This window comes from Methanobacteriaceae archaeon, assembly GCA_013403005.1.
GTDB lineage: Archaea > Methanobacteriota > Methanobacteria > Methanobacteriales > Methanobacteriaceae > Methanobacterium.
Genome location: JACBOA010000017.1, coordinates 1 through 57,671 on the forward strand (window position 1 = coordinate 1; position 57,671 = coordinate 57,671).

The 57,671-nt window shown below is 39.1% G+C and carries 51 protein-coding genes (1 of these 51 running past the window's edge); 27 read left to right on the forward strand and 24 right to left on the reverse strand.

Annotated elements, in window-relative coordinates; all coding sequences use genetic code 11:
- Positions 1-301: 301 nt before the first annotated feature.
- The 5 genes from HVN35_10230 to polC all read right to left on the reverse strand — a co-directional run bounded on the left by HVN35_10230 (position 302) and on the right by polC (position 9,392).
- Positions 302-769: a nucleoside deaminase gene (locus HVN35_10230; protein ID NYB52918.1), complete on the reverse strand. Its 468-nt coding sequence runs from the start codon at positions 767-769 to the stop codon at positions 302-304.
- A gap of 79 nt (positions 770-848) precedes the next feature.
- Positions 849-1,349, reverse strand: a complete 501-nt coding sequence (locus HVN35_10235) for a hypothetical protein (protein NYB52919.1) — start codon at positions 1,347-1,349, stop codon at positions 849-851.
- Positions 1,350-1,782: 433 nt separating this feature from the next.
- On the reverse strand, positions 1,783-3,027 hold the full coding sequence (locus tag HVN35_10240) for an amidohydrolase (protein NYB52920.1): 1,245 nt from the start codon (positions 3,025-3,027) through the stop codon (positions 1,783-1,785).
- A 514-nt stretch (positions 3,028-3,541) separates the two neighbouring features.
- Positions 3,542-5,848, reverse strand: coding sequence for an anaerobic ribonucleoside-triphosphate reductase (gene nrdD, locus HVN35_10245; protein NYB52921.1), 2,307 nt, complete (start codon positions 5,846-5,848; stop codon positions 3,542-3,544).
- 217 nt (positions 5,849-6,065) lie between these two features.
- A complete protein-coding gene (gene polC, locus HVN35_10250) occupies positions 6,066-9,392 on the reverse strand; it encodes a DNA polymerase II large subunit (protein NYB52922.1) in 3,327 nt (1,108 codons plus the stop codon).
- 412 nt (positions 9,393-9,804) lie between these two features.
- Between polC and HVN35_10255 the strand changes: the two genes are divergently transcribed.
- The 6 genes from HVN35_10255 to HVN35_10280 all read left to right on the forward strand — a co-directional run bounded on the left by HVN35_10255 (position 9,805) and on the right by HVN35_10280 (position 16,238).
- Positions 9,805-9,966, forward strand: a complete 162-nt coding sequence (locus HVN35_10255) for a preprotein translocase subunit Sec61beta (protein ID NYB52923.1) — start codon at positions 9,805-9,807, stop codon at positions 9,964-9,966.
- A gap of 163 nt (positions 9,967-10,129) precedes the next feature.
- Complete coding sequence (locus tag HVN35_10260; GenBank protein ID NYB52924.1) at positions 10,130-11,485, forward strand: adenylosuccinate lyase; 1,356 nt, start codon at positions 10,130-10,132, stop codon at positions 11,483-11,485.
- 179 nt (positions 11,486-11,664) lie between these two features.
- Complete coding sequence (locus HVN35_10265; protein ID NYB52925.1) at positions 11,665-12,573, forward strand: hypothetical protein; 909 nt, start codon at positions 11,665-11,667, stop codon at positions 12,571-12,573.
- Between the two features lie 219 nt (positions 12,574-12,792).
- On the forward strand, positions 12,793-13,698 hold the full coding sequence (locus HVN35_10270; GenBank protein NYB52926.1) for a hypothetical protein: 906 nt from the start codon (positions 12,793-12,795) through the stop codon (positions 13,696-13,698).
- Between the two features lie 156 nt (positions 13,699-13,854).
- A complete protein-coding gene (locus tag HVN35_10275; GenBank protein ID NYB52927.1) occupies positions 13,855-14,253 on the forward strand; it encodes a DUF126 domain-containing protein in 399 nt (132 codons plus the stop codon).
- Positions 14,254-14,444: 191 nt separating this feature from the next.
- Entirely contained in the window at positions 14,445-16,238 is a 1,794-nt protein-coding gene (locus HVN35_10280; GenBank protein ID NYB52928.1) for a PAS domain S-box protein, read from the forward strand.
- A 110-nt stretch (positions 16,239-16,348) separates the two neighbouring features.
- On the opposite strand, the gene HVN35_10285 is transcribed toward HVN35_10280, so the two are convergent.
- From HVN35_10285 to HVN35_10300, 4 genes are all read right to left on the reverse strand, one after another.
- Positions 16,349-16,738, reverse strand: a complete 390-nt coding sequence (locus HVN35_10285) for a DUF5518 domain-containing protein (protein NYB52929.1) — start codon at positions 16,736-16,738, stop codon at positions 16,349-16,351.
- Positions 16,739-16,926: 188 nt separating this feature from the next.
- On the reverse strand, positions 16,927-17,337 hold the full coding sequence (locus HVN35_10290; protein NYB52930.1) for a DUF5518 domain-containing protein: 411 nt from the start codon (positions 17,335-17,337) through the stop codon (positions 16,927-16,929).
- Between the two features lie 167 nt (positions 17,338-17,504).
- Positions 17,505-17,879, reverse strand: a complete 375-nt coding sequence (locus HVN35_10295) for a DUF5518 domain-containing protein (GenBank protein ID NYB52931.1) — start codon at positions 17,877-17,879, stop codon at positions 17,505-17,507.
- A 60-nt stretch (positions 17,880-17,939) separates the two neighbouring features.
- Positions 17,940-18,302, reverse strand: coding sequence for a DUF5518 domain-containing protein (locus tag HVN35_10300; protein NYB52932.1), 363 nt, complete (start codon positions 18,300-18,302; stop codon positions 17,940-17,942).
- A 307-nt stretch (positions 18,303-18,609) separates the two neighbouring features.
- On the opposite strand from HVN35_10300, the gene HVN35_10305 reads away from it, so the two are divergent.
- From HVN35_10305 to HVN35_10315, 3 genes are all read left to right on the forward strand, one after another.
- Positions 18,610-19,851: an amidohydrolase family protein gene (locus tag HVN35_10305; GenBank protein ID NYB52933.1), complete on the forward strand. Its 1,242-nt coding sequence runs from the start codon at positions 18,610-18,612 to the stop codon at positions 19,849-19,851.
- A 114-nt stretch (positions 19,852-19,965) separates the two neighbouring features.
- Positions 19,966-22,410, forward strand: a complete 2,445-nt coding sequence (locus HVN35_10310; GenBank protein ID NYB52934.1) for a copper-translocating P-type ATPase — start codon at positions 19,966-19,968, stop codon at positions 22,408-22,410.
- Between the two features lie 175 nt (positions 22,411-22,585).
- Positions 22,586-22,732 carry a YHS domain-containing protein gene (locus HVN35_10315; GenBank protein NYB52935.1) on the forward strand — a complete coding sequence of 49 codons (147 nt, stop codon included), beginning with the start codon at positions 22,586-22,588 and terminating at the stop codon, positions 22,730-22,732.
- Between the two features lie 532 nt (positions 22,733-23,264).
- Here HVN35_10315 and truD read toward each other — a convergent pair.
- Positions 23,265-24,518, reverse strand: a complete 1,254-nt coding sequence (truD, locus tag HVN35_10320) for a tRNA pseudouridine(13) synthase TruD (protein ID NYB52936.1) — start codon at positions 24,516-24,518, stop codon at positions 23,265-23,267.
- Between the two features lie 144 nt (positions 24,519-24,662).
- Between truD and hisF the strand changes: the two genes are divergently transcribed.
- From hisF to HVN35_10340, 4 genes are all read left to right on the forward strand, one after another.
- Entirely contained in the window at positions 24,663-25,427 is a 765-nt protein-coding gene (hisF, locus tag HVN35_10325) for an imidazole glycerol phosphate synthase subunit HisF (GenBank protein NYB52937.1), read from the forward strand.
- A gap of 190 nt (positions 25,428-25,617) precedes the next feature.
- A complete protein-coding gene (locus HVN35_10330; GenBank protein ID NYB52938.1) occupies positions 25,618-26,412 on the forward strand; it encodes a hypothetical protein in 795 nt (264 codons plus the stop codon).
- Positions 26,413-26,614: 202 nt separating this feature from the next.
- Entirely contained in the window at positions 26,615-27,091 is a 477-nt protein-coding gene (locus HVN35_10335; protein NYB52939.1) for a helix-turn-helix domain-containing protein, read from the forward strand.
- A 273-nt stretch (positions 27,092-27,364) separates the two neighbouring features.
- Positions 27,365-27,934 (forward strand): zinc ribbon domain-containing protein, encoded by a 570-nt coding sequence (locus tag HVN35_10340; GenBank protein ID NYB52940.1) that lies wholly within the window; start codon positions 27,365-27,367, stop codon positions 27,932-27,934.
- Between the two features lie 280 nt (positions 27,935-28,214).
- Here the strand turns inward: HVN35_10340 and HVN35_10345 are convergent, their stop codons facing one another.
- Positions 28,215-28,397 (reverse strand): hypothetical protein, encoded by a 183-nt coding sequence (locus HVN35_10345; GenBank protein ID NYB52941.1) that lies wholly within the window; start codon positions 28,395-28,397, stop codon positions 28,215-28,217.
- Positions 28,398-28,916: 519 nt separating this feature from the next.
- Here HVN35_10345 and HVN35_10350 point away from each other — a divergent pair.
- From HVN35_10350 to HVN35_10365, 4 genes are all read left to right on the forward strand, one after another.
- Positions 28,917-29,975, forward strand: coding sequence for a glycosyltransferase (locus HVN35_10350; GenBank protein NYB52942.1), 1,059 nt, complete (start codon positions 28,917-28,919; stop codon positions 29,973-29,975).
- Positions 29,976-30,207: 232 nt separating this feature from the next.
- Positions 30,208-31,197, forward strand: coding sequence for a GDP-mannose 4,6-dehydratase (locus HVN35_10355; protein ID NYB52943.1), 990 nt, complete (start codon positions 30,208-30,210; stop codon positions 31,195-31,197).
- 121 nt (positions 31,198-31,318) lie between these two features.
- Positions 31,319-32,026 (forward strand): NTP transferase domain-containing protein, encoded by a 708-nt coding sequence (locus HVN35_10360; GenBank protein NYB52944.1) that lies wholly within the window; start codon positions 31,319-31,321, stop codon positions 32,024-32,026.
- 99 nt (positions 32,027-32,125) lie between these two features.
- A complete protein-coding gene (locus HVN35_10365; GenBank protein NYB52945.1) occupies positions 32,126-33,253 on the forward strand; it encodes a DegT/DnrJ/EryC1/StrS family aminotransferase in 1,128 nt (375 codons plus the stop codon).
- A gap of 121 nt (positions 33,254-33,374) precedes the next feature.
- Here the strand turns inward: HVN35_10365 and ftsA are convergent, their stop codons facing one another.
- Positions 33,375-34,715: a coenzyme F390 synthetase gene (ftsA, locus tag HVN35_10370; GenBank protein ID NYB52946.1), complete on the reverse strand. Its 1,341-nt coding sequence runs from the start codon at positions 34,713-34,715 to the stop codon at positions 33,375-33,377.
- A gap of 872 nt (positions 34,716-35,587) precedes the next feature.
- Between ftsA and HVN35_10375 the strand changes: the two genes are divergently transcribed.
- Positions 35,588-35,785, forward strand: a complete 198-nt coding sequence (locus HVN35_10375) for a hypothetical protein (GenBank protein ID NYB52947.1) — start codon at positions 35,588-35,590, stop codon at positions 35,783-35,785.
- Between the two features lie 201 nt (positions 35,786-35,986).
- Here HVN35_10375 and HVN35_10380 read toward each other — a convergent pair whose 3' ends face one another.
- On the reverse strand, positions 35,987-36,676 hold the full coding sequence (locus HVN35_10380) for an HAD family hydrolase (protein ID NYB52948.1): 690 nt from the start codon (positions 36,674-36,676) through the stop codon (positions 35,987-35,989).
- Between the two features lie 57 nt (positions 36,677-36,733).
- The gene (locus HVN35_10385) at positions 36,734-38,026 is read right to left on the reverse strand and encodes an amidohydrolase family protein (protein NYB52949.1); all 1,293 of its coding nucleotides are present in this window, start codon (positions 38,024-38,026) and stop codon (positions 36,734-36,736) included.
- Positions 38,027-38,233: 207 nt separating this feature from the next.
- Here HVN35_10385 and HVN35_10390 point away from each other — a divergent pair, with 207 nt between their 5' ends.
- Positions 38,234-39,094 carry an ATP phosphoribosyltransferase gene (locus tag HVN35_10390; protein ID NYB52950.1) on the forward strand — a complete coding sequence of 287 codons (861 nt, stop codon included), beginning with the start codon at positions 38,234-38,236 and terminating at the stop codon, positions 39,092-39,094.
- 101 nt (positions 39,095-39,195) lie between these two features.
- Positions 39,196-39,972: a fumarylacetoacetate hydrolase family protein gene (locus tag HVN35_10395; GenBank protein NYB52951.1), complete on the forward strand. Its 777-nt coding sequence runs from the start codon at positions 39,196-39,198 to the stop codon at positions 39,970-39,972.
- A gap of 62 nt (positions 39,973-40,034) precedes the next feature.
- On the opposite strand, the gene HVN35_10400 is transcribed toward HVN35_10395, so the two are convergent.
- From HVN35_10400 to HVN35_10420, 5 genes are all read right to left on the reverse strand, one after another.
- Entirely contained in the window at positions 40,035-40,979 is a 945-nt protein-coding gene (locus HVN35_10400) for a GNAT family N-acetyltransferase (protein NYB52952.1), read from the reverse strand.
- Between the two features lie 28 nt (positions 40,980-41,007).
- The gene (locus tag HVN35_10405; protein ID NYB52953.1) at positions 41,008-41,847 is read right to left on the reverse strand and encodes a hypothetical protein; all 840 of its coding nucleotides are present in this window, start codon (positions 41,845-41,847) and stop codon (positions 41,008-41,010) included.
- Between the two features lie 128 nt (positions 41,848-41,975).
- On the reverse strand, positions 41,976-44,825 hold the full coding sequence (gene leuS / locus HVN35_10410) for a leucine--tRNA ligase (protein NYB52954.1): 2,850 nt from the start codon (positions 44,823-44,825) through the stop codon (positions 41,976-41,978).
- 115 nt (positions 44,826-44,940) lie between these two features.
- Positions 44,941-45,252 (reverse strand): divalent-cation tolerance protein CutA, encoded by a 312-nt coding sequence (locus HVN35_10415; protein ID NYB52955.1) that lies wholly within the window; start codon positions 45,250-45,252, stop codon positions 44,941-44,943.
- A gap of 60 nt (positions 45,253-45,312) precedes the next feature.
- Entirely contained in the window at positions 45,313-46,134 is an 822-nt protein-coding gene (locus HVN35_10420) for an NAD+ synthase (protein NYB52956.1), read from the reverse strand.
- Between the two features lie 308 nt (positions 46,135-46,442).
- On the opposite strand from HVN35_10420, the gene HVN35_10425 reads away from it, so the two are divergent.
- On the forward strand, positions 46,443-47,423 hold the full coding sequence (locus tag HVN35_10425; GenBank protein NYB52957.1) for a TRC40/GET3/ArsA family transport-energizing ATPase: 981 nt from the start codon (positions 46,443-46,445) through the stop codon (positions 47,421-47,423).
- A gap of 205 nt (positions 47,424-47,628) precedes the next feature.
- On the opposite strand, the gene HVN35_10430 is transcribed toward HVN35_10425, so the two are convergent.
- Positions 47,629-47,802, reverse strand: coding sequence for a hypothetical protein (locus HVN35_10430; protein NYB52958.1), 174 nt, complete (start codon positions 47,800-47,802; stop codon positions 47,629-47,631).
- A 154-nt stretch (positions 47,803-47,956) separates the two neighbouring features.
- The gene (locus HVN35_10435; protein NYB52959.1) at positions 47,957-48,547 is read right to left on the reverse strand and encodes a zinc dependent phospholipase C family protein; all 591 of its coding nucleotides are present in this window, start codon (positions 48,545-48,547) and stop codon (positions 47,957-47,959) included.
- Positions 48,548-48,787: 240 nt separating this feature from the next.
- Between HVN35_10435 and HVN35_10440 the strand changes: the two genes are divergently transcribed.
- The 3 genes from HVN35_10440 (at position 48,788) to HVN35_10450 (ending at position 50,474) form a co-directional block, all read left to right on the forward strand.
- The gene (locus HVN35_10440; protein ID NYB52960.1) at positions 48,788-49,513 is read left to right on the forward strand and encodes a hypothetical protein; all 726 of its coding nucleotides are present in this window, start codon (positions 48,788-48,790) and stop codon (positions 49,511-49,513) included.
- Between the two features lie 27 nt (positions 49,514-49,540).
- On the forward strand, positions 49,541-49,747 hold the full coding sequence (locus HVN35_10445; protein ID NYB52961.1) for a hypothetical protein: 207 nt from the start codon (positions 49,541-49,543) through the stop codon (positions 49,745-49,747).
- Positions 49,748-50,111: 364 nt separating this feature from the next.
- Entirely contained in the window at positions 50,112-50,474 is a 363-nt protein-coding gene (locus tag HVN35_10450) for a cupin domain-containing protein (protein ID NYB52962.1), read from the forward strand.
- Between the two features lie 166 nt (positions 50,475-50,640).
- Here the strand turns inward: HVN35_10450 and cbiE are convergent, their stop codons facing one another.
- Positions 50,641-51,264 (reverse strand): precorrin-6y C5,15-methyltransferase (decarboxylating) subunit CbiE, encoded by a 624-nt coding sequence (cbiE, locus tag HVN35_10455; GenBank protein NYB52963.1) that lies wholly within the window; start codon positions 51,262-51,264, stop codon positions 50,641-50,643.
- Between the two features lie 249 nt (positions 51,265-51,513).
- Between cbiE and HVN35_10460 the strand changes: the two genes are divergently transcribed.
- Both HVN35_10460 and HVN35_10465 read left to right on the forward strand, forming a co-directional pair.
- Entirely contained in the window at positions 51,514-53,322 is a 1,809-nt protein-coding gene (locus tag HVN35_10460; protein ID NYB52964.1) for a glycosyltransferase family 2 protein, read from the forward strand.
- A gap of 141 nt (positions 53,323-53,463) precedes the next feature.
- Positions 53,464-54,651, forward strand: a complete 1,188-nt coding sequence (locus HVN35_10465) for a redox-regulated ATPase YchF (GenBank protein ID NYB52965.1) — start codon at positions 53,464-53,466, stop codon at positions 54,649-54,651.
- A 53-nt stretch (positions 54,652-54,704) separates the two neighbouring features.
- Here the strand turns inward: HVN35_10465 and HVN35_10470 are convergent, their stop codons facing one another.
- On the reverse strand, positions 54,705-56,546 hold the full coding sequence (locus HVN35_10470) for a DUF2207 domain-containing protein (protein ID NYB52966.1): 1,842 nt from the start codon (positions 56,544-56,546) through the stop codon (positions 54,705-54,707).
- Positions 56,547-56,565: 19 nt separating this feature from the next.
- The gene (locus tag HVN35_10475) at positions 56,566-57,129 is read right to left on the reverse strand and encodes a LemA family protein (GenBank protein NYB52967.1); all 564 of its coding nucleotides are present in this window, start codon (positions 57,127-57,129) and stop codon (positions 56,566-56,568) included.
- Positions 57,130-57,502: 373 nt separating this feature from the next.
- On the opposite strand from HVN35_10475, the gene HVN35_10480 reads away from it, so the two are divergent.
- Positions 57,503-57,671, forward strand: partial view of a serine hydrolase gene (locus HVN35_10480; protein ID NYB52968.1) — the 5' end (the start) only. The gene runs 1,541 nt beyond the window's last position; the window shows 169 of its 1,710 coding nt (coding positions 1-169); it begins with the start codon at positions 57,503-57,505; its stop codon lies off the right edge, out of view.

Here is a 57,671-nt window from a genome sequence, read left to right on the forward strand (position 1 = left end):
CTAAGCTCAGAAATAATCTCATCTAACTCTTGAATAGTTAAATGATTCTCTATTTTAATTTTGCTTTTCCCAACCATAAAAAAATATCTGTAACTAATCAGTTAAATAAGTTTCGTAATTAACTATAATCTCCTATATCCATAAAAATGACCCCCCCAATGTTATCTTAATATCCAATATCTCTAATAACTGATTAATCAACAAAACATATAAAGTATTATGTTAGTGAATACTATCAATGCCTACGGAGATATAACTATAATCATAAAAAAAATATGAAGCTTCATTAAATTCATGAAAACTACTGGGTGCTGTAACCGACTCTTTCCATTTCAGCATCCCAGATTTCCTTATTATCTTCAATGAACTTTTCTAAAAGTTCCCGGCATTCATCAATTCCCAGAACCACCACTTCAACCCCATTTTCTTCAAGAAGTTTTTCAGGTCCGATGAGAGTTTTATTTTCCCCAATTACTACCCTGGAAATATTATAAAGCAAAATAGCTCCAGAGCACATGGTGCATGGAGATAATGTCGTGTATAGTGTTGATTTATTGTAATCTGCCCCTTTAAGGCGTCCTGCATTCTGTATACAGTCCATTTCCCCGTGCAGGATGGGCGAATCCTTTTGAAGCATTTGATTGTGACCTCGCCCCACCACGATCCCGTCTTGAACAAGCACAGCCCCTATTGGAATTCCACCTTCTCTGAGGCTTTTTTTAGCCTCTTTAATCGCTTCTAACATGTATTTATGATCTTCAAGTAACATGGTAATCATTTGGACATGGTTCATTCTGTGGATAGGAAAAATAGGAAAAAAATGAGAAAAAAAGAAAAAAATGGGTTTTTTATGTTGCTTTAAAGCTTCCCAGTATTTTTTCCATGGTCTGGGTGTCAGTAGTTTTGGATACATAAGCAGCATAGAAGAGGCTGTTGTTTTTAACCCAGAATGCTATTGTTGTGTAAAATCCGTCTGCGTCCTTGTTGGTTGATGTGATCATGGTTGCAGTTGTTCCATCAACATTTACTGATTTTGAAGCTCCGAATCCCTGTGACTGGTACTGCTGCACCAGTTGATTGAGTACTGTCTGGATGCTTGCAGCGTCGAGGCCAGAAACAGATATGCTTCCCACGGCAAATGCTTCATCATCGGTTCCCACTGCAGCAATGTTGCTTGAACCAGATGGAGTTGATAAGCTTTTGGTTGCATTTTCACTCCAAGTTCCGGGATATTGGAATGTTATCCCATTACCAGTGTAAGTTTTGTTCGTTGCCCATTGATCACTGGTACAACCCGAGGCCATAACCACCAGCGAAACCACCATTAAAATGTAGATCAACCTTTTCATTTCCTCACCTCATATAGATTATCATAATTAATTGTGTAATTAATTGGATTTAAAGTGAACCCTTCAAATCAAAAAAACAAATCATGAAATGAAATGAATTTAATAAGAATGTTTAAGGATGTGAAGACAAATTTAAAAAAAAGAATAAACCTAAAATAAAGTTAATAAACTGGGTTTTAAGTGGATTTATTGAACCGAGTATGCAGTTAAAGGTTTGGGTGTGGTTGTTTTTGGATCCCTAAATCAGACTTTAGAGTCTATTATTTTTAACCTATGCTACCCTGAAAGATATTCACCGGGATTATTGAGGGTTAGTGTTTTTGAAATCCACTTGTTGTGAAAAATCTCACAATAAATAGGAAAAATGATAGTTCATAATTTAAAAAAATTTCCTGAAAGAAAATGCGGACTGAATAAATCTATAAATATAATATTAGATTGTTCTTAGACAGTCGTAAATCAAATTACACTCTAAACGGGTGGCGAAACTTATAGCTTTCTCATCAACCATGAATTCTGGGTGGTGATTGGGTTTGGCCTCGGAAAGTGGCCTGTCGCTGGGTGCAGCCCCGTAATACATGTAAAGACCGGGAACTTCCCTGGAAAAGTATGAGAAGTCTTCTGATTTTGTTGAAGCCAAATAATATAAAACATTTTTAGCCTGAGCAACCCTTTCCACTGTGGGAAGCATTTTCTCATATAAATTTATCTGATTTAAATTCATGGGATAGTGCTGTCCGAATATCACTTCTGCCTGGCAACCGTGCATTTCTGCTTTAAGCTCTGCCAATTCTTTAATACGGGTTATTAAAATTTCTCTATTACCCTCATCAAGTGACCTGACTGTTAAACCCATCTCAGCTCCCTCAGGGATTATATTGACTTTTATTCCGCCCCAAAAGTATCCTACGGTAATGACAGCAGCACCCTTCTGCAAGTCTACTTCTCGACTTATGAGGGTTTGAAGTGAGTTTATAAGGGAAGCTCCAGCTACTATGGGGTCTTTACCACTCCAGGGTTGGGAACCGTGGGCCTGTTCTCCCCAGATGCGTATGAATATACTGTCCTGACTGGCATGGGTTGGTCCCTCCCGGATCATAACTTGACCCGGGTAGCAGGTGTTGTTGGCATGAAACCCGAATATGGCCTGAACATCCGGGTCTTTCAGTGCTCCTTCTTCTACCATACGTAATGCACCCCCATCAGTACCAGTAGGGGCGCCTTCTTCGGCTGGTTGGAAAAGGAAAACCACATTTCCTGGTAATTCATGCTTAAGTTGGCTTAAAATTGTTGCTGTGCCCAGAGCAGCGGCGGTGCTGGCATCATGTCCACATACATGGGCCACATAAGTTTCCTGACCATTGTATTCCGTTTTAACATGGGAAGCATAAGGTAGGTTTGTCTCCTCCTTCACAGGGAGAGCATCAATATCCGCCCGGATAGCTACTGTGGGTTCCGATTTATCACCACGAAGGACTGCTTTAATTCCGGTCTTGGCCATGGAATGGATTTCAAATCCCTGAAGCTGACCCAGGTATTTTTTAATGTACTGGCTGGTTTCATATTCTTGATAGGCCAGCTCCGGGTGCTGATGGAGCCAGCGAAAGATTTTTATTTGCTGAGATTTGAAATCAGATCCCAGTTGATCTATGGATCTGTAAAATGCCTCAGGGTTCATTAATATCACTCTTTAGGCTGCTATCAACCTTTAAAATCCGGGTAACACCCTATTTTATGTTATTTATCCTATTAATAATTTGCTGGAATGATTTTATTTTCCAACTGATATGAAGTTTAAAAAAATATTAGGAGCAATAAACCCATGGAATCTAGACTCTCGCCCACCTTTTTTTATTTGGTTTTTTTTATCTGGTGACTTGAATCGAAAATAAGACTTATTTAGATTAAATCTACATGCACACTGGATTAAACAATGGATTGGCCAGAAGGGTCACCTAAAAACGTCTTCATGCTTTTTGCTAGAATTATTTAATTAAGGTATTAACTTTCCATTTAAAATCCCATTTAAATCCATTAATATCCATTAATTAGGATACCTGAATAATTAGGCTTTAAAGCTTAAAATCGTGTGATTTTGGGGGAGGGGGGAAAGAACTATGAAAAGATTTTATAGATTAAAAAAAATGAAGTTGTAATTTGAGATTTTTTTAAAAAGGTTTTTTTAAAAAATTTTAATACCTTCTCCTGTCCATCAACTCTTTCATCTTACCAGGATTCCATCCACCTGAGGCTGATTTGGATCTTCCCACTTGTTGCACGTAACCTGTTATTCGGTCATACCATTCAACCTCTTTTTCCTCTCCACATGTGGCGCAGTTGGATTGTAATCCTTTCATCAGGGTTTTGCATTTTATGCAGAAACTAAGGGCACTGCTGTAGGCCCAGAAGCCAATATCAGATTTCCTAGCTATCTTGTCAGTTAGGCTCATGAGTGCTTGTGGATCGCTGTATGATTCTCCCATGAAAGCATGGAAAATGTGTCCGCCCAGGGTTAGAGGGTGGAATTTTTCCTCAATACGGATTTTCTCAGCAAAATTGACATCAGAGTTTACTGGTACATGACTACTGTTGGTGTAGTAGGCTGCCTGATCATCACCCTGAGTTATGGTATCATTTTTAAATTTCTCCTGATCCAGGGTGGCGAACCTGTAAGCAGTGGATTCTGCAGGAGTCTGGAGTACGGTCCATCTGTAGCCAGTTTGCTCCTTCAACTCAGTGGCACGCTGGTTCATGAATTCTATAACCTTTATTCCCAGTTTTCTGGCATCAGCATCATCTATACCTACACCACAGTGAGAGAGAAGCATTTCGTTTAAGCCCACGAAACCAAAGGATAATGTGGAGTTTTCCACCTGGTAATAACATCCACCATCTGTTTCCTGGGTGAGGAATGGGAGGAGGTTGAAGTCATTGAGGCATTTCATAGCCTGTTCCCGGCGCAAGTGAAGAACCTGTTCTGCTAGTCGCAGATGACCATCCAGATATTCAAACAGATCATCTTCATCCCTAGATTGGTATGCTATTCTGGGCAGGTTAATGGTGACATAGGCTAAGTTGCCTGTTCTGAAACAGTCCTGTTCCCAGTCTCCAGTCCAGTTATCCCCTAAACTGGTTCTGCATCCCATGTAGTTGGCCATGTTATTGCGGTATTCAGGTAACATGTTCACATAGTAGGCACTACCGTATTTAGCTGATAATTCATGGACTAAAGCCACATCTTCAGCATATTCATCCTTGAGTATTTCATCCCTTAACACGTAGATGGTGTTGGGGAAGAGGTGTGGTTTACCATCTCGGTCACCATCCAGCAGGGTTTCTGTGAAGGCTCTTTGTAACATGCGAGTTTCTTCTTCAAAGTCTCCGTAAACCCCTGCGAGTTTACCTTTTGGTCCGTAGGCTTCTACATCCTGGAGGAAATCTGGTACACCGAATTCCAGGTTTATAGAGGTGAATGGTACTTGGCTTCCTCGAGCAGCATAGGCCATGTTAAGATTGTAGATGAACATCTGCACTGCCTGTTTTACCTTCTCATAAGGCAGTCCATGGGCAAATGGTGCCACGAAAATATTCCAGAGACTCATAGCTTGGCCTCCACTCATGTTCTGCTGAGCGGCCAGCATTATCTCCCCTGAATGGTTCATCAGGGTTTCTATATGGTTTGGTGGTCCAGCGACACTGGTATGATCTCCAGTTCCATCCACTTTAAGTCCGTGTTTAATGAATAACCGTAAATCATGCTGTAAGCAGTTAAGCGGACGCCCTGCAAAGAATTCCAGGTCATGTATGTGGATATCACCACCCATATGAGCATCGGCTAATTCATTAGGTAATATATGGAGTAGAGCGTATTGTTTAAGAGCCTCGTCTGCCACGTATTTGTGCACGGTTTCCGGGTTGTGTATCATGTTGGCGTTGTCCCGGCTTCCATTTTCTATGAGGTTGGTGATGTTATAGACCGGTATCCCCAGTCGGGTGTAGCGGCGTCTGTATGTTTCCAGACCGTGTTCCACCAGTTTGGTGTTTACCATTTCCCTGAGCATGGGAGCAGTGAGGTACTCCACATCCAGTTTTTTGACCTCCTTCCAAACCTCAGTGGCTATCTGGTCTGCTAGTTCCGGGCTGGCACCAGTCTCTACAATTAAAGTTTTCTCGATTTTGGTTTTGTCGAAGGATTCAATGGTGTCTCTGGATGTGCGCACCCTTAACTGGTTAGTGCGGAGATACTTGTCAGCCATCTTGGAGTCAACACGTTTCAAAGAGTCATATACCCACATCTTGATTTCCTTGGTGGTGACCCCATCATAGGCCGCCCCTGCAGCCTGTGATGCGATTTTTTCCGCAGCCCATAAAGGTGCGCCTGCCATAAGACAGGATTTTAGTATTTTTTCATGACTGAACTTCTCAAATATCCCATTGTTTTTTAAAACACAAGTTTCCGCCTTGGTTGGTATGGCAGCAATAATCCGAGCATCCTTCATTCTTCACACATCCTCCGCCTTAAAAAGTAATACATTAATAATTAAATCTTAATAAAAATCTACCCTCTAACCCCCCTATTTATGGGTTTTTTACTTACTTTCTATTTCTATTTGTATCTTATAAAATTGTTTCTATTACCCAAACTGTTCTATGAACAAAACTGTTCATAAAGACAACTATTTTTATAAGAGCACCAGTATTATAACAACAATATTCCTACAAGAACACGTCAAGTGAACTCTGCTTGGACCGGTCACTTTCAAATAGGGAGTTAATCCCGAACTCCAAAAGTTCAATCCTCTGCACCAGGTAAGGATCTATAGGGTAACGACTAGCCAGTTCCTTGGATATTTCAAGATATTTAGTCACAGAACCCTTGGATATGCTCAGTATCAAATTACTACCACATGTACATTCACCTGTTAAGGGTATTCGCCTATATTTCTTGTTACATTTGGTGCAACGCACTTTCTGCCTTGCAAAAGCCCTTGAGTTCCCTGCGATGTCTGGTAGAAAGTGTGAGTTTAGAACTCCTTCCACCACTCCTTTTTGATCCACGGCACGTATCTTTTCTGCCAGTTTGATCTGCTCATTCACCTTGTCTTTCATGGTGGGAAGGGTTTTATAGAGGCATATCTTGGGGCCCTGATGGATGCTGGAGGTTTCATGGGAATACATGAGCCCTTCATATTGTTCCTCTTTACCTAATCTTTTATGGACATTGTCCACCAGGTCCTGGACATCAGAGGGTTTGGCATTCTCGAGGGTTTTCTGATAGAATTCAAGAGGCAGAGTTTCCATGGTGTCCAGATTATGGGACTCATCATCGATTTCTTCTGGATCTATGCGGGAAGAGAGAACCAGGGGAGCATCCATTCGTCCCCCACGGCTGCTGGGAAGATATACCTTGGAAAAATTCAAAAGGGCATCCATGAGTAACATTACTGAGTCTTCGTCACTATCACAATTTCTACGCTTTGCTGAGTGGAAATAGGGATGTGCATAGCATGCTGCTGCTTTGGTGAATCCTAAAATTCGTCCCAAAACTCCGGCAGATGTGTGCGGTGCCAGTCCCACTGCCAGATGCCCTACCAAGTCTTCCTTGGTTTTTACCTGGTAATATGGTTCCATTTTATAGAAATTTACCAGAAGATCATCAATGAAGTGGGAAACTCTCATCAAATACTCGGCACATGCTTCAGAGATTACCAGATCCTGTATGCGAAGTTCAATCACCTGATCTTCCCTGGTGATTTCTTCACCATGAATGTCAGTTGTGTATCCAAGTTCCCTTATTTTTTGAGGACTTACACCTATTTCCTTTGGAATAAAGTGAGTTAGAGGAAGGTCTGTAGAGTCATGGCGAATGGTAGCATCTTTGAATGTATATACACCATTTTTAGCCCGGAGTATGCCCTTTTCAAGAGGTTCCGGGAATTTGTCCTCAGATATCATTCCCTGCACACCCTTGATTTCATCCAGTTTTCTAACCCCTGAATTCTGATATGCTTTTTTGAGGAGGTTGGCCAGGTTGATCCTTTTTTTACCGGAGCTGCTGGGTACTGTGCGAGCTCCGCATACTGGACATATGGCTTGCATGGACCCCACGCCACACTCCGGATTGGTACATTTGCATCGGGCGATTTCAACTGTGATACTTCCCTTTTTAGCCGCGTCGATTATGTTCCTCCTGTTACCCCCATGGATTCCAATGGGGAATAAGGCATGTGGTGCGGGTTTCATCATCCTTTCCTTGGTCTTCTCAGGCCTGCCAACCCTTCCTCCGAGATATGTGGGTGCTTTGGCCATTATTTCAACCGGTGACACCTGGTTCAAAGCTTCCAATGTGGAAATATCGTCTTCAGTGTTCAGGGGAGCGGTTATGGTGTGGATAAGTGCGTAAGCATCATCAGAGGATAGTATGATTTTATTTTCCTTGACTTGGTGAGGAACTCCTAGAGACTCCAGTATCCTCTTCTCAGGGCCCAGATTGAGTGAAAGATCTTTTTTAATATTTTTATCATCCAGCCCATGCGTTAACCATGCTAAAAGACTGTTTATGTCTTTTCTGGTTACATCATGGTAAAAGTAAGTGTAATCAGGGTGTAATGGGATTTGGTACTGATTGGAAAGCATGAATGCCATCCTGGCACTGATTTTATCATCCTGCAGATGCTGTTTTATCTCTTCTTCCTGTTTTTCATCATATTTAGGGGATTTTTTCAGCATTTGAATCCACCATTCCTGGCACCAGCCAGCAGGTAAAAGTGGGTGGTTGTTTCGTAAGAATTCTCCAAATGCCACCAGCATATCCCCTAGATAGATTATTTCCACCACTTGGGATCTGATTTTTCGGGCTTCTGCAGCTGATTGAACATTGATCACATCACCATTTCTGAGTTTGACAATTGGCCCATCAATACTGTCACATGGAACCACACAGTTCCCTTTACCTGGTCTTTCGATTTTCATCTGCGTTCCCACAGCCAGAAATTCCACTATCTCCATGGTGGCAGGGTGAACACCCATGGCTGCCAGACCAGTGTTCCTGGAACGACCATACCTTAAACGGAATCCTCCTTTGGCCTGCGGATATGCCAATACAGGCCTGCCCCCTATGATATCTTTCATGTATTTATCATCAACTTTGGTTTCATCATCCTTTTCATTGTTGGTTTCATCATCCTGTGATGATTTTTTGGTCTTGGACAGGTCTCCCAGCCAGTCCCATCCTTCAATCTTTAGCATTTTAGCATACTTCAATACTTTGGGAGCTTTCTGAATAACACCCTCCACCAGTGCTAGTAGGGCTCCTCCACGCAAGTGATTGGTCTCCACCCTCTCCAGATCCCTGTGAGAAACCTCCACCTGATCTGTTGGTTCACCAGTTACCTCTACAGGTACGTTTTTGGCTGCTAATCGCATTTCATCAGGGGAAGGAGAGTATTGCAGGTTAGTGACCTCAGACTCGTATAGCTCTGCTTCCTCTACGTATCTTTCAATTTCCCTTTCAGTGGGTTTGTAAACATCCAATTTCATGTTTATTCTAATGTAATCAGCAATTAACACTGCCAGTGCAGATGCAGTTCCCCCTGCACTTCTGATGGGGCCTGTGAAGTACACTGCCAGATACCAGCTCTGATCAAAGTTCCTTTTAATGGCCACACGAGCTATTCCTTCCAGTGGTGCGGCTACCACTCCCTCAGTGAGTATGGATAGAGCAGTTCGAAGTGCTTGGTCAGCTGCTTCTTCCTTTATTTTATACTGGTCTTTGATTCCAGGGTCTGCTTTCATAACCTCATCTGATGTTACAATTTCCTTTGCCACGTGGAAAGCCACTTCTTCCCTGGACATCTCCTCTTCCAGTTCTTTGATGTGATTAGCTATCCCTTCAGGACCCACCAGCCCTTCAACACGTTCAGCCAGGTTTTTAGCCAGAGGAATTTCTGGTTCAGTTTCAATATCATGCCCCTTCTTTCTGGCTTCCCTGGCCACATCATAAGCCCTTTTGGTTTCTTCTTCTAAAGTTTCAAAGTATCCCATACTAATTCCCTGATCCTTATATTTGATCCTTATATTTGAAAATAATAATCAAACTATAAGATTTTAAGAGGTTTTAATGAATCTCAAACAACTGAATGGAACAAAATTGTGATTTAAGCCATATTAGTTCCAACAGGACTTAATCAACCCTACTAATTACTTGTTCAGGAGGTGATTTATACTTTTTCAAAAAGTCATTCTTATAGACTTATAACCTCCTCAATTGATCACAACATAAAATAATCCTTGCACTTTCTAATACCACTATCATTATAAGGTTGTAATGAGCAAATAGATATGAATAAAAATTTCACAAAATTTCACAGGAAAAAATATAGGAAAAATATAAAATCAATCTAATGATAGTAACATCAAATTAAATGATTTAATTTAAACTATTACGGTGATTTATTTGGCAAAGAAAGAAAAGAAATATCTCCCACCAAGTGGAGCGGGCCTGGTAAGATACTTTGAAGAGGAAACTAAAGGCCCCAAACTCAGCCCTGAACAGGTGATTATTATTACCGTTGTTCTGGCTGTTTTCTGTATCGCTCTCAGGTTTTCATATTCCTGAACTCCTACTATTTTCTAACCTAATCAGTTTAAGGAGCAAAAATTTTGAGGAAATATTAATTTATTATAAACTGAATAATTTTGGTGTTTATTAATTATTAAGATATTAAAAATCTTAATGAACTTATATTGAAAATATTCAAATATTCATAAGGAGTTTAAACATGGCTATTCACCCTATAGAATTTCGTTATGGAACACCAGAAATGAAAAAAGTCTGGGAAGCAGAGAATAAACTTCAAAAGATGCTGGAAGTAGAGGCAGCATTGGCTGAAGCTGAATCCCAGCTTGGACTAATTCCTGAAGATGCAGCACTTGAAATCAAGAGAAAAGCCAGCACAAAATATGTTACTCCAGAAAGAGTGGCTGAAATAGAAAGGGAAACCAACCATGACATAGCCTCAATTGTCAAAGCACTGGCTGAAGTTTGTGATGGTGATGCAGGAGAATACGTCCACTTCGGTGCCACTTCCAATGATATTATTGACAGTTCCCAGTCCCTCCTACTCCGGGAATCCATTGAAATTATCCAGGAGAAGGTGGAACGCCTCACCAAAATCATCCTATTTCTGGCAGATGAACATAAAGAAACAGTCTGCATCGGCAGAACTCATGGACAACACGCATTACCCACCACCTATGGAATGAAATTCGCCCTCTGGGCTGATGAACTCCACCGTCAGTATGATCGGCTGGAAGAGTGTAAAGGAAGGCTCTGTGTGGGGATGATGACTGGTGCAGTGGGAACCACCGCTGCCCTGGGAGAAGAAGGATGGGATGTTCATCTAAAGGTTTCAGAAGTTCTGGGACTTCCACCGGCCTTGATATCCAACCAAGTACTGCAAAGGGATAACCATGCCGAATACCTTATGGATCTGGCAAATCTGGCTAGTACACTGGATAAAATAGCACTGGAAATACGTAACCTGCAGAGAACTGAGATTCAAGAATTAGGGGAGAGTTTCGACCCGGAGAAACAGGTTGGTTCCAGTACCATGCCTCATAAAATGAACCCCATAACTGCTGAGAGAATATGTGGTGTTTCAAGAGTGGTTAAGGCTTACACTTCACCAGCACTTCAAAATAATCCATTATGGCATGAAAGAGACCTGACTAACTCCTCAGCCGAAAGAATTATACTACCCGAGTCATCCATACTCACTGATTACATCTTGAATTTAACCATCCGATTAATGGAAAAACTGACCTTTTACCCGGAAAATATTGAACGGAACCTCAACCACACTGGTGGGCTTATCATGGCTGAGAGGTTTATGGCTGAACTCACCCGCAGGGGAATGGGGAGGCAAACTGCTTATGCCCTGGTTCGAAAGTGTGCTCTTAAAGCCAATAAACAGGGTATCAGTTTAAAAGATGTCATACTCCAACAAAAGGAGTTAAATGAATACCTAAGTCCCCAGGAGATTGACCAGATAATGGATCCCCATACCTATTTGGGGTCTTCAGTTCGCGTGGTAGAAAGGGTCTTGGATGAATCTAAAGGTTGGTTCACAAAATAACAGAATTATTTCCAACAAAATTACTACTTTTTTTCTACTTTCATTTCATTTTTTATTTCCTAAATTAGTCTGGTCACCCTTTAACTGGTTTTAATGGTTTTAACCCATTTGGAAACGAAAAATTAATATACCAATCAAGTAAATACAATATCTTACTAATTATAAAGGGAGGTGAAAAAATGGTCGATATCAAAGAAATTACTGGAGTGAAAATAACACCCTTTGCACTGATGTCATCATCGATACACGCAGTTCTAGCTTTTATCGCAGCAATTATTATCGTTCTAACCTTTGGACTTATCGCAGCTTTGATTCCCGGAGCAAGTCTTTTTGCTGCATTCATTAGCCTGCTCGGAATTGGTATAATCATCCTTTACCCACTCACTGCCTTCTTCGTGAATATTTTGTACACCTTTGTCGTTGCATTACTTTACAACGGCTTAGCTGGCAGAGTAGGTGGTATTAAGCTGGGAATGGAAGGTGATGAAGTTAGATCAATTCCAGTAGTACCTGCCGCCCTCATACTTTCATGTATATCCGCAATAATTACATTCATAGTGGGCTTGTACATGGGACTGGGGGGTTCAGTTGTGCTCTCACTTATTAGTGGTATAATTCCATTAGCAGCTAGTTCAACAGGTAACGCCACCATTGAATCCATGTTCACTGGCGCAGGTATGGGTGCATTGTCCGGTATGTGGGCTGTGTTCTGGATCATCTTATATCCAATAGTGGCTTTCATAATGACTTTCATTGTAACTGCACTATTTGCCATATTCTACAACATCATTATACCAAAAATCGGTGGAATGAAACTCATATTCGCTGAATCTGGAGATGCATTTGAACTTACCAACATCCCAGCAGTACCACTAGCCCTATCACTATCAGTAGTAATCGCTGTTTTAGGTGCAATCTATGGATTCATTATAGGCGTACTAACCGGAGACATTGTTGCAGCAATAATCATGCTGATCATGTACGCCATAAGCTGGTTTATAATGTACTTCATTATATTCGCACTGGCCGCACTGATCTACAACTTCTTACAGACAAAAATCGGTGGAATCAAACTCATGCTGCAATAAGAAATCAAAATATTTATCCAACTTTTTTTTATTTTATTAACTGTCTTTAAATAATTTAAACCTGATAAAATTATTTCAAGATTCTTTTTACCCTTGAATAACAAATTTTAACATATTTATTTTTCTCAACCGTGAATTATATTAATTATATTAAATAGCTTAACTTATGAAGTAATAGTGGTAAATAAAAAAATATATTGCGAATTTGGAGGCCTGTTAATGGAAGAAGTGAAAGAAATAAAATCTGTGACCATTGTACCCTTCACTCTGATGTCTTCAGCAGTTTCAGCAGTTATGGGGCTAATTTATGCAGTTATTTTAGTTTTAATATTGGGCTTGGTGGCTGTATTCTTACCATCAACAGCCAGTGCAATTACCGGCATTTTGTTAACATCTGCTGTGGCTATTATCCTGGTTTTGCCGGTTGGATCCTTTTTGTTAAGTATTTTATCATCATTCCTCCTGGCTTTTATCTACAATCTCCTGGTGCCAAAAGTGGGAGGGATTAAACTGGGAATGCATGATATGAAAGAGGTCAGATCACTGCCTGTGATCCCCCTATCATTGATGGTTTCCATTCTCTACACCATATTCTCCTTCCTCTTAATGTTGATAGTGGCTCCACTGATAATGGTGGTTTTGCAGGGTGCTGCCATTGCGGCAGTCAGCACCTCCTCAAGTGTTGTGCCGGATTCAGGAGGCCTTGGTGCCCTGGGAATTATTGGAATTATATTAATGATAATTGGAATCCCCGTTGTGGTTTTCATCTTCACCTTCATATACAGTGCTTTACTGGCACTATTCTACAACCTTCTGGCGCCCAAAATTGGTGGTGTGAGGTTTAAGTTCAATGAAGTGAAGGATAACCTCTTTGAAATCAAAAAAATAAAACCTATTCCCCTTGCTCTTATCAGTGCCGTGGTACTGACCATTTTGAACTTCCTGTTTTCCCTACCGCAGATTATCATGTACTTTGCGATTGGTAATACTCTGGGAGGGATTGGATACTTCTTAGGGAATACTATCGGTTCCTTCATAGCCACTTTCATAATTTACGCTATAATGGCCCTCTTATACAATTTCTTAAGACCTGCTATCGGTGGTGTGGAGTTAGAACTGGAATAGACAAAAATTTTTAACTGGATCTTGAGTTTGATCTCACCCAATCCAGATTAGAAAACCCAAATTTAGGTGGATTATTATTTTTTTTAATATTATTATTTTTTAACCTTCCCTATTTTTTTATACCATAAGTTATGAACACATTAAAACATGAGCCTCATTGTTAAGTGTCGGAAAATTTCCAGGGGAACTGCAGAGGGAGAAGTGATTATCTCCCATGATCCTTTGAGTTTCCTGGGCGGTGTTGATCCACAGACAGGAAATGTGATAGACCGAGAACACGAATTGTACCAGCAGAATATAAGTGGGAAAATACTGGTTATGCCCTCTGGGAAGGGTTCTACTGTTGGATCTTACGTTATCTTCCAGATGGCTAAAAACAAGACCGCACCCCTGGCTATTATCGCCCTGGAAGCAGAGCCCATCATTGCCACTGGCGCCATAATGGCCAGTATCCCCATGGTTGACCAGCCAGAAGAAGATATTTTTAAAATTTTAAAAGAAAAAGATATTGTTGAAGTTGATGCGGATTCAGGAATAATTAAAATAAAAAAATAAATCGTTAAGGACGGGAAAAAGCCAATTCTTTATATAAATTGTTTTTATAACTTTATTACCCTTTTTTATCAAATCATTATTAATGTTTAATGAAATAAGCTGTAATTACAGATGCTACAAGAATATATGCTAATAGAAACATACATAGAAACAGTTTAACCCCCATTTAAAAAAAAATAGAAGATGTTCTAATGATTTCCTACGCCATTATATCCATTATAATTTCCGCTAGCTGCCTTTTCATGGGAAATTTTATTTATTACCGGAATCCTAACAATCAGTTAAATCAATTACTAGCTATCTTTAGCTTCTTTGTAGGTTATCTGGCCTTTACTGATTTCGGTTCAATCTACTCAAACACCCCTGAACAGGCTTACTGGTGGGTAAAGGCTGCTTTTCCCTGGATGTTTGTTGCTTCAATCTTTCTTCACCTGGCACTTCTGGCAACTGAACAGTACTCGCTCTTGCATAAAAAAATAACTTACCTGATAATATATCTCCCATCAGCAATTTTCGCAACTTTAAACCTAACCACCAAAGAAATCACCCAGGGAGTGCAAGTGGGATACTGGGGATGGACTTATGTGCCATCTGAATCTTTAGTCTACCCCCTTGTATTGCTTTGGACTTTTTCATTGGCTTTTCTAAGTGCCATTCTGGTTCTAACATATTATATTAAATCCCTCGGAATTCAACGCCAGCAAGCAAAGTACATCTTTATAGGTGTTAATTTACCCCTTATATTGGGCATGTTAACTGAATTAATTCTTCCCGCCCTTTCGATTCCAGCTCCGAGTATCCTGAATCTGCTTATGGCCCTGGGAATAGCATTCATTGTTTACGGAATTTGGAAATTCCGACTCCCCCAACTTACTTCATCCATGATTTCGGATAAGATACTCTCCACCATGTCCAATTTTCTTTTTTTAATGGATGAGAAGGGTAAAATCATCCATGTTAACATCAAAGCCATAAAATTATCTGGTTTTAGTGAAAAAGAGATTCAAAACCAGGGATTGGATATTATTTTCCCACAAATAGATTTACCCGACACTTACTCCCACCCCCTGGAGAATTTTGAAACTGTTCTTCGAACAAAAGACAACCAGGAAATACCAGTTTTAGCCTCCACATCCATTATTAAAACTAACGAACAGGATATTTTAGGATTAGTTCTGGTGGGTAGTGATATAAGTCAACTTAAAAAGATTGAAGCTGAAAGGGACCGTTATAGAGAACATCTGGAAGAAATTGTTGAAGAGCGCACCAGAGAATTGGAAGAAACAAATAGAAAGCTTAAATATGAGATCATTGCCCATAAAAAGGCTGAAGAAGAACTTAAAGATTCTCTTGACGAGAAAGAACTTCTGGTTAAAGAAATTCATCACCGGGTTAAAAACAATCTTATGATTATTTCCAGCCTCTTAAATCTTCAATCCCATTATATAACTGATGATAAAGCACGAACAATTTTTCAAGAGAGTCAGAACCGGGCTAAATCCATGGCTCTTATTCATGAACGGCTTTACCGTACTGAAAGTCTTAGGAAAATTGAATTTGACGATTACATACGTACATTAGCCACCGACCTATTCCACAGTTATAATTTAGGTCCTGGAATTAATTTATCGCTTGATTTAGAGCCTGTAAAGTTAGATGTAAACAGTGCTATCCCCCTGGGTTTGATTGCTAATGAACTTGTAACCAACAGTTTCAAATACGCATTTCCAAGCGGGCAGGGGAAATTATCAATTAAATTTCACCAGTTAAACGAAATGGATGATAAATTGGGTAAAGAATTTGAAATGATAATCAGTGATGATGGGATTGGTTTCCCGGAGGATGTGGACTTCAGAGAGGTTGATTCTCTGGGTTTGCAGTTGGTTAATAATTTAACCAGTCAGTTGAATGGTACCATTGATTTAGACAGAAGTCATGGCACTAAGTTCACTATTCGTTTTAAAGAATCAAAATATTCTAAGTAAAAAAATCCAAGGATTAATCCAAGAGCAATAAAAAAAAAGTTAAGACGGGCTAATTTTAGGGGAAAAATTAAAGGGAAATGGATATTTATTCAGATGTTTAAGACTCTTTTTCAGCCATTTTCTCTGATTTCAGCTCCAAGCACTCCCCCCACTGCTCCCAGAACCCCTCCCAGGAACATGGCAACCAAGGTTATGAACAAACCTGCAATTAGAGTCATTGCTCCTGCAACCAAGCCTATCTTAGCGAATATAAGGCCAATCATAGCACTTAAAGCTCCGAACCCTGCCATGAAGAGGATTCCTATGATTAGTCCTCCAATTATACCGGTTAATGCGCCTTCGGCTGGAGCATCGTTTTTCTCACCACTTCCAATGTAAGTTGCCACCAGACCACCCACTACTGGACCTATAAAGAACAATGGAAAGAAAGCAACCGTTAGAACAATTGTTAAAACCGCATTTATAACTGATCCCACCCCTACTGCTTTCCAATCAATCATGCTATTACCTCATTATCCTTTTTTTGTCCTTAATTACCTTTTGTTCTTTAACTATTTGAATGACTATCTGATTTAGTGAATTTAAGTATTATATAAGAGCATAATACCTGAAACTTTAGTTTGAAAGTTTATCTTACATCTCTTACATCTTAAGGTAATTATTATCTTAATCTTATCTTAATCTTATCTTAATCTTCCTGATCTTTTTCAACTAATATTTCCTCATCAGAATCTCCTTCAGGAGATACGTTTCTTTGTTGCCTAGTTTTTATCACAGAACCAATTATTCCGCCTCCCAGTCCTATGAGAATGTATACAGGGATGGTCCATAAAGAGAAGATGATTAGAATGCTTGTTATCTCAGATGAAAATCCATATCTGGCGTATATCAATATTACATAAATAATCCCAGTTAAAAGTCCAACAATTGATCCGTGTATTGCCCCTATTTTAAAGCTATCATTAACTAAATAACCCACCACTATTCCAGCTATAATTAAGGCAATTATTCCTCCAATCAATGGAATAAACATTGCCAGAACAAAAACCAACACCACAGCTAGAACTGTTCCCATGAGAATACTTTTTTGATCGATCATGATTTTACCTTCAATTCCAACTCAATATTAGTAAGCAGTTGTTTTTAGATTTATAACTAATTATTACATTATCGGTTGCAAAAAATAAACTTTGCGAATATGAAAATAAAAAAAATAATAAAAAAAGATTATTATTAGTTGTTTTGAATCGGTTCAATGGCAGCTGTTCACACTGTTGCTTGTGGTTCTCCCTTTATCAATGATCCTATGGCCCCTCCGGCAGCCATTATGATCATTACTCCTAAGAATGCTATAATTAGAATTATAGAAGTCACTGTGGCTGCTGCAAATCCAATTAAACCCAGGATCAGGGTTCCGAACACAAGCATTAATATTGAAAGTACGATGGCTCCGAATAAACCTGAGACTGCACCGTTAACCAATCCATTTCCTGCAGTGCCTCCCACCATGTAACCAACCACCATTCCTGCTAAGAACCAACCTAACAATGCCCCCACTCCCGGGATAAGCACTCCAAAAATAGCTCCCAGTACAATGGATAGAATAAATCCTATAACTGCTGCTCCCCAGTCGATTTCCATTTTTTTAACCTCCTGAAATTATTAAAAAAAAAAATATAAAAAAAAATAGATTTTTTTAACTTATGCTGGTGCTTCTCCTTTGATTAGGGCTCCAACAGCTCCACAAATTGCACCAATGATTCCGTAGATTATCATTCCAATAATAACTCCTAGAATTCCTAATCCTACTCCAGCTGCTCCGGCTATGGCACCTAACAGTATTATAGCTAAAATTCCACCAATTAATCCAGCAACAACTCCTACTAGTGCTCCGTGGATGGCCCCATTCATGTATCCTCCAGCAACAGTGTAACCAACATAAATAGTGGCTATTATGTAAGCTATTAAACCACCCCATCCTGGAAGAACCATATCAAGGATCAGACCCAAGATTATTGCAATCACTATACCAATTATTACTGGAGTCCACTTAACTTCTACCATGTTTTTCACCTCCCTCAAAATTTTAATTACAATCATATAATGATCTCATCCCTTAATATTTTTTTTCTTTTTAATTTCACATGTCTTGTGAAATAAAGGGTAATTCAACTAATGTAGTAAATTAAAATTTTAATTACCAATTAATTATTTATTAAAAAATGAATTAGCTTTTTTCAAGCAAAAAAACCCAATAATTAGCATTTTCTCCATATACCTGAAAAAAATAACAAATAGAAGTAACCATATTGATCATTAATTTTATGTTTATTAAATAAGGTCAATAATAATCAGAGGAGAGTGCCATGCTGTGTACTTATTAATCCATAATGGAACCCTTATTGATGGTAACGGGGGAGAACCCGTAGAAAACGCTGCAGTTCTAATAAAAGGCCATATAATTCTAGAATGCGGTGATGAAAACTCTATTAAACTCCCATATGGTAATATTGAGCGTTTAGATGCTCGGGGAGGTTTCATACTTCCCGGATTCATTGACTGCCACGTGCATGTGATGTGGAATGGATTTAAATATCAAGATTCTCTATTCACCCCTCTTTCACTTTATTTTTACCAGGCCACTCGGAATTTGAGGCTTACCCTGGAAACAGGGGTAACCACAGTTAGAGACGCTGGAATGGCAGATTATGGAGTTAAAAAGGCTGTTGAATATGGATTAATAGACGGACCCCGCCTTATCATCAGTGTAATGCCCTTATCCATAACTGGAGGGCATTTTGACATGCAACTAAAATCTGGCCACAATGTGAAAACCAACTACCCGGGTCTTCCAGAGGCGGTTTGTGACGGCTCAGGAGAAGTCACCAAAAGAGTTAGGGAAGTTTTAAGGGCAGGTGCAGATTGGGTGAAGGTTATGGTCACTGGAGGAGTTATAAGTGCTAATGACAGCCCAGAACATCCCCAGTTCACTCAAGAAGAGTTAAAAGTTATGGTGGATGAGGCTTCGTGTCGTGAATTACGTGTAATGGCACATGCACACGGAGCTCAAGGTATTAAGAATGCTTTAAAAGCAGGTATAAAATCCATCGAACATGGCACCTTCCTTGATGAGGAATGTATTCAGCTCCTGCTGGAGTATGACGCCTGGCTCATTCCCACCCAGCTGGCACACTGGGTGAACCTGGAACTCCTGAAAAAAGGAGAACTGCCTGATTTTAGTCAGGAAGATGCCTACAATGTAGCCATGAACAGCCATAAAAACATGGCTAAAGCTTACCAGGCTGGGGTGAAAATGGTCATGGGTACGGATAGTGGTATAGCACCTCACGGTCAAAATCTAAGGGAACTGGGATTCTTATGTGATATTGGGATGAGCCCTATGGAAGCTATTCAGGCAGGAACTAAAAAAGCAGCAGAATTACTGGAAATTCATGATAAATTAGGGACCATTGAAAAGGGAAAGTTGGCTGATGTGGTTGTGAGCAAAACTAATCCTTTAACCGATATTCATTCCCTGGCAAAACCAGGAAACATTGCCCTGGTGATGAAGGAGGGTAAAATCTTTAAAAAAGACTTGATGAATGATAATTAAGACAAAGTGAATGTAACTGTTTATATGAATGAAACTGTTTATAAGTTTAAAAATTGTAAGCATGATGATTTTTCTTAGTTATGTGTAAGTAGAATTAAAAAAGCCGGGTTGATAATGTCAGATGACTTTACAAAAAAAGCTGAACTTAAGATTTCAGGTATGCACTGTGCTTCCTGCGCCCTGAATCTTGAAAAATCTCTTAAAGAAGTAGAGGGAGTTGAAGATGCCCAGGTCAACTTTGGAACTGAAAAAGCCACTGTAAATTATAATCCTGAAATAATTAAACTCCCTGAACTGGAAAAAACCGTGAAAGACACCGGTTTTGAAGTGGTGAATAAAAAAGTAACCATTAAAGTGGGAGGAATGACTTGTGCCATGTGTGTTCAGGCCATTGAAGGAGTTTTGGGAAAAATTGAGGGAATCAGTGAAGTTAACGTTAACCTGGCAGCTGAAAAAGCTTACGTAACCTACAACCCTCAGATGACCAGTGTAAAAGAAATGAAAGAAGCCATTGAAGACTTGGGATATGAATATTTAGGTATTGACAGTGAAATCCGGGACTCTGAAGATGAAAAAATCCGCCAGGCTGATCTTAATGGTAAAAGAAATCGTTTCATTGTGGCCTTTGCTGTTTCCATTCCCCTGATGATCTTAATGTATTCAGGAGTTATGCTGCCCTTTAACATGTCCTATTTCATGCTGGCAGTGAGTATTGTACCATTTATCTATGTAAGTTACCCTATTTTCTCTGCTGCTTACCGTTCCCTCCGAAATCATTCTCTAAACATGGATGTAATGTATTCTCTGGGTATTGGAGTGGCTTTCATCTCCAGTATTCTGGGAACTTTCAACATAGTACTCACCCCTCAATTCATGTTCTATGAAACTGCACTGATGCTGGCAGGATTCCTTATGCTGGGCCGATGGCTGGAAGCACGTGCCAAAGGACGCACAGGTACTGCAATAAAGAAATTAATGAATTTGCAATCTAAAACAGCTACTGTTATTCGTGATAAGGGTGATGAATCCGTTGAAATACAGATCCCGGTGGAAGATGTGCAAATAGGAGATTTAGTGCTGGTTAAGCCCGGTGAACGGATTCCAGTTGATGGAGAAGTGGTTTCAGGTGAAAGTTACGTTGATGAGTCCATGATAACTGGTGAACCAATACCTGTCCGTAAATATAGAGGTTCTGATGTTGTAGGAGGAACCATTAATCAGAATGGGATTTTAAAATTCCGGGCGGAGAAGATTGGAAAGGACACAGCCCTCTCAAGAATTATTAAGCTGGTAGAGGATGCTCAGGGCTCCAAACCACCGGTGCAGAGGATAGCTGACCAGGCTGTTACCTATTTCATCCCCACCGTGCTCATCATTGCCTTAGCATCCTTTATTGTCTGGTATTTCCTACTGGGAAGCACCCTACTTTTCGGACTTACCATTTTAATATCCGTTCTGGTGGTGGCATGTCCCTGTGCCCTGGGTCTGGCCACTCCCACTGCAGTTACTGTGGGAATTGGAAGGGGTGCTGAACTGGGAATTCTGATTAAAAATGGTGAAGCTCTGGAGATATCAGGGAAATTAAACACCATAATCTTTGACAAGACTGGAACCCTTACCACCGGCAAACCAGAAGTTACGGATATCATGGGAATCACTACTGATGATAAATCCCTGTTACAAATCGCTGCCAGTGTGGAGAAAAATTCACAGCACCCCCTGGCTGAGGCCATGGTTATTAAAGCCCGTGATAATGATATCAAATTATACAATGTGGAAGAATTCAATACTTTCCAAGGTAAGGGTGTTTCTGCAATTTTTAATGGTAGAAGAGTGTTGATTGGTAACCGAACCCTGATGAATGAAAATATTATTGAGATATCTGATGTTGATGAGGTTAAAATTTCCAGAATAGAGTCAGAAGGGAAAACCGTGGTTTTAGTGGCCATGCATAATTCTCTAGCCGGTATTATTGGGGTGGCTGATACTGTGAAAGAAAATGCTGCCGAAGCCATAAATGAGCTTAAGAACATGGGATTGGAAGTTGCCATGATTACCGGAGATAATCAACGAACTGCTGAAGCCATAGCCCAAAATATTAAAATTGAAAATGTTCTAGCTGAGGTTCTGCCAGAGGATAAGTCTGCGGAAGTTAAAAGGCTTCAGGATAAAGGAAAAGTAGTGGCTTTTGTTGGTGATGGGATAAATGATGCTCCTGCCCTGGCTCAGGCTGATGTGGGAATAGCCATTGGTAGTGGAACGGATGTGGCCATTGAAAGTGGAGAGATTGTACTTATAAAAGACAATTTGCTGGATGCAGTAGCCGGAATCCAATTGGCTGATAAAGTTATGAGCCGTATAAAGCTAAATCTCTTCTGGGCATTCGCTTACAATGTGATACTGATCCCCGTCGCTGCAGGATTGCTTTACCCTCCATTCGGGATCACATTCCGGCCAGAATATGCTGGACTGGCCATGGCTTTAAGCTCGGTGACCATAGTCACCCTTTCCCTTCTTTTGAAGGGATATTTACCTCCGGCTAAACTTCTTGAATCCTGATTCAACCCCCCATCAGCCCATGGAGGATGATGCTATAAATTGGAATAAAATTTGCTAGGAAAAAAATATCCTCCTTTGAAAATTAATCTTTTTGCCTTTATCTTTTTGCCCAAAAAAAGATATATAACTACTAAAACCCATAATTCTTACTAGAAAATAAGATAGGGTGGTTGATATGGCTGTAGATCCCATTTGCAAAATGGATGTGGATGAGAAGACTGCGAAGTTTAAAAGTGAATACAAGGGTAAAAAGTACTATTTTTGCGCCCCAGGATGTAAAAAAGAGTTTGATGCCAATCCAGATAAATACACAGAAGAATAAAAATGAAATAAAAATGAATTTAAATATACATTAATTTAATTTTTAGAATTTATTTTTTAGGAGGGATTTAATGGGATTGCTTGATTCGGTAGCAAAAAAGGCCGCCAAAGAAATAACTAAACAAGCCAAGAACAAAGGTGGTAAAGAAATCGAGAAAAAAGCTAAAAATGAGCTTAAAAAAAGGTTTAGAATTTAATTTCTTTTCAACCATCATGGGTAATATTACCTTTTATTAATCTTTTTTTTAGTGACTGATTTAATTAAAATGGTAAAATACAATATAGAGCTTTAATTATCGACATAAGATAAGAATAGCATTCATTTTTTTAATAATTGACTTGATAATATTTAATTTAAAGGATTATTTATTTTAAAGGATTTTGCTCTAAATAAAGGCTAATTTCTTATATGAGGGGGCACCCCTCACTATGAGGGGCAATTAAGTTCTATGGATAACATGTTTGATGTGGGTTTGGTAAGAGCACCTGAGAAGTAAAAAAAATAATAAAAATGTTATCCTTTGAATAATGATTTAATAAACATCCTTCTTCATAACCTCTCTTAAAACAGCAGTGGCATAAGATCCCTTGGGGATTGAAAACCCTAGGAGAACACCTTCTTCAGTTGCCTCGGCAGATGCATCCCATATTTTAAAGCGAATTGCACGACGTATGCCATGGCTGCCTAGTTTGGGCATTTTTGGTACTTTGAAGTCCTCCAGTTTAAGGTTTTCTTCATCCAAGATGTTTTTTTCAATTTGTCCCAGTTTCCCACCAGCCAATGGGACTTTGCTCCCATAAAGAGGAGCAGAGGGGTGGGCTTGGAAGTCCTTTATCCTTTGATTTACCTCTTCCACTTCAAATTTATGGATTAGATGCTCTTCATTGTCTATTAAAATATCCCCTTCCACATATTGATCAATTCCCAGTTTGGTGCGTTCACTGACTGCTTTATTGAATAAATAGGATTGGTAGGCATGGACAAACATACGGCTTAAGGGTTTAGGAAGACTTCGAAGTGCTAAGATGTAAGATTTCTCGTCAAGTTCTAGTTTCTTTTTCCTTTCTTTTAGGAGTGTGCGTATCATCATCTTCTCATATCTCATTCCACTGGGCATGGCATCCACTGCCTCTTCCAGTTCCCCCTTATCATATAAATCTCGGGCTTCCTGGATGTGTTTGGGCTCTGTATCAAAAGGATGACCCACATAACGATCAACTGCCGCCTTGATCCCTCCTTTAATCAATGCTTTTCCCACTAAATGAGTATTCGGTCTGTTTTGGCCGAATCGCTGGTATCCATAGTAGTTGGGCACTCCTTTTTCTTTTAACTGTTCTAAGATTTCCTCAGCCCTGATGGCTGCACTTTCTGGATCCGGCACATCCCTTACCAACAGGCGGAATTTATTTCCTATTAATTGTCCGATGCGTAACTTTTTCTGATTAGGGATTATATCCATTATTTTAACATTATGGAGTTTATCCTCCAGTTCCCCCAGTTCTTCAGGAGTTTTATTGCTGACACATATCCACTGACGGGTAACCGCTCTTTTGTCTTTCATCCCAGCAAAACCCATCTGCTTTCGATTGATCCCTAGCTCCCGTGCAATGTCTAAAACCACATCCAGGGTGTTTCTGTTTTCTTTTTCAATCCAGATCCATGTGTTGGGTCCTTCACCACTGGGAGGAGTTTCTGGAATTTCTTCCACGTAAAAATCCTTATTAATAGTTCTGATTCGGCCCCCTATCCCCTTCTGAGGGGTGAGGTAAGTTTCTGCGTTTAACATGACGAATTACCACTCATTAATAGCTGAATTTTAAAGAAAAAATTTAATCATTACTATCTTTTATCAGGGTTTATGCTTTAGTTTTTTTTATATGCAGTGGTGATGATAACCATATGCATAAAAAAATGTGGGGATTTGGTAGTCATGTCAACTGTGAAGATTATGCCTTGTCTGGATATGAAAGATGGTCGTGTGGTTAAAGGGGTTAATTTTGTGGATTTGAAAGATGCAGGTGACCCGGTGGAAAACGCAGCTTTATATCAAGAGGAGGGAGCTGATGAATTGGCCATGCTAGACATTGCAGCTACACTTGAAAATCGTAAAACTCGCCTTGAATGGGTGAAAAACGTTTCTGGAGTTATTGATATACCGCTTACTGTGGGTGGGGGGATTTCCAGTTTGGAAGACGTGCAGCTAACCCTGAATGCCGGGGCTGATAAAATATCCGTGAACAGTGCAGCTGTAAAAAATCCGGAGCTGATAAAAGAAGCTGCATCAGAATATGGAAAGGAAGAGATCACTGTGGCCATTGATGGATGCCGTAACCCTAGTCTGCCTTCAGGTTTTGAGGTGGTAGTATCCGGAGGGACCAGAACCACCGGGATTGATGCAGTTGAATGGGCTAGGAAGTGCCAGGAATTAGGTGCCGGAGTTATTCTCCCCACCAGTATGGATGGTGATGGTACACAAAAGGGTTATGACCTCGAATTCACCAGAGCAATATCAGAAGCAGTTGAAGTGCCAGTAATCGCATCAGGAGGGGCTGGAAAACTTTCTGACTTTAAAAGAGGAGTTATAGAAGGCAGGGCGTCCATATTACTGGCTGCTTCGGTTTTTCATTACCGGCTGCTGAGTGTCAAAGAAGTGAAAGAATACTTGAAGGAAAATGGGATAGATGTTGCCCTATAAAATCCAATTACATCTATGAAAACTTATCTCAAGCCAACAATAATAATTAATTTAAAATTTAACTTTTTATTATAAACCTTCACTGTAAACTGCTTTTCTAACATTCAATAGTCCACTAAATAGACTACTTGATAAAGACTTGTCAAATTTATATACTGGTTTGGGATAATCCTCTATTAGGGGCGATATATTGAAGTCAAAATTGAAGGCTTTGGAGAATTTAGGAAATCATTTGAAAGGGTTGAAAAATAAAATAGCAACTCATAAACATCACAAACTAATTCTGGGAATTTTTACCATATTTTGTTTATTCCTAGTTGTTCTCATACCCACATACAATGCTTACTCAGTAGAAGAGGCCCCCATAACTGAACCAGTAACCCAGCAGGTTCTGGGGAATGAATCATATGGAACCGTGATCAAAGAAGGTCCCTATGGTAACTGCAGTTCATCCATTAAAGTGGCTTATATCATTGGCCAACACCCCCGCGAATATCGTGCCCATAAAGCCATTGCAGAAAATGTTAAAGAACAATCCTCATCTCTCAAAAAATGTTATTATCTATATTACATTAATGTGACCCAGTATGCATCTGATTTTTCTAAGGGTAGGATGAACGGCCAGTTATTGTCAAAGGAGTACGTTGTCCCCAGCATTACCAGTGAAAAATTCTCTCTAGCCATAGATGTTCATGGAACCGACGGAGAATACTCCAAAAAAGTTTTCCTTTTTACACCCATCCCTCAAGGTGCCTCTATGGATATTGCCTACAACTTAAGCAACACTGTTAAAGGTGTTCCCTATTATTATGCTCCCAATCCCACCAGCACCAGATATACCACCCTACCCCTAATCAATAATGGCATTCCTGCTCTTGTCTATGAATCATTTACTGATCTACCCTACAATGTGATTAAAGAACAGAACAGAGAATTTATTTTAGGCGTGGATAACCTGATTTTGAAGCCTAATCCCTGTTATTAACTTAATGAGCTATAATATTCATTGCATATCACTTATTTGTGATTTAAACAAGTTATTTAAATGCATATAATTGTTGATTTTTGCTTCCGCCAAAAATATCACTTTTAGACTGATCTTTTTAGAATTAGTCGGTGCTCAAGTAGCAATCTTTACAGTAGCAATCTATAAATATCAAGCAGATGCTAATGTGTAATTAACCCACATGGTGAATAATATGCCTAAACATATTGCATCTGGATTGAAATATTTGGCGGCGGTCAAGCTCAGAGAACAGGGTTATTTCCAAAAAGATATTGCTAGTAAACTTGGAATGGACCGTTCAACTGTTTCGCATTATTTAAATGGTAGAAATCTTTCATGGGGATCCATAGAGGTTGCTGAAACCATTGTAAACTGTTGTAATCGCGATTTTCTTTACATGACCTATTCACTCACTGGAGATCTGGATTGCACCAGAACTATTGTGGGCATCCTTATTGAAAAAAAATTCCAGGCAAAAGTAGAGGATACTTGTATTGGCTGTGGAGTTTGTGTGGATGTTTGTCTTTTGGACAACATTACTATTGTGGATTTAAAATGCCAGATAAGCTCTGAAGGATGTTGCGGGTGTAAAGATTGTCAGTTGAACTGCCCAACTAATTCCATACAGATTTTAGAAGTTCAAAGCCCCAACAAATGATCCCATAAATAATATTTGCCTAATATTTACCCTTTTTTGAAAAATTTACTAAAATAAAATCATTTCTATCCAACATGACTATTTTCAAAGAACCATTTAAAAAAAAACTGAGTTAAATTATCCCTTTTATTCCGTTAGATTGTCTTTTTTAGTTATTTTATCCTTGAAAATCTATTGATCACATAGATAATGAATAAACATAAATATCCAGAAAGACAAAATTGACAGTAGGTAATTAGATCTATTTTTAAAATCAAGTCTGGTGAGAAAGAAATGATTTGTCCAAAATGCCGACATGAAAATCCAGATGATGCCCTTATTTGCGAATTTTGTGGGGAGGCTTTAAATCTTCAAAAACAAGCCAAACTTCCAGATAATGGAGATTCAGATAACAATGGTGGTTTGACTGTGGGAAATGTGAAATTCATAATTTTGGGCATTGTAATCCTGTTCATTATTACTTTTGCTCTCCTATGGCCTGAAAGAACAGCTTCCATTGCGGATAATGATTCTTATATTTCTGGCCATGCTGCCTGGAAGCAGATCGCTATTTACAACGGGACTAGCGATGATCTTAGATCTTTTCAGATTAAAGGAGATAAAATGAGGGTTTACATCTCTGCTAAGCCCCTGACACCAGACACTAACTTGAAATGTCAGATATTTGGACCTGATACTCCTGGATCCTCTGATGACCTGGCCTGGAAGGGTGAAGACATGTCCCTTAAGACCATGAGCCTGCAGATGAAAACTCGACCCGGAACCTACTCAGTGAATATTGATATACCCGATATACCTGTAAATCAGGTTCAATGGACTGTTCAAGTATTTGATTACTTTTAAAGCACTTTTTTGCTTTATTTAGTAGATAAATGATAAATGGCAAGTTCTTGCATTAAAAAATTAAAAAATTAAGAATAATAGTAAAATAGGAAAACAATTAAATGAATGATTATTAATTAGATATTGCACAAAACACAGTTAATCTCGCCTTCAGTGGAGAAGGAAATACATATATTATCACAAATCCCCTTTTTTTCTTCAATTTTACATTTCTATCTCAAAAATGTGCTAATCATCTCATAAATACTTTTTTACGCTATCATTCACATAAATAACTATATTAACTTGTTTCTGGATATTTTGGCCATGATTTGCCAGTCCCTTTTCTCCACCACTTGGAGAATTTTGTATTAAATCTTTTATTAGCTTTTATTCGCAATTCACTAAATGGACTGGCAAATGCAACCTTCAGGGCTGATGAAACTGCAGACAATGCATTATCATAGTTTAACTTGACAATCAATCATTGCTTACCACCGTAACCCAGCAGCTAAATCACCCCAGCACCCCACAAAAAAAAAGCTAATCTGTATTTGAAAAACTGTAATTCCCTGACGGATTGATTAGCTCTGTTTTATTGGTAATTGATTTTTTATTAATTCACCTAGTTTTATGCATAGAGTTCAAAAGGGAAATTTTGAATAAATAAATTGTTTTAGTAGACTATAATTGATATTTCTTGGTTAACCTAAGTTATGGGCACATTATTGTCATTTTTCAACCTTTTTAGGTTCTTTTTTATGTTTCATCTGAAAGGAAAATTTTAAGTGTATGAGTAAACAACTCCTTTTAAAGGTTTTTTTGGTCCCAACATCAATCAAGATTTTATTAAAATAATTTTAATACCAGATTGATAATTTAAACTATTGGAAAGTTATAAAATTAAATCTTATTTATAACGCTACTAAAATTACAATTTAAATTGATTTGTTGAATTTTATAGCATCGATATTAATAATTGGTTAAGAATCTTGGTGAGAACATGCGAGTATGCATAGTAGGTCTTTATCCACCTCATATCGGAGGAGTGTCATCCCATACACATTTCCTATCACAGGAACTGGTTAAGAGGGGTGATGAGGTATTTGTAGTTACTTATCCCCATCCCGATGTAAAGGATGTTGATGGTGTGAAAGTTAAAACCGCCTTTTCTCCAAATATTAGGGGTTTAAGAGGTTTATTCTTCATCTTATCCGCAACTATTCTCTTAATAAGAATGGTGCGCCGTTATAAAATTGACCTAATACACGCACATTTCCTCTTACCCCCAGGACTGGTAGGAGTGCTTGCTGGAGCTTTTACCGGGACAAAAACCGTGGTATCTGCCCATGGAACTGATTTATTCATACAGGCCAAAAACCCGATATTAAGGTCTTTTATTAGATTCATCTTGGGGAGGGCTGATTTAGTGTTTATTGCCAATGAAACCATGAAAGATGCAGCTTTGAATCTGGGAGCAGCGCCAGAGAAGATTCACCTAACTCAGATGACTGTGGATCCTGCTAAATTCAATCCAGATTATGAACTTCCCCCTGATGTAGAACTGGATCCGGATAAGCCCACCCTATTCTTTTTAGGAAATCTGGTTTACCAGAAAGGAATCACCAATCTACTGGATGCTAAAAAACTTTTAAAAAATGACTGTCAATTGTTAATCGTTGGTAAAGGCCCTTTAAGGGAGGAATTAGAGGAAAAGGTGGAAAAAGAAGGAATAGAAAATGTTAAATTCCTTGGATTTTATCCAGATGTGGAGAAGATCATGCCCTCTGCTGACATCTTTGTACTGCCCAGCATATCAGAAGGCTCCCCCATCACCATTTTAGAGGCAATGGCCTCGGGACTTCCAGTGGTAGCTACTGATGTGGGAGGAGTTAAAGAAGCAGTCGCCGAGGATGTGGGAATTGTGGTGGAAGCCAATGATCCCGTTGCATTGAGTAGAGCAATTGACACCCTCCTGGATGACGCAGATAAAAGAAGAAAAATGGGATTCAACGGTAGGAAGAAGGCTCTTGAGAAAGCTGAAATAGATTTAGCTTACTAAAAACTCTAAATTACATCATTCTATCATGATTTTAAAAAAAAAAGGTGCATTATTAGAAAATAATTTATAGAAACATTCAATATTAATTGCACACTAAAAGAAAATGAATAAAAATGAATGATTTATAATAAATAATTTTATATTTAAATTTATTAAAACAATTAGTCTTTATATCTGTAACAAAATTCTTTAAACTATCTAATTCATAAAAAATATATGAACAGGTTATTCAATGAAAATTAAGGGAAAATCTATTTTTATAACAGGAGCCGGTGGATTTATTGGCAGTCATCTTACAGAAAAACTCATTGAGATCGGTGCTGAAGTTAAAGCCTTGGTTAAGTATAACTCCAGGAATGATTGGGGAATGCTGGAGTATCTGCCTGAAGAAACCATATCACAAGTTGAAGTTATAAATGGAAATCTTAGAGATTTTGAATCCATCTTTACCGCAACCAAAGATGTGGATATTATCTTCCACTTGGGATCTATCATTGCCATACCCTACTCATACATCAACCCTAAAGAAACCATTGAAACCAATATTTCAGGAACCCTTAATGTGTTAAATGCAGCTAAGGAAAATGAGGTGGAAAAGGTTGTGCACACCTCCACATCCGAAGTCTACGGAACTGCAGAATACGTTCCCATTGACGAAAAACATCCGCTTAAAGGACAGTCCCCCTATTCTGCCAGTAAAATTGGGGCGGATAAAATTGTGGAAAGCTACTATTTATCCTATGAATTACCAGTGGCCACTTTAAGACCCTTTAATACATACGGCCCCAGGCAGTCTGCCCGGGCAGTCATACCCACCATCATTATGCAGGCCCTTACATCTAAGACTGTGCATTTAGGATCACTGCATCCCACCCGGGACTACACCTTTGTGAAAGACACAGCCAACGCCTTTATAAAAACCGCAGAATCAGATAAAGCAATTGGTGAAGTGGTTAATGCTGGTTCCAATTTTGAAATATCCATCGGTGACTTGGCTCTTAAGATATTTTCCCTGATGGACAGTGATACAGAAATAACAACTGATGTAGAACGTTTAAGACCTGAAAAGAGCGAAGTAGAACGATTGTGGTGTGATAATCAGAAGGCCAAGGAACTCCTGAATTGGAATCCAGAAACATCCCTGGAAGATGGTCTCAGGCAAACCATTGAATGGATTGAAAATAATCTTAACTTTTACAAAACCGGCATCTACAATCGGTGAAAAAAGTTAAGTTTGAAAATGCATTGAAAATTACAGCAACAGTACTTAATTTAAAGAAGTTCTGAGTGAAAAGTTCTGGGTGAAAAATATAGAACCCTTAGATAAAGAAAGGTAGATTAAAATGATTGCAGTTATTCTAGCCGGTGGAAAGGGAACTCGACTAAAACCATACACCAATGTGTTCCCCAAACCCTTGATGCCCATCGGTGACCATCCCATCCTGGAAATTCTTATACGTCAGCTGGAATCATACGGATTTAAAGATATATTCATGGCAGTGGGCCATCTAGCAGAACTGATAAAACTCTTTTTTGGTGAAGGCGATAAATATAACGTGAATATCACTTACAAAAAAGAAAGTGAGCCTTTAGGGACTGCTGGACCATTGGGGCTGATGAAAGACGAGTTAAATGACCATTTCATAATGATGAATGGTGATTTACTGACCACCATTAATTTTCAGGAACTGGTGGACTACCATAAAAAAAGTGGAGCTATAGCCACCATTGCCCTTAAAAAGAGAAATGTGCACATTGATTTCGGTGTGGTGGAAGTTGATGATTCCCATGAAATAACTGACTACATAGAAAAACCAGACCTGGAATACTTGGTAAGTATGGGTGTTTATGTATTTGATCCCCGTGTTCTGGATTACATAGAACCCGGTGAATATCTGGACTTCCCGGATCTAATCAAAAAACTTATTTCTAAAGGTGAAAAGGTCAAAGGTTATCCTTACCATGGATACTGGCTGGACATGGGACGTCCAGACGACTATGAGAAAGCCAATGAAAAAATAGATGAGTTATATCCGGAACTTTTCAAGTAAAAAGTTTAATGAGCATATCTGTATAAACAAGTAAACTTTGAATCAGGCAATCTAACATTTAGAAACCTTCATAATCACTAACTGCATCCCGTGAAAAATATGAAATCAATTCCACTTTCTGACATCGACTTGGGTGAAGAAGAGATCAACTCTGTTATAGAAGTTTTAAAATCCAAATGGCTCTCCATGGGCCCGGTGACCCAGGAATTTGAAAGAGAATTCTCTGATTATCTGAAAATTAAACATTCCTTTGGAGTTTCTAATTGCACAGCAGCTCTTCACTTGGCTAATAGGGTACTGGGTGTGGGGCCTGGTGATGAGGTTATAGTCCCTTCACTTTCATTTGTAGCCACAGCCAATGCTACACTTTACTGCGGAGCTAAACCTGTTTTTGCAGATATAACCAGTCCAGAGAACCTCAACATATCTCCCGAGGATATTTTAGAAAAAATAACTCCCAAAACAAAAGCAGTCACTGTAATGCACTATGCAGGTTATCCCTGCGATATGGATGCAGTGATGGAAATTGCAGAAGACCATAACCTAAAAGTTATCGAAGACGTGGCACATGCCCCTGGAGCTGAATACAAGGGACATAAATGCGGTACCATGGGAGATGTTGGATGTTTCAGTTTTTTTGCCAATAAAAACATGGTTACTGGTGAGGGAGGAATGTTGGTTACTGGGGATGATACCATAGCACCGGTGATCAGACAAATGCGATCCCATAGCATGACTTCATTAACATGGGACCGGCATAAAGGCCATTCCTTCAGTTACGATGTTACAGATGTGGGATATAACTACCGGATTAACGAAATTGCATCAACCCTGGGACGAATACAGTTGAAAAAATTAGATGAAAACAACCAGAACCGGGAAAAAATCACCCAGACATATATTCACGATTTAAACACGTCTAAAATTTCCATTCCATTTAAAAAACATCCTGGAAAACCATCCTACCATATTTTCCCTATTTTACTCTCGGAAGATGTTTCCAGAAATGAATTCATGGCAGAATTAAAGGGAAAGGGAATTCAGACCAGTGTACACTATCCCCCTATCCATTTATTTACATATTATCGTGAGAAATTTGGATTAAAGGAGGGAATGCTTCCTATGACTGAGTTAGTGGGAGAAAGAGAAGTAACATTACCTCTGCACCCTAAAATGTCTGTGGAGGACGTTGCTTTTGTTATTGAATCCGTGAATAGTTTTAAGTGAATTATATTATTTTTATTGATTTAATGGATGGTTTTCTAAGGAGTTATGGTTTGATTGGATCACCAAATAACTAATATAAATACAATACAAAAAATGGAATAAACTAACCATCATTTTACTTTCAGCGACGGTCCACCAAACGTTTAGGTCGTCCCCTGATCTTATAAAATTCAAGACCCCCTGGTCCAGTAAAATTGAAGTTAATGTTAAAGCTCCCATCCTGATGTGCTTCATGGAGGGTGGGCTTGTATTCCAGGAATGATTTTAAAAAGTTATCCTGAACCAGCTCCTCTTCACATTGTTTCAGGTCATGACACTCCATACTTACCCGGAGAGTGACTTCTTCTTCATCCCCATATAGAAAGGCCTCGTACTCCCCAGTTAAATAATCCATGTTCTCCTCCTGGAAAACTCCTTTTTCAATGTCAACCCGGTTAAATGGTGCTCCCATCACCCAGACTGTTTCAGCTTCCCTCTCCGGGTTTAGTATTCGCATGTGGGTTCTGCCGCAGCCGCATTTATCCCTGCTAACCACCACTGTTGTGTCTTCTGTGTCATAATTCAAGAGTAATGTGCCAGTTTTACCTCCTGGAGGGAGTAGTGTGGTTAAAACTATCCTTCCACACTCCCCTTCCGGCACAAAGTCCTCCAGTTGAGGGTTGTAAACATCCAGATGAACCAGATCCTCAGGCACATGCAAGCCCACCTTTTTATAGCATTCCCCGCACATGGTCCCCTCGGTACTGCCATAGGTGTTATAGACCGGGACTCCCCACAATTTCTCTACATAAGCACGTGACTCCTCAGCAAAACTTTCACCACCAGCTATGAGCCTTTTGATGCTGGAATCATGAGGATCAAATCCTTCGCTTTTCATCCGACGTGCCAGGCGGATTAGTTTAAAAACACTTCCCACTATTCCCGTGGGTTGATAATTCTTTATGATACGCACCGGGAAAGTGCACTTACCTTCAGGTATTATGGTCATCCCAATCTTCTGAGCAGCCAGAGTCATGGTGTTAGCTCCTACATTCATCCCATAACTGGCACAAACCACCACCCGGTCTCCATTACCAAAATTCTGGGAAACAAAAGAACGGGCATATTTCTCGGCGTAACGGTTCCAGTCTTCCCAGGTTAAAAAGAATGATTTGGGCATGCCACTGGTTCCACTGGTCTCGTGAATAGTGTAAATATCATTCCAGTCAATGCATTTGAACTCAAAATCCTCAGTTTCAGGGGGCTGTCTTTCCCGGACTGTTTTTCCAGAGATAATTGGCAGTTCACGCAGGTCTTCGTGTTCACGAATATCCGCAGGATTAATACCCTCCTCCTTAAACCATTTTTGGTAAAAAAGAGAGTTTTTAGCTGCATATTTAACTGTATACTGGATGCGCTCATCAACCAGAGCATCCAGTTCATCTCTAGGCATGGTTTCGATTTCTTCCCTGAAGTAACCCATCAAAATCACCCAACTCCCTATAAACCAATACAGGTATACAATTATGTCTTTAATTCAGTGATTGACTATAGACTCCCAAATTAATAATAATTTCTAATAAAATTTTTTATGGTTAGAAAAATTACACAATCCACTCCAAAATATAGAACCTTAACAGCTTAAATGCAATAAGATAAAAAGAAAATAAGTGGGAAATAATCTCTAAACATACCATTTTATAAAAATATTCAACCATATAATTCCAATATAGCATAAAGAGCATTATAAAGGACTATAAGTTAATAATCCTTGCCATTGTTATTTTAATGATAGCTGGAGTATTATTTATCTCCCCCCCCCCCAATGACGAGAATGTTATAAAGGTGGGATATTTACCCTAAGAACAAAGCACATCTCTTTTTGTAGCTAAAAATACAAAACTTATGAAAATAAAGATTTAAATTTTAAAACCGTCCAGATAAGCACAGGATCTAATATTGTGGATGCTGTGGCCATTGAAGATTATATATTGGATATGTGGGAATTTCCCCTATTCTAGAGAGAATAAGTAAAGGAGTTCCAATAATAAGTTGTGGGAGCGGTTAACATGGTCGGGAGTGGGATTGTGGTTCAACCAAACTCCACCATAACCAGTCCTGCAGATTTGAAGGGTAAAAATTAACTCTTGATTAACCTTAAATCGTAGATTTAAAGCCACAATATATATCACTAATTGTGAATTTAGAATCACATATAGCAATATTTATATAGTGTTTCATCTTACCTAATAACTGAGAGAGAAACAACCACCCGGAAAAAAAGAGGTGCACCTAAAAGTGCACCTCCACGCTCCACGGTTTTTCTCATTTAAAAAAAAAGTTTAGAGGACGCATATGGTAAGATTAAACCTCATTGAACTTTCCGAAATGCAACGCTATAAAAAAGAGAATGAAAACTACCAAAAAGAAAATGAAAGGCTTAGAGAATTCTCTTTAGAGCTATTTAAGGAAGGTTTCAAATTAGGATTCAAAAAAGGTTATACCGAAGCCATTGAAAAGGGAAAAAATCAGCACAAAACTGAATTAATCTAGCAACAATATAGAGAATAACTATTATAAGATAACTCCCCGTGGCCTAGTAAATTTAGATCTATACACCTTACCTCCACACCACGGGGTGATTATCCTCAAATGTTCCTTTAATTATTAAACTTTATTAAACTGAGTCCATTCCTTTAATCTGGATAAAAGGAAATATTATTAGAGGATATTCAATTTTAAGGTTATTCATAATTAAATTACTCCCATAATCTCCAGAACTCCATTAACATCTTCTAAACTTTCCAAAACAAAATCTGCTCCTGTTTTTTCCAGCTCACGAGTGGTGTATCTTCCAGTGGCCACAGCAATAGTTTTCAGGTTGAATGGTTGGGCTGCTTCCACATCACGAGGAGTGTCTCCGATTACAAATATCTGGTTTCCCTTAAATCCATAAAATTCCCTGGCACGGTTTATTGCCTTTTCCACCAGACAAGGCCTTACTGGACTGTCACTACCAAAACCACCAAATGAAAAAAACCCATCCAGACCAGCTTTACTCAGTTTAGCATAGGCAATTGGTTCTAGATTACCAGTGGCAAGACCCAATAAAACATTTTCATCTTTCAATTCTCTTAAAAGGAGGTTCACACCACCTAAAGCCTGCACATTCTCCCGGTGCACATTGGCCAGATAATCCTGGACCATGTAATCCAGGCAATCCTGGAATTTTTCTTCAATAACTTTCTCTGGTATGCCACCCAGTTCCAGAACTTCCCGCAGTATTTGAGGGTCAGTTTTACCAGCATAGTTAATACCACTGATATCTTCTTCCATTCCATAAAATTTACTGACCGAATGTACAAAGGCCATATAGTGGCAGCGCGCTCCCCTAACCAAAGTCCCATCAATGTCAAATAAAGTTAAAACATCCTTATGAGTCATTCCAACCACTTTAGTTTCTATTATTTAATTAAAAAAATTTTAATTAAAAAAATGAAGTTATGTTTTTGAGAGAAGATCTCTAGCAGAGTTTTCTGCCATCTGCATCACTTCCACCTCATCCAAGACTAAAACTTCCCTATCATGCATCAAAATTTTTCCATTGCATATTACTGTGTTTACATCGGCAGCTTCTGCTGAATAAACTAGATGAGATATGGGATTGTGGTAAGGAGTTAGATGAGGTGCTTTCATATCCATCAGTACCAGGTCTGCTTTTTTACCCACCTCAATGGTACCAATCTCTTTTTCCATTCCCAGTGCAGTTGCACCATTAATAGTAGCCATTTCCAAGACTTTACCTGCTGGTAAAACTGTGGGATCAAGGGTTCGCACCTTTTGAAGGAGGCTGGCGGTTTTCATCTCCTGGAACATGTCCAGATTATTATTAGATGCAGCTCCATCTGTACCCAGTGACACGCAGATATTACTAGCCAGCATATCAGAAACTGGTGATATTCCTGAAGCCAACTTCATATTACTCAGAGGATTGTGAGATATTTTAACATTATTCTCATTTATTAAGGCTATCTCAGCCCCTGATAACCAAACAGAGTGTGCTGCGATAACATCGGGACCTAAAAAACTAATATCTTCTAAGTACTCAAATGGCCGCTTTTTATTATCATTTAAACTATTTTCAACTTCTATTTCAGTTTCAGAAACGTGTATGTGAATTTTCAGGTCTTTTTCATCAGCTTTACTCCGAACCCAGTTTAAAAGTTCGGTTGAACAAGTATAAGGTGTGTGTGGGCCCAGCGCTACCTTTATTCTACCATTCGCTGTGTTATGGCATTTTTCTATGATGCGCTGGGTTTCTTTAAACTCTGACTTCCTTTTTTCATCATCAAAAAGATCTATCATGCCATGGCATATGAGTCCCCTGATTCCAGCCTCATCAATGGCCCGGGCCACATCATCCATGAAGAAGTACATATCATTACAAGTGGTGGTTCCAGACTTAATCATCTCCAGAGCAGCCAGAAGTGCACCAGCATAACAGTGCTCCCCATCCAGATGAGATTCAACTGGCCAGATATGATCATTCAGCCATACATCAAGGGCTAAATCATCGGCAAGTCCCCTCATAAGGCTCATGGAGAGGTGTGTGTGGGTATTTACAAGGCCAGGGATTAATACCTTCCCTTCACCATCTATAACTTCGTCAGCACCAGATAAGCCTTTGTTATCAATTATATCAACGATTTTGTCATCTTCTATAAGAACTGACCCTTTTTTAGCTTCATCAGTGAGTATATTAGTGTTTTTTATTAGAATAGACTGACTTTCCATTGGACCACCTATCTATATTAGATTGGGGAAAACAACATATAATATCTACAGTATTGCTATTAACACTATAATTTTGTGAAATCTATATAATATTGCAAGATTATTGTAAAATACAATCATTTTTTCACGATAATCTGATGTACCCATTTAAACTTTTAACTTAAAACTTTAATTTAAGGTAAAAATTCTAACTCGGAGGATTAATTGATGCAAATACGAATAGCCCTTCCATCCAAGGGAAGGATAAGCGATCCTGCAGTGAAACTTTTATCCAAAGCAGGGATTGGATTGAAGGATACTGTTAATAGAAGACTTTTTTCTGAGACCTATGATGATCAGATAAGTGTTATGTTCACCCGGGCTGCTGACATCCCAGAATTTGTAGCTGATGGGGCTGCAGACCTGGGAATGACTGGTCTGGATCTGATTGAAGAGAAAGAAGCCCAGGTGAAGATCCTGGAAGATCTGAACTTCGGACGTTCCAAACTGGTGCTGGCTGCTCCTGAGGAATCAGACATTGAAAAACTTTCTGATATCAAGAAAGGATCAGTTGTGGCCACGGAATTCCCCCGTCTAACTGAAAAATACCTTGAAAATCATGGGATCCCTGTTAAGATCGTTGAACTCAGTGGTTCAACCGAGATAGCACCGTTTATTGGGGTTTCAGACTTGATTGCTGATCTAACCAGCACTGGCACCACCTTAAAAATGAATCATCTGCAGATAGTAGACACCATTCTAGAAAGCTCAGTGCATCTTATAGCCAATCCTCATAGTTACCTGGGGAAAAACGAAAAAATTGAGGAAATTCGAACTGGTATAAGGGGTGTTCTGGATGCTGAGGGTAAAAAACTGGTTATGATGAATGTGGATGAAGAGGTTCTGGATGAGGTTAAAAGTGCCATGCCTGGTATGACTGGTCCCACTGTCTCCCAGGTTCTCTCCAATAATGGTGTTGTTGCTGTTCACGCGGTAGTGGATGAAAATGAAGTATTTCAGGTGGTTAACCGTCTTAAAAAAATTGGAGCACGGGACATTCTAGTGATGCCCATTGAGAGGATCATTTGATATAGATTATACCAAAATGACAAAATGCATGACAAGAATAGTGTGTTACGTGAAATTTTATATAATGGAAACAAACACTTGAAAAAGGCTTAGGGATTGATATGAAGCTTATAAGATTTAAAAAGGATGATGAGAATAAAAACGGAGTGCTTATCAACGGAGGATTGGTGGAAATACACCATTCCCTACTTGAAGCTGCCCAGTCACCCTTTGATGATCTTGAAAGGAAAGATTTCTACTCTCTGGATGAAATTAAGATTCTCCCCCCAGTTCAACCCAGTAAAGTGGTCTGTGTGGGTTTGAATTATCGTGACCATGCTGAAGAGTTGAACATGCCACTTCCTGATGAACCTATCCTGTTTTTAAAGCCTCCTACCACGGTAATTGGCCATGAAGAAAGTATTATATATCCCCCTCAATCCCATCATGTGGATTATGAGGCTGAGCTGGCTATAGTTATTGGTAGCCAGGCCCACTTTATCAGTGAAGGTGATGCCCTTGATTATGTGGCTGGTTATACTGTCCTCAATGATGTTACTGCCCGGGATTTACAGGAAAAGGATGGTCAGTGGACGCGTGCTAAGAGTTTCGATACCTTCTGCCCTCTTGGGCCCTGGATAGAAACCGAACTTGACCCTTCCAATCAAAGGATATGTATGAAGGTTAATGAGGAAGTTAAACAGGATTCTAACACCAAAAATATGATATTCCCTCCAGAAGAACTGGTGAGCTTCATATCACAAATTATGACCCTTAAGCCAGGTGATGTGATTGCCACTGGCACTCCCCCTGGTGTGGGACCCCTTCAAGTGGGAGATGTGACTGAGGTGTGTGTAGAAGGTATTGGAATTCTGAAGAATAAAGTGATTCAACCATAATGCCGGAAATTAATGCCGGAAATCCTCAGAGCAGTGTTAAAAACATGATTTAATTAATAAAATTATGCGTGCCACGCCCTCATTACGAAATCAGAACTTTTTTTAAGATATTCACCCTCAAAACCTTCTAATAGCATCCGATTTACACTTTTTCTTATTTTGAAACCTTCACCCATCAAAAAATCAACCAGATCACTGTAACGAGTGTTTACCTCAATTAAAACCTCTCCCTGCGGATTTATCTTGCGGAAAAAATGTAAACCTTCCCTTAGAATATCTTTCTGACATCTTGTGGGTTTTATTGCCCCCCATAAGTGGAGGAATACTACGCTGTAGTATGCCAAAAAACCCAGTGGTTCATCATCTTTACTGATAATAATTATATCCCCATCACCAGCGTTGATCAAGTCCAAATCATTCTTGTAGCTTATACCTTTAAGATCATTACCAGTCCAGAGTTCTATCTTATCTAAAATCAGTTTTTTTCTATCTTCTGGAAGATGAGAGTATAATTCTACATTGTATTCTATATGGTAGTTTATATCTTTACAACTGTTTTCATCACTAATATTTATTCTAGATTTTTTTGGTTGAATTTGGAACTTTTCGGGGACTTCCAGTATCAGAGAAGGAAATGCTGAATGAAATCCCATTTTATGGTACAGTCCTAAATTGTTCCCAGCTTCAGGACGCACCTCCAAGCCGATAACCTTACAATGACTCTTCAAGTAATCTAAACTCTTCTGAATGAGTTTCTGACCCCAACCTTTCCCATGAAGAGATGGCTGAATACCCACAGGACCCAGATAACCCTCATCACCCATGGTTTTGTTAAAAGAATAACCCACCACTTCTTTTCCATCTAGGAGTACGAAACAACCTTCAGGGTCTCCTTCTCGGAGTCCTTTGAGATTTTGCACTGTACGTGGTTCATCTCTTTGGAAGGCACTCTGGTCTATTTCCAGAATTTTTTCCAAGTGGCTGTCATTCATAAGTTTAATTATCATATTATGACACTTAAAATTAAATTTCAATTTACTGGCTTCTTAACATCACAAGAACACGCCTCAAAAATAAGAGGTAATTGTTCTTTGCAAACACCACAATCAGGGTCTTTCCTGCATATATTTCTTTCCGCTTCCCCACCCAACCTATATAAGGCAAAATCAAATTTTCGTGGTTCTTCAGGAAAAGTTCGGATAATGCTGTCTTAATGTCACTATTTTTCGATAAAAACCCGAAACGATTTGATAAACGCTGCACATGAGTGTCAACAGGAGTGAATTCCCATAAATCGAATTCCCAATGTTCAACCTGATGTACAGGACTACTGAGCTCAGAAAAAAACCACACCACTGCCTTCGGTGGATTTCCATACCATTTTATATCTTCAAATTTTTTTAATAAATATTTTGTAGCCTGATGTTGCCATTGATCACTTGTATTCTCGTGTTTTTTAATTGCGGCATTTACGACATCATTAAGATTACCTTCTTTCTTTCCATATGGATCTTGAATCAATAAACGTTTAGCGGTTTCTGCGATAATTTTAGCAATTTTATAATGAGCTCTGTGCCATTTTATTTCTTTAATGAGAATTACGACAGGACATTCATCAAACTGTGCGATATTACAACAATTTTCCTTATTCTCAAAAGTTCCTGATTTAAAAGTCACAGGACATTCATTACTAAAATTTTTATAACAATTTAACCCTTTTAAACCTTTTAAACCTTTTAATAATCTCTCAAGTTGCTTAAGCATACTATTTTCAGGAATGATCTCCCAATGATCTCCTACAATTTTTGATTTTATTCCAAGAGAATCGATATTACATCTAACAAAGAATTTCCAGATTTCATCTGCATCATCCAAATTATTGGGATCTATCCTGTTTCCACGAATAAAATCCTTTGAATCTGGTGGATCTTTTTCAACAAGTTCTCTGACTAATATTTGAGCAAATTCTTCATTATTAATATTATTTCCCCCTCATGATATAATTATTCAATGTAAAGTGCCGGTTTGTAGGGCAATGCATTTCTGGCCTTGTTTTTAGGATCATAGGTTGGTTCCTGGTACACTATAACCTCTGCACCTGATTCCTGGGCAATGAAGTCCACTGCATCATCCAGAAGGTGTTTTTCATCCACATATCCCACGTAGTTTAAACGAGTCATTTCACGAGCTATTTTCTGAGCAAACCCTGCAAGTTCCTTCTTATCATCATGGATGTTGGCCTTAATAGCCCTCCCCATAATTTGACCGATATCTGGCTTTCCTACCTGGTGGGCAATATCAAAGACCTCCCACTTCCATTTTGGAGCGAGATAGACATGTATTTTTTCTGGCTGGCTCTGAGTTATCTTTTTAATCTCCCGGATGTCATCTACCAGTCCCTGGATGATCTCCTCACCCTTGTGCACTTTTTCATCAATTAAATTTTCATCGACTTCTGGCCATGGTGCTTCTGATACAAATCCCTGACCTCCGTGTCTTTCCCACAGTTCCTCACAGGCATGGGGAGTGAAAGGTGCCATTAAACGTATCCATATTCCCAGGATGTAAGCTAAGACATCAATTATTTCTTCCCGACTGTTTTCTTCCTTGATTTCATGATCCACCCTGTGCAGGTAGTGATCTATATCCTTTTTGAACAGGAATAAAGCTTCCTGGAGTGCTTTTCTGGTCTGGAACCCTTCCAGTGCCTGAGTGGCATCACGAACTCGCTGGTTAACCTGGCTGATTATCCAGGCATTTATGGATTTATCAACCTCTGGTGCTTCCGTGTAATCGCTGAGCCGAATTTGGGATCCGTGTAGTTCATCCACCATTTCAGCGAATCCCATGAACCATTCTAAGCGTTTTTTAGTTCCGGTTACCTCTTTTTCCCTCCAGTCAAAGTCCTGCCATGGTTCTGCTGAGGACATGAGGAATAATCGTACTACATCGGCTCCATGGATTCTAATGGCATCCTCCAGGAGAACGATGTTTCCCTTGGAAGATGACATTTTATGTCCTTCCATGAGTCCCATTCCAAAGACCACCACCCCCTGGGGCCATTTCTCCTCTGGGAATATGGCAGAGTGATGGAAGAGGTGGAATGATAGATGGTTTCCCACCAGATCCTTGGCCGATAACCTCCAGTCTAAGGGGTACCAGTAGTTGAATTCTTCTTTTATAACCTGAGGAATATCTTTATCAGTTTCTTTACCCAGGAATATGTGGTCAAAGAATTCTTCATCCATCTTTTCAGGATCCATTTTCTTTAGATGGGGTGCTATGGTGTAATAGCTCATGTAAATAGTGGAGTCACTTAATGGTTCAATTAACCATTGAGGGTCCCATGGTAAAGGCGTTCCTAATCCTATTCTTCGGGCACAGGCCCAGTCATGGAGCCAGTTGAGGTAGTATTCAAAGTTGGACCTTATTTCTCCTGGTACGGTGTTCATACTTTCCAGGCAGTTAAGGGTGGTCTGGGTCCATTCCTCATCAGAGTATTTGAGGAACCATTGATTTTCCAGGATCTTAACCACACATTCAGTACCACAGCGACATTTCACAGGTTTTTCTGCAAATTCATGCATTAATTCTCCTTTTTTAACTTCAATGAGGTGTTCTTTTATGGCATCTCTGGCCTGGGGTACCTTGAACCCGGCATAATCGGTTAAATGCTCTTTCATAACTCCCTTAGCATGTTCCAGTTTGTACATTTCATTGGTGGCTTCCTTGAGTTTAGGGTCATTCTGATTTTTAACACCCATCTGCTCTATCATTTCCACTGCAGGGTGTTCTCCGAATCCTTTAAGACTTATTAATCCTATGGGCTCGATTTTTTCCACTTCGTCCTTTATATCATATTTCTCCAGAGTATCAGTGTCGTTTTTAAGGTCCGCCAGGGCGATGTAATCTGCAGGGGCGTGTGCTGGTACTGAGTACACCACCCCAGTAGCGTAATCAGGATCTACGAATGATGCTGGTAAAATAATATGTTCTTCCCCAGTTACCGGGTTCTTCACATATTGCCCTATTAATCCAGGAGCATCTATTTCCCCCACCAGTTCCAGGTTGTTCTTCTGATTTAGAAGATTATGATAAGCTTTCTGGCTGATTATCCATTCCTCATCACCCTTTTTCACCTTTACATAGGCTTCATCCGGATTTAACCAGATGTTAGTGGCTCCAAATAGTGTTTCGGGTCTGAAAGTGGCGGCTACCAAGTATGTTCCGTTTATTGAGAATTTTACCAGGGTTAATTCGTTTATGGCTACTCCTTCTCCTTCCAGGAGGTCATGGTCCCCTACCGGGTTCTGACATTCTGGACAATATTTAACTGGATGAGCTCCTCTGCGCACCAGCCCCTTTTCACTGAGTTTTGCAAACTGCCAGGTGATAAATTTCTGGTAAGAAGGATCTATAGTGGTGAATTCCCGTCTCCAATCTATAGAATAACCCAAATTAGTCATTACCTTATGATATTCTTCACTGAAGTATTTTACAATGTAGTGAGGGTCTGTGAATTTTTTAAGTTCATCTTCAGGTACCTTGTGAACATTCTGATAGATGTCCAGAGTCCAGGGGTCCTTTCGGGAAATGCGTTTGGCAATTCCTATTACCGGGGCACCGGTAACGTGCCATCCCATGGGGAATAATACATTATAACCTTGCATTCGTTTGAAACGAGCATATACATCAGGGACAGTGTAAGTACGGCCGTGACCCACGTGCATGGCCCCGCTGGGGTACGGGTAGGCTACTGTCAAAAATAGTTTCTTGCGATGATCAGGGTTTGATTGGAATAATTTTGCCTCATGCCATTTTTTCTGCCATTTATCCTCTATTTCATTGTAAATCACTAAAATCACCGTGTAAATGAAGTATTATTTAAAATTGAATAATTTTTTTAATTTTTATTAGCTCTTTTCTACAATTGTCTATTCATAATCCTGATTTTATGGAAAATATTAATCATTCCACTGCCTTATCCAGCCAATCAAGGTAATCTTGTGATCCTTTTTTGATCTGGATTTCCAGTGCACATGGTGTTTGGTAGCTGTGAATTTCTAGAACCCTATCTATCACTTTATCCACTAAATATGAGCGGGTTTTTAAAAGAAGGATAGATTCAACATCCTCTTCCAGATCACCCTCCCACCAGTAAATTGATTCCATTTCTGGAATTATATTAGCACATGCTACAATTTTCTCTTCTAAAAGGGTTTTCGCGATTTTTTTGGATTCTTCCACTCCAGAAGTGGTTATATAAATTATGGAATACATTTATCTCCCAAGTTTTCTTTGATTTAATTTAATAGGCTATTTCCTCTAATATTACAAATCCTATCTGACTATGGATGGTGTTGGCGGCATTTGCAGCTTGTGTTCAGCTGCCAACATCATTAACTTAACCTTTACCACTTCATCCAAAGGTATTTTTAGTTTTAGGGCGACTTCATCCTCTTTCAACCTGCATTCAGTCATGAGGTAAAGGATCTTATCCAGGAGTTGGTATTTGATTCCCAGTTCTTCTTCATCGGTCTGGCCAGGCCATAAACCTGCAGTAGGATCTTTTTCTATTATATTCTGATTTAACCCCAGGTGGTGGGCTAAGTTGCGAACATCAGTTTTATATAATCCCCCTATTGGGAGGATGTCCACCCCGCCATCACCATATTTGGTAAAGTAACCCACTAAAAGTTCTGTTCGGTTTCCAGTTCCCACAACTAAACGATTCATGGCATTAGCATGATAATAAAGAATTACCATCCTGATTCTAGCCTTAAGATTAGCTTCTGCCATTTTATTATTTTCATTGAGGGGTGAGCCACGGCAAACTTCAGTTAATGGTTCAATGAGCGGATCAATGTGGATAATTTTGTGTTTTATACCGATTTCTTCTGCCAGGTTAATGGCATCTTCCACATCTTCTTTACTGGTGGTCTGGCTGGGCATTACCAGTCCCAGAATCTTACGAGGATTTACCACCCCTGAACATAGTTGAGCTGTGGTGGATGAATCCAATCCCCCACTAAGCCCGATTACCAATCCTTTGGCGTTTGATTCTATTAATGAGCTTTCGATGAAACCGGATATCTCCCTTGACACCCGATCCAAATCCAACACTGGTAAGATTCCATTATCATTCCCCATACCATTCACCATACAGATTTTACTTTTAAATACCTGACTCAAAACAGATCGATAGATATAAAGGACTTCAGAAATTTATTCATTCTTTTCATTATATTTAAACATTTGAGAGTCTTTTAATCATGTTTTAAATCATTGATCATAGCTGCGAAATGTTAATCCATATCTAATTATAGGGCCTTTATTTAATATGGATTTGCACAATTTTTATATGGTCATGGGAATTAATAAGATAGTCCAGTAGAAACTATTTATCAAGTAAAGATTGAGGCTTATTTTAGGCTTATAAAATCTTATAAGAATTAATGGAGGCAGAAAAAATGGCATTTAAAGACCTTTTCAAGTTTAAAAAAGGAAAAACAACTTTTGTATTTATAGGGGGGAAAGGCGGGGTTGGTAAAACCACTGTATCAGCAGCAACTGCATTGTGGCTTGCTAATGAGGGTAAAAAAACCCTGGTTATATCCACAGATCCGGCCCACTCCCTATCTGACTCTTTAGAGAAAAAACTGGGACATGACCCCACACCTATCGGTGAAAACCTGTGGGCTGCTGAAATCGACCCGGAAGTGGCTATGAAGGATTATCAGGCAAAAATGAAGGAACAACAGGCATTAAATCCTGGTATGGACATGGGTATGATGGAGGATCAGATGGAAATGGCCACCATGGCTCCTGGAATTGACGAAGCTGCAGCTTTTGACAAGTTCCTCCAGTACATGACCACTGATGAGTATGATGTGGTGGTTTTTGACACTGCACCCACCGGTCACACCCTTAGACTCCTCTCCTTCCCGGAAATGATGGATAGCTGGGTAGGGAAGATGATCAAAATCCGGAGACAGATCGGAAGCATGGCCAAAGCCTTCAAGAACATCATGCCCTTTATGGGTGATGAAGAAGAAGAGGACCGTGCCCTGGAGGATATGGAAGCCACCAAGAAACAGATTAAAATCGCCAGAGAAGTGATGGCTGACTCGGAAAGAACATCCTTTAAAATGGTGGTTATCCCGGAGGAAATGTCCATATATGAATCTGAAAGAGCCATGCAAGCCCTGGAAAAGAATAACATGCACACTGATGGAGTTATTGTTAACCAGATCCAGCCTGAAGAAGCTGACTGTGACTTCTGCCGTGCCCGACGCCAGATACAGCAGAAACGACTGGAAAGCATCCGGCAAAAATTCGGTAACCAATTAATAGCCGAGATTCCACTCTTCCGAGAGGAAGTTAAAGGAACTGAAAAACTGCGAGAAGTTGGTAAGATTTTATACGGGGAAGGAGAAGCAGAGGCTTCCTAAATTAATTTTATAAATAATTTTTTTTATTTTTCAATTCTCTTACCATTAACCAGAACATGGTTCCTTTGCATTAACTATAACTCTTTGAATAGGGGGAATTAATTCAAATAAATGATAATACATCATTTTATCACCAATGACTTTAAAGTATTGTTAATAAACCCTTCCAGTGCTTATCATAACCATCCCAGTCCGTTTATAGTATTTAACCTGACTGATCATGTGGGAGTATGAATAGACTTGAAAGTACCAAGTCAGCATAGTCTACTTCCCTGCCCTGGAAGATGATTTTGAATATTAACTCGTATGCTCCACTAATTCCGTCCTTGAGATATGGTCTAATCCGTTCTGTGTTGGATAAGAAAAGATAAGAAAACAAATTCAAAGTTATCTTCCATAATACAGGCAATATCAGTGATTAAAGTTCTAAAAAAAACCTCATGATTCCGAGATGCATCGGATGGAAGCTCTGCAGCCACATATCTTTCATTGAGTATTACTTCTAGATTTATTGAAAAATTAAAGATCCAATTCTAATAAATCGCATTTTTTACTTCTAAAAAACATATTATCGCTGATTTATCGAGACATTGCTGGATACAAGAAGTATCACCCGTTTTTAGATAATTTTGCCATGCATTTTCACTCATCTGGTTACATGAGTACTGTGAAAAACTGGCACTCCCATTTTTTATGGTGATGTGTGGCTGTAGTGTAATGGCCTGGATTTCACATTTAGTATGCTCATATCCTGAGTGACCACCGCCGGAGTGGGGTGGGCATGCACCGTCTGCGAGATAATGGGTGGCAACACCGAAGCAGTAGCTGGCCTGTTTATAATCTCCCTTAAGATAATAATTATGGCCTTTTTCAAGCCATTGGTTGGCTTTTTCTTGACTGAAAGGATAATGGTGGTTCTGGAAGTCAAAGAATTTGTAATCAGGATCGTCTGCCCCATTAAGCATTTCTGAAAGGTCCAGTTTCGTCTGAGCATCATAGGGGAGGGAATAATACACTTCTTCAGCAATAGCATAATGGTTAGGGGCAGCCCAGGCTGAAACTGGTTGGAGAATTGACAATAAAGCAGTGCACAGGATCAATCCCGATATCAGTCCTTTTTTCATATTTCCCCATTTAAATTGATTCTAAGCGGATTATTCCTCGAAAAAATAATTTTCAAATAACAAATTTAAATAAGTGTGTGCTCAGTACTCATATTTAAACCTATCCCTAGAGGTTTATATGTAACTCTATCAAATAGAATATGTACTAAAAAACACCAATGAGCTACGAAAAAGGACTTATTAGAATAAAATTTAATAAAATTGAAGGATTAACTATAATTACTCTTTTAGGGAGATCTTATGGATAATAAATCCTGCCCTATTGATTTCAGTCAGGTTCCATCCTGGAAAATGTATTTAAGATCCTTTCTCAGGATAGTCATCCTGATTAACGGAGTTTACCAGCTTCTCTTTGGGGAGGTTTTCTTTGGATTTTTAGCTCTTTTAGGTCTTAGTATTCTTCTTGCTCCACGATTTTTTACAAAAAACAGAGTATGTGTTGTTCCCGTGGATATAGAGATACTATTTTTGATTGTGGTCTTTTTTGAACTGATTGTGGCTGATGCTTACAGTTTCTATAGCCGGGTGCCCTACTATGACAAATTCATGCATCTTCTGATCTCTTTCGTTGTTGGTCTGGTGGGTATGATGATTATTTACACCTTCTATGCTCTGGGAAAACTTCAGGCCAGTAAAGGGGTTATGTTTAGCCTGATAGTTTTAATAACCATGGGATTGGGAGCAGGTCTAGAGATGGGTGAATATTTCTATGATCAAATACTCTACCCCTTTATAGGTACTTATCTTCCCACCGGCCTCACCCAGGGATCCATGGTCTCCCCACCCCTGGCTGACACCATGGAAGACTTGTTTATAGACACCCTGGGAGGAATTCTAGGAGCTGCCATTGGAATTTTTCTAATAGAAAGAGAAGAGAAAAAAGGGAGAGAACTAGAAGTTATAGACGAATTAGAGGCCCTTGCCTCCGGAAGGGATAATGAGAATGAAGATAAAAAGGATGAATAGTGTTTTTTTATAAATCTATGGTGAAATATGAACTACCAAAGAATCATCAGAATTTTAGTGGCTTTTCTGGTGTTTTTAGGAATAGTTTTAATTTTTAACTTGTTTGCTGATTTTATCGGTGAAAAATCACCAACAGGACCTGTTAAAATTTTCTCATGGCTTTGCGGTTCCATTATTGCCTTTAAGATTTTTGAGACAATGAATAAGGATGATGAAGAAAAATCGGGTGAATAGTTAAAAAAAAGAATTACCTCTATTGAAAAACACATAATCAGTTATCAAATTCGAGATAAAATCTAATATATCACAATATCAGTTTATAAAAAGGTTATACATTACGTTATAATGATGGACAGAGAATCTGATCTATGGAACCGACAGACAATAAGGATTTTTTTAGATTTTTTTAATAACCTCAATCCCTTGAAAAACTTATCCCCATATAACAGTTTATCTGCCCAAATGGTTAATATAATTTCATCTAAATCTGTTGATAAAAAATTAGGGACCATCTCAGAAAAATTTTTTTGGAATACAGTAAATCTTATTATGGTAGATCTTATGATAGACAATCTGTATTTTATCCGAGGTTGATTTTATGTTAATAAAGTCTTTAAAAAAATGCGAATACTTCCAGGTGCTGGATGAAACTGTTCTTTGCGAGCTTCTGCATCCTAAAAATGAGAACATTGAAATGGGTTGCAGTATTGCCCATGCAATCATGGCCCCGGGCAAAGTTTCTCTACCACATAAATTGAAAAAATCCGTGGAAATCTACTACCTCCTGGAGGGTTGTGGGAAGATGCACATTGATGATGAAACAGCAGATGTGAAATCTGGTGATGCTATCTACATCCCTCCGGGTTCTGTGCAGTGGATAGAAAACACTGGTAGTTCTCCCTTAAAATTTTTATGTGTGGTAACTCCTCCCTGGCAAAAAGAAGATGAGGTGTTAGTTTAATATCACTGAATGTGGTGAATTTATAGATATCTATCTATGCAACACTGCATCTTCGAAATGAAAATCAATTTGAATCTGGAAAAATGTGCCTATTGAAGACTATACATTATTAATGTGATGTTATGTAATGTATTTATTATGTAATGTTTTGTGATGGCATTATAAACTAATAAATGACCATTACACACAGGTAACTGAACTTAGTATCTGCAGCTTCCCTTAGATTACCTTTAAAAATCCTCTCATCTGGATAGCTGAGTCTTTCACAGATTGAAACTTTCCTTTCTGGATTAACCCCTTTTTCCAGGAGGAACTGGGCCAGTTTCTCCACTCGAAAGTCTGGTAAAACAATGGTTGGCTTTTTATTATCCAACAGGCTTAATATTATATCTGAATTCCCCTTCCCATGGAGAGTTAGCAGGTTGGCCTCATCCCAGGGTATTTGAAGCCTGGCTGCTGCCAGCTGCAGGGAGCTGATCCCGGGAATCACTTCCATATCCAGATCATCTCTAAGTTTTAGGATTGGTTTTAAGACTCCAGAAAATCCAGGGTCTCCAGTGGAGAGAATAGCCACATTTTTACCTTCATCCACCAGTGAAACCGATTTTTTCATCATTTCATCCATGTTCCGCGCCCTGAGCACCAGAGTTTCACCATGAAATTCAGGGAATAGATCAAGTGCCCTTTGACTTCCCACCAGAACATCTGCAGATTCTGAAACATTTAAGGCTGTTTTGGTCAGGTATTCAGCTGAACCCGGACCAATTCCTACTAAATAAAGTTTAGACATTTTATTATCCCTCTTACACGAAATCAAATATATTTTGAATAATATTCCATTTAACAAAATTATTAGTGAATTTTAGGGTACTAAAAACTTTTTAGGGTACTTATACAAATATACGATGGAAAATAAATTTATGATACATTATACATTAACTAACCCCATACATGCTCTCAAACATATTTAGACCATAAAAATCTATAGATTATATTAATGTATTTATTAACCGAATTGCTTTTGTGGGAGGATAATGATTTGGAGAAAGAATCAGAAAACCGTCTGAATCAAACTAAAAATGAAATTAGTCAGTTTGATGACATGAAAAATGAAGTTTTACCTCCTCAATTACCAGAAATTTATTCTAATCCCATTAATGAAGAATTGAAAGAGCGAGCCAGCCAGATTCTGGACGAGATTATGGTTAAAGAGAAAGTAGTCCTGAAAATGGTGAAACCATCAGACAGGTGTAAAGGATTTCCAATTGAAACCACACCCCTTGTAAGAAGAATTTTTGAAATGGTTCCTGGAGCTTTCACCTGGGCATTTATTTTCACCCCACTCCTGGCAGCAATGTTTAATTTTTCAGAAATTCTGGTACTTTACATAACAATACTTGCATTCTACTGGATTTACCGAGCTTTTCGTTTTGTTTACGGCCTTTATCTAGGTGTTAAAAGAACTGAAAGAGATTTGAAAGTTGATTGGATTGGTAAAGTACAAGAAGAATACCCCCGAGAATACGAGGCACTGAAATACGTCCTAATCTACCCTATATACAGGGAAGGCTTGGAAACCATTGAACCATCTGTAGCAGGTTGGGCTAATTCTGATGTGGACACCAAGAAAATATCCCTGGTAGTGGCTATAGAAGAAAAATATGCACAAAAGTGTATTGAAAATTTTGAATACATCAAAGAAAAATATGGGCACCGATTTAGGGAGATAGTCTATTACATTCACCCTGCTGACATCAAAGGAGAAGTTAAGGGAGTTAAAGGACCCAATATTAATTGGGCTACGCGTCACTTCGTTAAAAAAGTGGAGGACAGAGGGGAAGACATCAAGGATTACCTTTTATTCACCTTTGACTGTGACCAGATACCCCATAGAAAATACATTTCAGCCATAACCTACAAATTCTTAAGCTCTGAAAACCGTTTCCATCACTTTTACTGCAGTGCAGTGCACACCTTTAACAACAATCTATGGAGAGTTCCTGCTTTGGTAAGGGTTTTCTCAGAATCTTTAACTCTGGTTGTTCTTCACAGCTGGACTGTTACCAAAAAATCAAGGGACACCTGGTCTTCCTATGCAGTCAGCCTTAAAACGGTTAAAGATGTGAATTACTGGTGCCCTGATATTGAAAACGACGACACAGCATTTTACTGGAATGCTTTGGTTCGTTTCCATGGTGATTTTTCAGGGGAAGAAGTGTACATACCCACCTACAATGATGCCGTGGAAAATGAGACTTATGTGAACACCCATCACTCGCTCTACAGACAACAACACCGCTGGGGATGGGGGATAATCACCTTCCCCATTACTATAGCCGGACTTTGCTACAACCGGGAGATTAAATTTAGCAAACGTTTAAATGTGATCTGGACTCTTCTGGACAATCAACTTCTTTTCACCACTGCAGTGTATCTCATAACCTTTGGAATTCCCCTTTTGAACATATTCAACATGGGATTCTCAGACAACCCTATCAATTACAAGATCCCCTCCATAATCGGGTGGGTGCTACTGGGAGCCTTCTTCCTAAACGTTCCTATTGTTATTCTTCGCAGGAAAATAATGCCAGTTCCGGATGGCTGGGATTGGAAGCGAAATGTGTGGGACTTCCTTGAAACCGGAGCTGTGACTATTAATATGCTAACATTTGGATTTATACCCTATATCCAAGCCCAAACTGAACTTTTATTAGGTAAAAGGCCTGGAGACAAACTTAACATCACTGAAAAAGTGATAATGAATGGTAAAAAACCTCCTTTGCCCCATACTGGTTCAATCCATAAATCTGAAAAAATCGCAATACGCCCCAGTAACCAATCCAAGTAACCTAAAAATACCATAAAATGTAACTAACGAGCTATTCTAGTTTATTTAGCTCATTTATTATTCTTTATAAAAATATTTGTTAAATAATTAGATGTTAAATAATTTGATTCATTTGAATTATATTAGGAAAAAGTGATAAATATGCTCCAAATTGCTGTTACCGGGAAACCTAATGTGGGAAAGTCGTCATTTTTCAATGCAGCCACCCTATCAGAGGCAGAAGTGGCTGGTTACCCCTTTACCACCATTGATGTTAATAAAGCTGTTGCCCATGTGGTTAAACCCTGCCCCTGCCAGGAATTAGAGGTGGAATGCAACCCTAGAAACTCTCAGTGCGTTAATGGGAAAAGGTTGATCCCTGTGGAACTTTTAGATGTTGCAGGGCTGGTTCCCGGAGCACATGAGGGACGCGGGCTGGGTAACAAGTTCCTGGATGATCTGCGCCAGGCCAGGGCATTTATTCATGTGATTGATGCCTCAGGGTCCACTGATGATGAGGGAAGGCCCTGTGAACCCGGAACTCATGATCCCCTGGAAGATGTGGAGTTTTTGGAGCATGAAATAACCATGTGGCTTTTTGGAATTCTCCATAAAAACTGGAACAAGCTGGTGCGCAAGGCACTTTCTGAGAAACTGGACATTGCCCGGGTAATAGCAGAACAGCTCAGCGGTGCGGGAATCACGGTAGAGGATGTTATTGAAGCTAAAAAAGCTGTTAACAAAGAATATAAGGACTGGGAAGATGAAGATCTCATCCTTCTTCTGGATCATCTACTTAAAATTGCCAAGCCCATGCTAATTGTGGCTAATAAGGCAGATCTTCCCCATGCAGAGAAGAACATCCAGAGACTTCAGGAGAAATATGATAATGTAGTGCCAGCATCGGCTGAATCTGAACTGGCATTAAGTAGAGCTGCCAAGGCCGGGTTGATCAAATACACTTCAGGGGAATCTGATTTTGAAATCCTGGAGAAAGATAAATTAAGCCCCCCACAGGTGAAAGCCCTGGAATACATACGGGAAAATGTGCTGCAGAAATATGGTAGTACCGGAGTGCAGGAAGCACTGAACCAAGCCATTTTCAGTCTGCTGGATATGATTGTGGTTTTCCCAGTGGAAGATGAGCACAAGCTATCTGATCAGAAGGGTAACGTGCTCCCTGATGCATTACTAATCCCTAAGGGATCCAAACCAAGGGATATGGCCTTTATCATCCATACCGATATTGGTGAGGGTTTCATGCACGCGGTGGATGCCCGAAGCTGTCGAAGAGTGGCCAGTGACCATGAACTTGAGGATGGGGATGTGATTAGTATTATCTGTCGTTAGAGAACGTTATATTCTTTTCAGAAATAAAAAAAAAATAGATGTTTTTATTCTTTCTAAAAAGCCCCTCCACCCCCACCCATATCTCCTCCACCTATGTCACCTACCCCACCGAAATCATCACCGGATCCATCATATCCTCCTGATGCTGTACTGATACCATTATCAAGTGTGGAAGATAGGAGTGCGTAACCCCCGTAATAGTGGAATAAATAGGTGTCACTGGTTTTCAGTTGTTCTTGTGGTAAGTGTAGTTCCATTGCTTTTTTAACTGCATCAGCAGCACCCAGGGCTGTTGCGTAGACCAGAAATTTGTTCCAGATTGTCACTGATTCTGGAGGGTATTCTTTAATTAGGCTGAAATCTTTGATGTATTTTTTAAAATTATGCCATTTAGCATTGTACTCTTCGCCATAAGTAGTCCATTGCCCCCCAATTTTTTGGGGTAGGATGAGGGAGATCACAGATGATACTCCCAGTACTATCGCAGCTATTTGAGTAAAACGTGCTGCAGGTAGAGGACTACTGGTTCCATAAAATAAAACCAATAAGGCCACAACTATGCCTGCTCCCCCAAAGATCTTCAAGTAATTGTCACCTTTTTTGTTGAAAAATTTCTCCATCTGATCATCAGTGAGAAATTGACGTTTTAAATGGTCTTTCCATGCATCATAGGTGTTTTTGAAAGATTTAGCACTTTCTTTGTTAGATAAATCAGATGAAATCCTCTCCAGGGATATGACACCCTGTTCTTCATAGCGCCCTAAGAACCTTATGACGTTCATTTCGAATTTTTGGAGGGATTTTTGGTCTTTTTTTCGGTTTATTTTAAGATATGTGGAGTTGCTCAAGCCGTGACCCTCCTTAGTGGATGGTTTTTTATCTATTAAGATGTATTTTCTGTGGATTAGATCCATTATGGTTGCTTTAAACCCATCCATGTCTGGTTCACCGATTTTCTTAGAAAATCCAGGTCCGCAGATAGCATTCACCAAGGCAGGAGGATCATCAGTTGGAATATCACGTTCATATTCTGCTCTGTAATCTATTTTGGGCTCTCTTCCATAGAGGAAGTATATGATAAAAGGAATAAGAACTGCTAAAAGCAATAAAGTTCCCAATATATAATAAAGAGCAGAGTAAAAGTTCAATGTGTTCTGATAATCGTTTTGTTTTCTTTCTATCTCACTTAAAGCATCCTGGTTTAAGATTAATCCACCAGTGGGGTTGGCTGCAAATTGGCTTCTGGGAATGACCATTCGCAGTTCAAAAAACTGGCCGGAAGGGATGTTTTCACCTACTATTTGTAGTGTATTTCCCTGCCACAGAGAACTTTTAGCATAATAAGGTGGATTCAGCCAGTATTTAACTCCCTCACTTGATGGTACATGGACATTGGCATTTACCTGGCCAATTGGCACGTCCCATTCTTGACCCACCAGCTTGTACTGTAACTCTGTTATGTCATTGTAGAACCGCGAAACATAGAGAAGATCATATTCCAGGGTAACATCCACCTCCTGATTGGAGATGGGAGTGGTTTTGGCAGCATCAGAATACAGATATACATTTATTCTTTGATTACTACCATGATCTATTACTTCTTGAATTGAATACGCCCCCGGTGTGGAAACCTTCACATTCTGAAGTATTTGGCCACTTTTTAAGGGTATATCCCTGTATATTCCATTATAGGTCCCTGTAAATGAGTAATGTATGGTTTCTTTAACATGAATACTGCCATCACTCTGCAGGAACAGATCCATGTTGATGGAAGGAATTGAATAACTCCTGTCAGCAGCAAAGGCAGTTCCTGCGCTGGAAAGTATTAGAAATGATAATAAGACTGCTAAAATGAAAAGATACCTTTTGGCAGTAATTAATCCATTTTTATCCATGTTTTACCCCTGAAAATTTCTAAAACTCAACTTTAGGGACTTCCCTTTTTGATTCTTCCATTTCAAAGTATTCTGCTTCCTGAAATTTGAATATGGATGCAATGATGTTACTGGGAACCATCTGACATTTGTTGTTGTACATTAACACCGTATCATTATAGAACTGTCTGGAATAGGCTATTTTGTTTTCTGTCTCCTCTAACTGACCCTGTAATTCTAGAAAGTTTTGATTAGCTTTCAAATCAGGGTAGTTCTCTGCCACGGCAAAAAGGCTTTTTAAAGTGTCGGTTAAGATGTTATTAGCCTCTGCAGTTTCCCGGACAGTTTTAGCATTCATAAGCCCGGCTCTTGCTTCAGTAACCTTTTCAAAAACTGTTTTCTCGTGTTTTGCATACCCCTTTACTGTTTCCACCAAATTTGGGATCAGGTCGGCCCTCCGGTTCAATTGAACATCAATCTGCGACCATGCATTCTTAACCCTGTTTCTGGATTGAACCAGGCTGTTGTAGAGGTATATGAAACCTCCCACTACTAAAATCAGTATAAGCAAGATGATTAATTCCAACCACATTTTTCCCACCACATTAATTATATCTATTTATGCTTATTTTTTCCTTTGCAATCCTCTTTAATATATTATTCTAACCCCTGAGAATCAGCAAATAATCTTCATTCTTTGAATGCATATTTCACTAATTCAATTAATAGCCCTTTCCATCCATAAAAACTCATAAATATCAAGAATCTAAGTTATACCCTGGTTAAAATCTGTGCTTAGTTAATGAATTAGCTCATAAAGTAACTGGTACAAGATGGACCTATTACGATGCAAATGGTACATTTAATCGGATTTAAATATTTTCAGGGACAATTAATAATCAGGAATTAAAACTTTATAAAAAGAAGAAATAATTATATTCACCATTTATGAAAAACTAAGATAATAATCATATTTAATGCCAGTAGGATGGATTGAAGTGAAAACCATAGTTGCATGGATTATACTGGGATTAGCCATAGTTTCATTTGTGACTGTGGCTTTAATACCTTTAAATCTATTACATCCACCCCTAAACCCTTTAGATAATTCAAACACCTTAATATCAGATAATCAGGATATTTCAT

What these genes read in the sequence shown, in the direction of transcription:
- cbiE (NYB52963.1), bottom strand. Translation starts at nt 51,264, where the DNA reads ATGTCTAAACTTTATTTAGTAGGAATTGGTCCGGGTTCAGCTGAATAC.
- HVN35_10350 (NYB52942.1), top strand. Translation starts at nt 28,917, where the DNA reads ATGCGAGTATGCATAGTAGGTCTTTATCCACCTCATATCGGAGGAGTG.
- HVN35_10470 (NYB52966.1), bottom strand. Translation starts at nt 56,546, where the DNA reads ATGGATAAAAATGGATTAATTACTGCCAAAAGGTATCTTTTCATTTTA.
- HVN35_10415 (NYB52955.1), bottom strand. Translation starts at nt 45,252, where the DNA reads ATGTATTCCATAATTTATATAACCACTTCTGGAGTGGAAGAATCCAAA.
- HVN35_10285 (NYB52929.1), bottom strand. Translation starts at nt 16,738, where the DNA reads ATGATTGATTGGAAAGCAGTAGGGGTGGGATCAGTTATAAATGCGGTT.
- HVN35_10230 (NYB52918.1), bottom strand. Translation starts at nt 769, where the DNA reads ATGTTACTTGAAGATCATAAATACATGTTAGAAGCGATTAAAGAGGCT.
- HVN35_10390 (NYB52950.1), top strand. Translation starts at nt 38,234, where the DNA reads ATGCAAATACGAATAGCCCTTCCATCCAAGGGAAGGATAAGCGATCCT.
- HVN35_10385 (NYB52949.1), bottom strand. Translation starts at nt 38,026, where the DNA reads ATGGAAAGTCAGTCTATTCTAATAAAAAACACTAATATACTCACTGAT.
- HVN35_10375 (NYB52947.1), top strand. Translation starts at nt 35,588, where the DNA reads ATGGTAAGATTAAACCTCATTGAACTTTCCGAAATGCAACGCTATAAA.
- HVN35_10335 (NYB52939.1), top strand. Translation starts at nt 26,615, where the DNA reads ATGGTGAATAATATGCCTAAACATATTGCATCTGGATTGAAATATTTG.
- HVN35_10400 (NYB52952.1), bottom strand. Translation starts at nt 40,979, where the DNA reads ATGATAATTAAACTTATGAATGACAGCCACTTGGAAAAAATTCTGGAA.
- truD (NYB52936.1), bottom strand. Translation starts at nt 24,518, where the DNA reads ATGTTAAACGCAGAAACTTACCTCACCCCTCAGAAGGGGATAGGGGGC.
- HVN35_10450 (NYB52962.1), top strand. Translation starts at nt 50,112, where the DNA reads ATGTTAATAAAGTCTTTAAAAAAATGCGAATACTTCCAGGTGCTGGAT.
- HVN35_10440 (NYB52960.1), top strand. Translation starts at nt 48,788, where the DNA reads ATGGATAATAAATCCTGCCCTATTGATTTCAGTCAGGTTCCATCCTGG.
- HVN35_10435 (NYB52959.1), bottom strand. Translation starts at nt 48,547, where the DNA reads ATGAAAAAAGGACTGATATCGGGATTGATCCTGTGCACTGCTTTATTG.
- HVN35_10300 (NYB52932.1), bottom strand. Translation starts at nt 18,302, where the DNA reads ATGGTAGAAGTTAAGTGGACTCCAGTAATAATTGGTATAGTGATTGCA.
- nrdD (NYB52921.1), bottom strand. Translation starts at nt 5,848, where the DNA reads ATGAAGGATGCTCGGATTATTGCTGCCATACCAACCAAGGCGGAAACT.
- HVN35_10340 (NYB52940.1), top strand. Translation starts at nt 27,365, where the DNA reads ATGATTTGTCCAAAATGCCGACATGAAAATCCAGATGATGCCCTTATT.
- HVN35_10395 (NYB52951.1), top strand. Translation starts at nt 39,196, where the DNA reads ATGAAGCTTATAAGATTTAAAAAGGATGATGAGAATAAAAACGGAGTG.
- HVN35_10465 (NYB52965.1), top strand. Translation starts at nt 53,464, where the DNA reads ATGCTCCAAATTGCTGTTACCGGGAAACCTAATGTGGGAAAGTCGTCA.
- HVN35_10355 (NYB52943.1), top strand. Translation starts at nt 30,208, where the DNA reads ATGAAAATTAAGGGAAAATCTATTTTTATAACAGGAGCCGGTGGATTT.
- HVN35_10445 (NYB52961.1), top strand. Translation starts at nt 49,541, where the DNA reads ATGAACTACCAAAGAATCATCAGAATTTTAGTGGCTTTTCTGGTGTTT.
- HVN35_10260 (NYB52924.1), top strand. Translation starts at nt 10,130, where the DNA reads ATGGCTATTCACCCTATAGAATTTCGTTATGGAACACCAGAAATGAAA.
- HVN35_10360 (NYB52944.1), top strand. Translation starts at nt 31,319, where the DNA reads ATGATTGCAGTTATTCTAGCCGGTGGAAAGGGAACTCGACTAAAACCA.
- ftsA (NYB52946.1), bottom strand. Translation starts at nt 34,715, where the DNA reads ATGGGTTACTTCAGGGAAGAAATCGAAACCATGCCTAGAGATGAACTG.
- HVN35_10265 (NYB52925.1), top strand. Translation starts at nt 11,665, where the DNA reads ATGGTCGATATCAAAGAAATTACTGGAGTGAAAATAACACCCTTTGCA.
- HVN35_10280 (NYB52928.1), top strand. Translation starts at nt 14,445, where the DNA reads ATGATTTCCTACGCCATTATATCCATTATAATTTCCGCTAGCTGCCTT.
- HVN35_10240 (NYB52920.1), bottom strand. Translation starts at nt 3,027, where the DNA reads ATGAACCCTGAGGCATTTTACAGATCCATAGATCAACTGGGATCTGAT.
- hisF (NYB52937.1), top strand. Translation starts at nt 24,663, where the DNA reads ATGTCAACTGTGAAGATTATGCCTTGTCTGGATATGAAAGATGGTCGT.
- HVN35_10380 (NYB52948.1), bottom strand. Translation starts at nt 36,676, where the DNA reads ATGACTCATAAGGATGTTTTAACTTTATTTGACATTGATGGGACTTTG.
- HVN35_10425 (NYB52957.1), top strand. Translation starts at nt 46,443, where the DNA reads ATGGCATTTAAAGACCTTTTCAAGTTTAAAAAAGGAAAAACAACTTTT.
- HVN35_10365 (NYB52945.1), top strand. Translation starts at nt 32,126, where the DNA reads ATGAAATCAATTCCACTTTCTGACATCGACTTGGGTGAAGAAGAGATC.
- HVN35_10315 (NYB52935.1), top strand. Translation starts at nt 22,586, where the DNA reads ATGGCTGTAGATCCCATTTGCAAAATGGATGTGGATGAGAAGACTGCG.
- HVN35_10295 (NYB52931.1), bottom strand. Translation starts at nt 17,879, where the DNA reads ATGGAAATCGACTGGGGAGCAGCAGTTATAGGATTTATTCTATCCATT.
- polC (NYB52922.1), bottom strand. Translation starts at nt 9,392, where the DNA reads ATGGGATACTTTGAAACTTTAGAAGAAGAAACCAAAAGGGCTTATGAT.
- HVN35_10310 (NYB52934.1), top strand. Translation starts at nt 19,966, where the DNA reads ATGTCAGATGACTTTACAAAAAAAGCTGAACTTAAGATTTCAGGTATG.
- HVN35_10290 (NYB52930.1), bottom strand. Translation starts at nt 17,337, where the DNA reads ATGATCGATCAAAAAAGTATTCTCATGGGAACAGTTCTAGCTGTGGTG.
- HVN35_10235 (NYB52919.1), bottom strand. Translation starts at nt 1,349, where the DNA reads ATGAAAAGGTTGATCTACATTTTAATGGTGGTTTCGCTGGTGGTTATG.
- HVN35_10270 (NYB52926.1), top strand. Translation starts at nt 12,793, where the DNA reads ATGGAAGAAGTGAAAGAAATAAAATCTGTGACCATTGTACCCTTCACT.
- HVN35_10420 (NYB52956.1), bottom strand. Translation starts at nt 46,134, where the DNA reads ATGGTGAATGGTATGGGGAATGATAATGGAATCTTACCAGTGTTGGAT.